Genomic DNA, 56623 nt, shown 5'->3' on the forward strand with positions numbered 1-56623 from the left:
CTTGTTTTAAAAATTGACGAGATATCATGTATCTCTATTTCGCTTGGCTTTTGTTCAGTTTTCAAAGAACTTGTTTGCCGCTCTTACAGCGACTTGATCATCTTACCGCACATCTAATGATGAAGTCAATACTTTTTTTAAAGTATTTTTTAAGGGAGTTTATTGCTCCCTTGCGGTATGTACTAATATAGCATGTCCATTTTTATAAGTCAATGATTATTTTATTTTATTCTATCTAGATTTCTTTTGTTTATTCGAATTTATAAATAAAAAGAAAAAGGCCTCTGCCCTTTTCTTCTATTGTGTATTCTTCTTATTTTTTTGGAGCATATATTTTACTCTTTCATTCGGGGGAACAAAACGCTTATAGATCCCATAAACGATTTGGTACTTCTCCTCCATTGCTCTTTTGACAACTTCATCAATCCGAGGATCAGATAAATCTAATAATAGTTCTTCCATTTCTCTCTTAAGCATATATTCAATTTCAATTACTTCTTTGCCATTTAACAAAAAACCTAACACAAGCAACACCTCAACCTTTAGAGACTCAACAGTATTATATACTCAACTTCCTAATATGGTTATATCTTACATGTGCATCTAACTAAATTGTTTTCTAAACGGAAGGTTTTTATTCATATGTTCTAATACTTTGCATAAATTTATCCTAAAAGGTGGACGAGGGGGATATTTAATGAAGTTCATTTGGGTTTTTCACGCTAAGCGTATCAAGCAATTATCTATTATTGTCATGATGGCACTTTTTGCTGCAGGGTTTCTTTATATCGAACGATCCCAACTACCTGTCTTTTCAACATCAGAAGGTCCACAGGCTTTCTACCGGGCAGAAACAGATGATAACCGAATAGCTTTAACGTTTAATCTTAGTTGGGGTGATAAACAAGTTGGCCCTATTTTAGAAGTACTCTCACAAAAGAAAGTCGATCAAGCTACCTTTTTTGTCTCTGCCTCTTGGGCCGAGCGTTATCCTGACTTAGTTAAACAAATAAAAGAAGCAGGACATTTGATTGGAAGTCATGGGTATCAGTATAAGAATTACACGAGTTGGGAAGATGAAAAGGTAAGAAAAGACTTGATCCGTAGTAAACAAGTACTTGCAGAATTAGCTGGTGAGAAGCCAACTTTATTAAGACCACCAAACGGAGCATTTGATAAACGTGTTTTAGCTTTGGCAGAAAAACAAGAATATAGCGTGGTTCATTGGAGCGTCGATTCTCTTGATTATCAAAATCCAGGGGTTGATGCAATTGTGGATAATGTAATGAGTAATACTTCATCAGGAGATGTATTACTGTTTCATGCCTCAGATTCTGTAAAACAAACAGATAAAGCTCTGCCAATTGTTATTGATCAATTAAAGGAAAAAGGATTTACCTTTATTTCAGTAGAAGAATTAATGGCTAGCACAGAAGCGAATAGTGAAGAAATCAAGTAAACAACACAAAAGCTCGAGCATCTATGCTCGAGCTTTTGTGTTAGGTTGATTCGTTAATCGATGTAAAATTAGCAGCTGCCATGTATTAGCTGCAATAAGTGGCGCAAAATACATCCACAACCATTTAGGGTCATTTACCGTTAAAGCAGGAACCCATTCGATTGTCGTTACGACAACAATAAAAAATAACGCCGGAATAAAAGCCCCTTGATTTGTCTCTTTAGCTTTAAGGTAGGCTATTACTAAACCGTAAGCTAATAATAGAATAGGCATGATCGCATAATGCAAGACATTTTCACCCTCTGTTGCAAAGGCAATGTACCTTAAATAAATAAGATCAAATACAACGAAAGCAATGACGACAACTTGTACCCGATTCCACAGCCTTGCAGATTTAAAAAGCCCGAGTCCAAATCGATGAAGGGTAAGATAAGCAAAAAAGCCCATTTGACTAATTAGACTGAAAGCAGCACTAATTCCAAGCAACCAGATGACCCCTACAAACATATTCATTAAGTCACCATTTGTATACACATCAAAATCAATAATAAATCCTACAATTCCACCACTTATACTACCCACTAACAACGTAGTGAAAAATAAATAAACCACTTTCCGACTATTCACTGGCATTTCCTCCAAGATCGTTAAACATACTCACATGATTGTATCAATCACGCTTCAAAAATGCCAGCTGTTCACGATTAGTCATGCATATTTTTTTATAAAATATCTCAAATTAATGACAAAGCGAAGGAAAGGAGCAGCTATCATGAAAAAACTTCTTCATGTATTGATTGTGTGCGTCACGGTACTCACACTTATCAGCTGCGCAACTGCTGAAGGTAGTGGTGGCAATAACACTGATTATGAAGGCACTAAAAAGATGATGGTGGATATGCTTAAAACAGATGAAGGTAAACAAGCCATCCAAGAAATTATGAATGAAGAAGAAATGCGCCATGAATTAGTCATGGATAATGCTTACGTTAAAGAAACGATTCAAGAAACATTGACGTCTGAACAAGGCAGAGCTTTTTGGCAAGAAGTGATGAAAGACCCTGAATTTGCGAAAACTTTTGCTGAGAGTATGCAAACAGAAAACGAAAAAATGTTAAAAGGACTTATGAAGGATCCCGAATATCAAGGCATGATGATCACAGTTTTACAAAATCCAGAAATGGAAGATACCGTTCTAGAAGTGATGAAATCAAAAGAATATAGACAACAAGTAATGACAATCATGTCCGAAGCATTTGAAAGCCCTTATTTCACTGCAAAAATCAGTGAAATCTTGTCAGGAGTAGCTGAAAAACAAATGAAAAAACAAGATCCAGCCGCAGCCGAAGAAGAACAAAAGAAACAAGAGGAAGATCAGCAACAAGAAGGTGGGAATAGCGGTGGTGGTGGCGGTCAACAATCTGGAGGATAAAAAAGAAGCCATTTCAGGCTTCTTTTTTTATTACTGTTCGATTTTTGAAATAATTCTCTCCGCAATTTCTTTATAAATACGACCATTCGGGTGATCTTCAGCATAAATAGAAGGGGCAAAATCATTTTCATCGATCTCAGGTTGGCCAAGTGGAATTTGTCCAAGGATTTCAGTTTTTAATTCTTCTGCAAGTCGTTCTCCCCCACCACGACCAAACACATATTCCTTCTCACCTGTTGTTTTACTTTCAAAATAAGCCATATTCTCTACAACACCTAAAATTTCATGATGGGTTTTAATAGCCATCGTTCCAGCACGTGCAGCGACAAACGCAGCAGTAGCATGTGGTGTTGTTACTAAAATCTCTTTGGAATGTGGCAGCATTGTATGTAAGTCAAGAGCAACATCTCCCGTACCCGGCGGTAAGTCAAGAATTAAGTAATCAAGCTCTCCCCACTCAATGTCGGAAAAGAATTGGTTTAACATTTTACCTAACATCGGACCGCGCCAAATAACTGGAGCGTTATCCTCAACGAAAAAGCCCATAGAAATCACTTTTACTCCAAAGCGTTCAACAGGATAAATGCGATCTGCAATCACTTTAGGACGTTCTTCAATACCCATCATATCTGGTACACTAAAGCCATAAATATCAGCATCAATAATCCCTACACGCTTACCAAGTCTAGCAAGGGTTGTTGCCACATTGACAGATACAGTAGATTTTCCTACCCCTCCTTTTCCACTGGTTACAGCAATGAAGGTGGTAGGACTATCTGATGCAAGTATGGAAGGTCCTTCAAAAGCAGCTTCCTTTAAACCACCTGCACTCTTCAACTCTTGTTCTGTAAGCTCCTCAAAACGAAGACCCACTGATTCAGCGCCTTCTCCTTTAAGAACATTTACCACCTCTTGTTGAACTTCCATCTGTTCAGCAGTGCCTGTTTTTGCAAGAGCGATTTTCACACTCACATTTCCACCTTTAACTTTTACTTCTCTAACACCGCCCGTTTCGACAATGCTTTTATTTAGATCGCGATCTTTGACTCGTTTTAAGGCTTCGACTATTGTAGCTTCCGTTACCAATATGAACACCATCCTTTAACCAGTTATATGCCTAGTATAGCATATTCTGTGAAAGGACCGTGAATCCGTTTGCATACTTCTACCTTAAGAGAGGGGTTCCGCTTCATTTGTGTAATACCTCATAATCCCTTGATAAATAGAAGCAGCTACTTTTTGTTGATACGCTTCAGTTTGAAGCATCTGTGCCTCTGTCGGGTGTGACAAAAATCCGGCTTCAACAAGTACTCCTGGGATTTCTGCTTTTTTAAGCAAGAATATATTATCAATTGGTTTTGCTAATCTCTCCGTGTTCTCTAAATTTATTCTAATTTCACTCTGAACAAACTTAGCTAGTGCTTCATTTTCAGGAATAGCACGGTGGTAGAACGTCTGTGCCCCACTCCATCTTGGTGATGGGATGGCATTAAGGTGAATGGTTACGAATAAGTCAGCATCGGACTCATTTACAATTTCAACCCGACGCTTTAAATCCTCAATTTTTCTTTGTCTTATTTTCTTTGTTCCCTCTGCCGCTAAATCACGGTCTTCTTCTCTCGTCATTAAAACCAATGCTCCAGCCTCCTGAAGGTAATCGCGCAAATGATCGCTTATCGCTAATGTTACTTCTTTCTCAAGAAGTCCAGCTTTAGAAACGGCTCCTCCGTCAATCCCTCCATGTCCAGGATCGACAATGATAATTTTACCTGATAGAGGTAAGTGCCAAGTTGCAGAGTCTTTACTTATAAATTGATATTGTATTAAAAAAAGTAAACTAACAACACTAAGAGCAAATACTACGCCCTTCATCCACTTTATCATCATATATCCCCCTTCACTTATCCCCTATATATATATTGGGACAAGGGAGAAATTATGAACACGTTTTAATGAAGGCGCAGGCGATGTCTTTTTTCTGCTTCACGGAAGCCTCTTTCCCACCAGCGATCGACGAACACATCTGCTGATATTTTGATCGATTCCAAAAGAAAGTCTGATTCACCTAACCACCCTTGGAGTAGATTAAATAAAGAAAAGGAAATATCGGTTAACTCCTCTTCACATCTTGCTTTAACCTCCGTTGATGACTCACCCAAATAACCAAAACGCCCGTATTCAGCTCCCACTAAAAAAGCATCAATTGCCATATCCATGCAAGGATCAAGTAAAAATGGATGGGACAAAAAATAAAACGGTACAACTGGTCGAAAATGTTCATGTACATCCTCTTTAAGCTGCTTTAACGATAATTGCCGTAACACCCCACGTTCAAATTTCCACTGTTTTTCACGTCGTTTTTCTGAAAATGTTGATACAACTGCCATTCTCCTCACTCCTATTTCTCATCTTGGAGTTAGTATGAGGCTTCAGATTATCGCTCATGCAGTGGAAATTTTGTCAGGAAATGAAGTTTTTTTATTAAACTCAGCAGAAGTGTAACAACAGTACTCACAAAAAAATCTCCGTGTAGAATGTTCTACAGCGGAGGTCTTTTGACACTTAAAGAAACTATTTAATTTAAGAACGCTGTATCTTCGAATTAGAATAGTTTTCAACCAGTTTTTTTAGATTTATATGCGATTCCCTTACTTTAATCGTTTCTTCAATAATTTCTCGAAAACCTTCCAATTCCTTATCAGAAGCATTTAATAAAGGCCTTGATACACTTTCGGCGATTTGTTGTAGGGTAAGGTCTCGGACCACGAACAACCACCACCTTTCCTTTTATTTGTTGGTCTTATTTTTCTTACTTATTAAATTCATTTCTTGATGAGGAAGTTATTTTCCTGCACACAGCTTAAAATAAATTTTCACTCGTTCTATAGCACCACCTTACTGCATAGTCTTTAAATGGTGTTCAAACACAAAAAAACTCCCAACCAAAATGGCTGAGAGCTTTTGAAAACGATATTAACGTTTTGAGAACTGAGGTGCACGACGAGCTGCTTTAAGACCGTATTTCTTACGCTCTTTCATACGAGCATCACGAGTCAAGAAGCCAGCACGCTTTAATGAAGTGCGGTTCTCAGGGTCTACTTTAAGAAGTGCACGTGCTACACCATGACGGATTGCACCTGCTTGTCCTGTGTACCCACCACCATCAACGTTAACGTGAACGTCATATTGACCTTCAACGCCAGTTTCTACTAGTGGTTGCTTAGCGATAAGCTTTAAAGTATCAAGACCAAAATATTCATCTAATTCACGACCGTTAATAACGATACGACCGTCACCTGGTACTAGGCGTACGCGAGCAACAGAGTGCTTACGGCGACCTGTACCGTAATATTGTACTTGTGCCAAGATAATAACCTCCCTATCGATTAACCGCGAAGTTCGTAAACTTCTGGTTTTTGAGCTTGTTGTTTGTGTTCGTTTCCAGCATAAACGTGTAGTTTCATACCTTGCTTACGTCCAAGCGTGTTCTTTGGAAGCATTCCTTTGATAGCAAGCTCAAGCATACGCTCAGGCTTGTTAGCACGCATATCAGCAGCTTTAGTCATTTTCAAACCACCTGGGTGATTTGTGTGACGGTAGTAAACCTTGTCGTTTAATTTGTTACCTGTTAGTTCGATTTTCTCTGCGTTGATGATGATCACGTGGTCACCAGTGTCAACGTGCGGAGTGTAAGTCGGCTTGTGCTTACCGCGAAGGATAGAAGCAACTTCAGAAGCAAGACGACCAAGAGTTTGGCCTTCAGCATCTACTACGAACCACTTACGCTCAACTTCGTTTGGCTTTGCCATATATGTTGTACGCATGAATTTCCCTCCTAAATACGTTCACTTTCAAATTTTAAATCATTTGTTAAATCAAAATTCTCTTGTAACATTCTACAACCCGGGGCTAGTGGGTTTTAGAATTACCATCTAACATCATATAATATCCAATACCCAATGTCAACAACTTGTTACACTAGGGTTCGTTGTTTTAGAAAAAATTTATAATACCTCTTACTGCTCATCATATTGCACAGCCCACAAATATAAGCCATGACCTGGGGCCGTTTTTCCTGCATACTCTCGCTCACACTTTTCTAAAGCCATACGAACACTATTAACGGATCTCTTTTTGTTCCCAACCTCAAGTAATGTTCCAACTATAATCCGTACCATATTATAGAGAAATCCATTTCCACGAAGAATAAAATGAAGTTCATCGCCATACTCTTCAATCTCTATCGCATAGAGCGTTCGAACTTTATCCACTACATTCGTATTAGCTGCACAAAAAGCACTAAAATCATGAGTGCCTACTATAAGCTGTGCCGCCACCCTCATCTCCTCGACATCAAGAGAATAAGGGATATGGGTTACTAAGTTCCGTCTAAAAACATCCACCTGTTCACTCTTTAGGACACGGTAACGATATTCTTTACCTGAAGTATGATACCTTGCATGAAAATCTGTAGAAACATACTTTGCACGAGTAATTCGAATATCGTCAGGTAAGCAAGCATTTAAAGCTTTAGGCCATTGTGCTTCAGGTATGTGATAAGGGCTATCAAAATGGATGACTTGACCTCTGGCATGGACACCAGCGTCTGTACGACCAGAAGCCACTACATGCGTCTTCTGACCTTTGTGAACTTTTTTTAATGCCTTCTCAAGCTCAAGTTGAACTGTCCGTTTATTAGGTTGGACTTGATAGCCAGAAAAATTGGTTCCATCATAAGAGACCACACATGCTAATCGCTTCATATTACTCACCTAACCATTTCTTAACCATATAATACCTACACCAATTAATAAGGCAATGATGACTACACTTGTATCTCGAGTCCCCCATGTTAATATCCTCAACTTTGTCCTGCCTTCACCACCACGGTAGCCACGAGCTTCCATAGCTAAAGCTAAATCTTCTGCTCGTTTGAAAGCACTGATAAACAAAGGCACTAATAGTGGAAGTAGCGCTTTTATTCTTTTTGAGATAGGGCCTGAGCTAAAATCGACTCCCCTAGCCATTTGTGCTTTTAAGATCTTCTCAGTCTCTTGCATAAATGTAGGAATAAAGCGCAAGGCGATCGACATCATTAATGCTAGCTCATGCGCTGGTAGCCCCACCTTCTTTAGAGGAGTGAACAGTGATTCCAATCCATCTGTTAGGTCGATCGGGCTTGTTGTCAGCGTAATTAGCGACGTCAGCATGACTAAGGTTAAAAGCCTAGTTGCAATAAATAAACCATTCATCACTCCACCTTCATGAATAGCAAGTGGACCAAGTGTCAGTAAAACGGGACCTTCTTTTGTCAAAAAAATATGGAGGATGAGAGTAAAGAATACAAGCCATAGTATCGGCCTCAGACCGCGATACAAGAACAATATTGGAACCTTAGAAATAACCATAAGCATAACAGTCATCCCTACTAACAATAAGCTAGAAAGCCAGTTATCAGCAAAAAAAATAATAATTAACAATATAAAGACACTAGCAAGCTTCGATCTTGGGTCTAGCTTGTGCAAAAAGGAGTCTGCTTGAACGTATTGTCCTATAATGACGTTTTGAAACATCTAGCGAGCCTCCTTCTTACGTAGAAGGTTCGACACATAGTCAATGACCTCATCCGTTTCAAACAGGAGAGGAACCTCTTTTAAGTGAAATTGATCTTTAATTTGCTGTAGGAAGCGAACTGTCTCAGGTAAATCTAATCCAATCTCCAATAAACGCTCTGTTTGCTTGAAGATGTCTTCCCTACTTCCAGACATCTCGACCCCACCATCATTCATCACCACTAATTGATCTGCATATTTTGCTGCATCTTCCATATGATGTGTGACAAGAATAGTGGTCATACCAAACTGCTTATGATAATTAGCAAATAGCTCAAGCATTTGTTTTCTTCCCTCAGGGTCAAGCCCTGCTGTAGGTTCATCTAGTACAAGAACAGAAGGTCTTATTGCCAGTACCCCTGCTATGGCTACGCGTCGCATTTGACCACCACTTAGTTGAAAAGGCGAGGATTCAAGCAAGTCTCCCCCTAAACCCACTAATGGTAACAGTTCCCTCACTCGCTTCAGAGCTTCTTCTTCAGATAATCCATAATTCATCGGGCCAAAACAAATATCCTTTGCAACCGTTTCTTCAAACAATTGATGTTCAGGATACTGAAACACTAATCCAACCTTTTGTCTTAACTCCCTTAAAGATTGCTTTTTTTGATTTGCACGAATTGTATAGGGACCAACTTTTATTTCACCAGCACTCGGTTTTAAAAGCCCATTGATATGTTGGATCAAAGTTGACTTCCCTGAACCAGTGTGCCCAATAATCGCAGTAAATGAACCAGAAGGAATAGAGAGGTCAACTGGGTGTAGGGCTGCTTTTTCAAATGGAGTACCGATCATATAACGATGTTCTACACCTTTGAATGTAATGTCCATAACGCGTCAACCAACTCTCCTTTTGTTAAGGCTAACTTATTAAAGCGAAACCCTTCTCTTTCAAGCTCTTTTTGCACATGAACAGAGAATGGAACATTAAGACCTGTTTTCTCTAGCTGCTCTTTCGATTGGAAAACCTCTTTTGGAGTACCATCTGCTTTTATTTGACCATTTTCAAAGATAAGCACACGTTCGGCCATGACTGCTTCTTCCATATCATGCGTAATAGTCATAATAGCAACACCACGGTCATGAAGCATCTTCATTGTACGCATCACATCTTTTCTTCCTGATGGATCAAGCATTGATGTAGCTTCATCAAAGATAATCATGTCTGGCTCTAGTGCAATAATACCAGCAATCGCTACTCGTTGCTTTTGCCCACCAGATAAACGATGTGGCTCGGAGTCAAGAAGATGATCGACTCCAACTAACTTGGAATATCTCTCGATACGTTGAAGCATGTCATCTCGAGGTATTCCCTGATTTTCTAACCCAAATGCGATATCATCACGAACAGTTGTCGCGACAAATTGATGATCTGGATTTTGAAAAATCATTCCGACACGCTTTCTTATGCTCCATAAATCATCTTCATTAACCGTTTGATAGCCGTCAACTTCAACTGTTCCATGTTGCGGTATTAATAATCCATTCATTAAACGACCAAACGTCGACTTACCTGATCCGTTGCGACCAAGCACAGACACCCACTCTTTACGATTAAAGGAGATTGTTATATGTTTTAAAGCCAGATCATTCGCTTCCTCATACTGAAACGAGACCTCTTTTAGATCAATAAAAACAGACAATTGAAACCCTCCCCAAAAAGGTCGACCATACACCTAAATTAAGGCAACAAAAAAGGGCCCCAGAGTCAGAGCGTAACGTGCTCAGATCCTGTACAGCCCTTTTGTCGCCTCATATAATGAATCTCTAAAGACTCTAATTACACAAGCTCAATAATTGCCATTGGTGCACCGTCGCCACGACGAGGACCAACTTTAAGAATACGAGTGTAACCGCCTTGACGATCCTCGTAACGTGTTGCAATATCAGAGAATAGCTTTTGGATTGCATCTTCGTTTGTCTCTTCGTTAGCTACTTCACGACGGATGAAAGCTGCAGCTTGACGACGAGCATGAAGATCTCCACGCTTCCCTAATGTAATCATTTTCTCAACGATTGAACGTAGCTCTTTTGCTTTCGCTTCAGTCGTTTCGATGCGCTCATTGATGATAAGGTCAGTTGCTAAGTCACGGAAAAGAGCCTTACGACCAGCACTATCACGACCTAATTTTGCGTATGCCATGTTCGTTTCCCTCCTTTGTTACCTTCTCTCGACCTAAGAGTCAGAGATTTTCAAGAAAAATTCAAACCAATTACAAACCTATTTAGAATCTGTTAAAAATACTAGTGATGATCAGTCTTCTTTACGAAGTCCTAATCCAAGCTCACCAAGTTTTTCTTGAACTTCTTCTAATGACTTACGTCCAAGGTTACGTACTTTCATCATGTCTTCTTCTGACTTCTGCGTTAACTCTTGTACCGTATTGATACCAGCACGCTTTAGGCAGTTGTAAGAACGAACAGAAAGGTCTAGCTCTTCAATCGTCATTTCAAGAACTTTCTCTTTTTGATCTTCTTCTTTTTCGACCATGATTTCAGCATTTTGTGCTTGATCTGTTAAGCCTACAAAAATGTTTAAATGCTCAGTTAAGATTTTTGCGCCTAAAGACACAGCCTCTTCTGGGCGAATGCTTCCGTCAGTCCACACATCAAGGGTTAGTTTGTCATAGTTGGTGACTTGACCGACACGTGTGTTTTCAACTTGATAGTTGACACGAGATACCGGTGTGTAAATAGAGTCAATAGGAAGAACACCAATCGGTTGATCGTCATTCTTATTCCCTACAGCAAGTGCGTAACCACGGCCACGCTTTGCTGTAAGGCGCATATGGAAGTGTGCTCCTTTAGCTAAAGTTGCAATATGCAAATCTGGATTTAATACTTCGATATCACTATCGTGTGTTAAATCGCCTGCAGTTATCACGCCTTCACCTTGAACATCTACCTCTAGCGTCTTCTCTTCATCAGAATAAATCTTAAGGGCAAGCTGCTTTAAGTTCAAGATAATAGTCGTTACGTCTTCTACAACACCTTCAATTGTTGAGAATTCATGCAGAACGCTATCAATTTGAACTGAAGTTACAGCTGCACCAGGAAGAGAAGATAAAAGAATACGACGTAAGGAGTTACCAAGAGTAGTTCCATACCCACGCTCTAGTGGCTCAACGACAAATTTACCGTACTTTGCGTCTTCACTAACTTCAACCGTTTCAATATTTGGCTTTTCGATTTCAATCATTAAAACAAACCCTCCTTCAAAACGTCGAACTCCGGTAGACTGCCAGGAAAGCCTAACCGGAAATCCCCATTAGGCAGTTCCCAACCGTTTCACCTTTTTTTGTCAATAACGCATTCGTCTCATCCATTATTGACACTTTCAGGAAATCTATACAATGATTGATTTCGTTACACTCTACGACGTTTTGGCGGGCGGCAACCGTTATGAGGAACTGGAGTAACATCTTTAATCATGTTAACTTCAAGTCCAACAGCTTGTAATGAACGAATCGCAGCTTCACGACCAGCACCAGGGCCTTTTACAGAAACTTCGATTACTTTCATGCCATGCTCCATAGCAGTTTTAGCTGCAGATTCAGCAGCCATTTGTGCTGCGAATGGAGTAGACTTACGAGAACCTTTAAATCCTAATGCACCTGCACTTGCCCAAGAAATAGCATTGCCGTGCGTGTCAGTGATCGTCACAATAGTGTTGTTGAATGTTGAACGGATGTGTGCTACACCAGTCTCAATATTCTTACGTTGACGACGCTTTGGACGAGTATTCGTTTTCTTAGCCATTTTTTATGCGACCTCCTTTACTATTTCTTCTTGTTTGCTACTGTACGACGAGGACCTTTACGCGTACGAGCATTGTTTTTAGAATTTTGTCCACGAACTGGTAATCCACGACGGTGGCGAATACCACGGTATGAACCAATTTCGATTAGACGCTTGATGTTAAGTGATACTTCACGACGAAGGTCACCTTCTACTGTGTGAACTTCAACTGCTTCACGAATACGACCTAATTCTTCTTCTGTTAAATCACGAACGCGAGTATCCTCAGATACTCCAGCTTCCGCTAAAATTTCAGATGACTTTGTTTTTCCAACTCCAAAGATATAAGTGAGTGAAATAACTACTCGCTTATCACGAGGAATATCTACACCTGCGACACGTGCCATGTGCTGTGCACCTCCTTAAATATTAACCTTGTTTTTGTTTGTGTTTAGGGTTTTCACAAATAACCATAACCGTCCCTTTACGACGGATAACTTTACACTTTTCACAAATTGGCTTGACTGATGGTCTTACCTTCATTATCGTTTACCTCCTTATGGTACGGAGTGCATTTAATTGTAATCGTTCAATTCACATCTAGCAAGTCTAATTATAGATCCCACTAGCAAATCGCAACGTTTATTTGTATCGATATGTGATTCGTCCACGAGTCAAGTCATACGGTGATAGTTCAACCGTTACTTTATCTCCAGGAAGGATTCGGATAAAGTGCATACGAATCTTACCAGAAACATGAGCAAGGATCTTGTGACCATTCTCTAACTCTACACGAAACATTGCGTTTGGTAACGGCTCAATAACCGTACCTTCCACTTCAATTACATCCTCTTTAGCCATGAATTTACTCTCCTTCCTTCAGCAAATCAAGTTGTTGTTCTAGAAACCCGCTAAGTGCATAGCGAAGTTTCCCATTCGTAACACGTCCCGTTTCTTCAAAACTAATGCGTATTTCAGGAGCCATGTAGTTCAACAATTCTAGATGGTTGATGTTTTTTTTCTTAGCTCGATCAATTTTACGCTTATCTCCATCAGCAATCAAGACATAACGATCATTTATGACCTCAATGATCAAAGCATACATGCCAGCGTCTCTACCTTTTTTGATTTGCACAATTTGACCGATACCGGGACTCGGACCAGAGTCGTTCATTTCACCCATCACCTACACCTAAAGTTTTGTTAAAATTTCATACCCTGTTTCTGTAATCGCAATTGTATGCTCAAAGTGTGCACAATTTTTACCGTCTACTGTAACCACAGTCCAGTTATCAGCTAACGTGCGCACATAACGAGAACCTGCATTAATCATCGGTTCAATCGCTAGAACCATTCCCGGCTTTAGACGAGGTCCTTTACCTGGAGGTCCGTAGTGAGGAATTTGTGGGTCTTCATGTAAGTCTTGCCCTACTCCATGGCCAACATACTCACGTACAATTGAATAACCAAGTGGTTCTGCATATGATTGGATCGCATGAGAAATATTTGATAATCTCTCACCAGGCTTAGCCTCTTCCAATCCTTTATATAAAGAAGCCTCTGTGACGTCCAACAATTGTTGGTCTTCATCAGAAATTGTACCTACAGCATACGTCCAAGCGGAGTCACCGTGGTACCCATTTAACTTAGCACCGATGTCAACACTGATTACATCGCCATCCTTAAGCACTCGAGATCCGGGGATACCGTGTACCAATTCCTCGTTTACTGAAGCACAGATACTACCTGTAAATCCATTGTAGCCTTTGAATGAGGGTGTTGCACCGTGTGAACGAATCAACTTTTCTGCAATCTCATCCAATTGTTTTGTCGTAATACCAGGCTTGATATGCTGCTTCAACTCTTGGTGAGTAAGAGCAACAATCCTCCCAGCTTCACGCATGATTTCTAATTCACGTTCAGTCTTACAGATAATCATGCATTGAGTCCTTTCAGAAGTTCATCTAGATCTTCGAAGACCTTAGTGATATCTTGATCACCATTGACCGTACGAAGGTAGCCTTTTTCTGTATAGAAATCAATAAGTGGCTGTGCTTGCTGTTGATTTACTTCAAGACGTTTTTTAACTGTTTCAGGTTTGTCGTCATCACGTTGGATTAACTCCTTACCATCAACATCACATACATCTTCAACCTTTGGCGGGTTGTAGATCATGTGGTATGTCTTACCTGATGTAGGTGAGACACGTCTACCAGTTAAACGATCCATTAAAAGTTGCTCCGGAACTTCAATGTTAAGAACATAATCTAAACTACGCTCCATAGAAGAGAGCATAGCTTCTAACGCTTCTGCTTGTGCAACTGTACGAGGGAAGCCATCTAATAAGAAGCCTTTCTCGCAGTCTCCTTGTGAAAGACGTTCTCTCACAATGCCAATTGTCACTTCATCCGGTACTAATTCACCAGCGTCCATAAACGATTTAGCTTTTAAACCTAGGTCTGTTTCGCCTTTAATGGCAGCACGAAACATATCACCTGTAGAAATATGAGGAATGTCATACTTCTCAACAATGCGCTCTGCTTGTGTACCTTTACCGGCTCCTGGTAAACCCATTAATATTAGATTCAACACTAATCCCCTCCATCGCTCCGATTTAACAACAGAAGGCGAACGGGAAGAATGCTTCCTCCCCTGCTCCCCTTGTTACTTAATAAAGCCTTTATAAGAACGTTTAATAAGCTGTCCTTCGATCTGTTTCATCGTGTCTAATGCTACACCAACTACGATTAATAATCCAGTACCACCGATCTGAATCGCCGCTGGCAAACCCATTAATCGTGTGAAGAAAACCGGGATAATTGCTACAGTTGCTAGGAACAATGCTCCAACAAACGTTAAACGGTATAAAATGCGTGTTAAGTACACTTGTGTTGTTTTACCGGGACGAATTCCTGGAATATAGCCACCTTGTTTTTTAAGGTTTTCGGCCATTTTTTCAGGATTGACCTGGATAAATGTATAGAAGTACGTAAACCCGATAATTAGTAATGCATATACAACCATACCAATTGGCTGAGTATAATCAAATACTTGAACCACCCATGCCGCAATTGCATTATCAGTTCCGAAGAACCCAGCAACCGTTGGCGGGAAGATGAATAGTGATAGTGCGAAGATAACCGGAATTACCCCAGCGCCGTTCACTTTCAATGGTAGATGTGTAGATTGACCACCTACAGGATTACGACCTACTAAGCGTTTTGCGTATTGAACAGGAATCTTGCGTAATGCTTGTTGAACAAAAATGACACCAACAATAATAGCTAGTACAGCTAAAGCTAATAGTAATAATGATACGATGCTCAAGAATAACTGATCACCAGCATCTTGAATTTGCGTTGCATACAGTTGGTTAAGTCCATTTGGAATACCAGCTGCGATACCTGCAAAGATAATGATTGAAATACCATTACCAACACCTTTAGCAGTAATCTGTTCACCAAGCCACATAAGAAATGCTGTTCCCGCTGTAAGAACAAGTGCAATAAACAAATAAGTAGGAATGCTTGGGTTAGGAATTAACCCTGGAAAGAAGGAATTAAATCCAACAGACATCCCAATAGCTTGTATAAAACCTAAAACGATCGTTCCATATCGGGTGAACTGAGCCAACTTGCGTCGTCCAGCTTCTCCCTCTTTGGCCCACTCAGCAAACTTAGGTACAACGTCCATTTGCAACAATTGAACAACAATCGATGCAGTAATGTACGGCATAATACCCATCGCGAAGATAGAAAAGTTACCAAGTGCTCCACCACCAAATGTGTTTAAAAACCCAAAGGCATTTAATTGGTCGTGGAAGTTCAGAACATCACTGTTTGCCCCTGGTACAGGGATAAAGCTACCGATCCGAAAGACAACGAGCATGAGAAGGGTGAAAACAACCTTACGTCGTATGTCACCCACTCGAATAATGTTGGAGATCGTCCCGAACATTAAATCACCTCAGTTTTTCCGCCAGCAGCTTCGATTGCTTCCACTGCAGATGCAGAAAACTTATGTGCTTTTACTGTTAAGTTCTTTTCAAGCTTTCCGTTTCCAAGGATCTTAATTCCGATCTTAACGTTCTTTACTGTACCTGATTCGATAAGTAGTTCTGGTGTAACCTCAGTACCTGCATCAAAACGGTTGAGCGTCTCAAGGTTAATCACTGTAAACTCCTTACGAGTCGGGTTAGTAAAGCCGCGTTTTGGTAAACGACGATATAATGGGTTTTGACCACCCTCGAAACCAGGACGAACACCACCGCCAGAACGTGCGTTTTGACCTTTGTGCCCTCTACCTGATGTCTTACCGTTACCAGAACCGATACCACGACCTACGCGGTTACGTACTTTACGTGATCCTTCTGCGGGCTTCAACTCATGAAGTTTCATGTCGACACCTCCTCATGTATAAATTAAGCTATTAAGCTTCGATTTCTTTTACTGTTAAAAGGTGAGATACCTTGTTTACCATACCGCGAATCGCAGCGTTATCTTCTTGAACAACAGTTTGGTGCATTTTGCGTAATCCAAGTGTGTTCACTGTAACGCGTTGGTCTTCCGGACGACCGATAAGACTACGAGTGAGGGTAATTTCTAATTTCTTAGCCATTTACGTTCCCTCCTTATCCTAACAGTTCTTCCACTGATTTACCGCGAAGTTTTGCAACTTCCTCAGCACGCTTAAGTTCTTTAAGTCCTTGCATAGTAGCACGAACCATGTTGATTGGGTTATTAGAACCTAGTGATTTTGACAAGATGTCACCTACACCAGAAAGTTCTAATACCGCACGTACAGGACCACCAGCGATTACACCAGTACCTTCTGAAGCTGGCTTAAGTAAAACGCGACCTGCTCCAAAGTGACCAATGATTTCATGTGGAATTGTAGTACCAACAACTGGCACTTCAATGAGGTTTTTCTTAGCATCTTCTACCGCTTTACGGATTGCCTCAGGAACTTCCTGAGCTTTACCCATACCGAAACCGACATGGCCGTTCTTATCGCCTACTACAACCAATGCAGCGAAGCGGAAACGACGTCCACCTTTAACTACTTTCGCAACACGATTGACAGCTACTACTTTCTCTTCAAGTTCCAACGTATTAGGGTCAATACGACGCATTCGTTTTCCCTCCTTTGTTCTTTAGAATTGCAATCCAGCTTCACGAGCTGCATCTGCTAATGTTTGTACACGACCGTGGTATACATAACCACCGCGATCAAACACTACTACTTTATGACCGTTTTCTACCGCACGTTTAGCAACAAGCTCACCTACTGCTTTAGCTGCTTCTTTATTGCCACCGTTCTCAAGCTTTAGTTCTTTATCTAAACTAGATGCTGAAGCAAGAGTTACACCATTTACGTCATCGATAAGCTGTGCGTAAATGTGTTTTGATGAACGGAAAACATTAAGACGTGGACGTTCAGGAGTTCCTGTGATCGCACGACGTACGTGAGCGTGTCTTTTCTTACGGCCCAAGTTTTTGCTAGGCTTCGTAATCATAGAACGTCATTCCTTTCCGTATATTAATTATTTACCAGTCTTACCTTCTTTACGACGCACATACTCGCCTTCATAACGAATACCTTTACCTTTGTAAGGCTCAGGAAGACGTACTGAACGAATATTAGATGCTACTGCTCCAACACGCTCTTTATCGATACCTTTAACGATAACTTTCGTGTTAGCAGGAACTTCAATTTCAATACCTGCTTCAGGAGTGATTTCAACTGGGTGAGAGTAACCAACGTTAAGTACAAGCTTAGATCCTGACTTCGTTGCACGATAACCTACCCCGATAAGTTCAAGCGTACGCTCGTAACCTTTCGTTACGCCCTCAACCATGTTGTTGATCAAGCTGCGAGTAGTTCCGTGAAGAGCTTTATGCTCCTTGTTATCAGAAGGGCGCTCAACTGTAACTTGGTTCTCTTCTACATTGATTTTCATGTCCTGGTGAAGGTTACGCTTAAGCTCACCTTTAGGACCTTTAACCGTAAATAGTGTTCCGTCAACTGTGATTGTTACACCAGCTGGAACCTCTACTGGTTTATTACCAATACGAGACATTCTTGTACACCTCCATTCATTTCAAGGAATGTATTACCAAACGTATGCTAATACTTCTCCGCCCACTTGTTGTTGACGAGCTTCCTTGTCTGTCATTACACCATTTGATGTTGAAACTAACGCGATTCCTAAACCGCCTAATACGCGTGGAAGTTCACCAGCTTTCGCATATACGCGAAGTCCAGGCTTACTAATGCGCTTAAGACCAGTAATTACACGCTCGTTTGTAGCACCATATTTTAAGAAGATGCGGATCACACCTTGCTTACTGTCTTCGATATATTCATAGTCACGGATAAAGCCTTCACGCTTAAGAATATCAGCGATCTCTTTCTTTACCTTTGAAGCAGGTAATTCAAGCTTCTCGTGACGAACTGTGTTCGCATTACGAATTCGAGTCAACATATCTGCAATTGGATCTGTCATGACCATAGTTATTTACCTCCTTCCCGTTCTTAGCTTACCAACTAGCTTTCTTCACGCCAGGAATTTGCCCTTTGTGAGCAAGCTCTCTGAAGCAAATCCGGCAAAGTTTAAACTTACGCAATACTGAATGAGGACGACCGCAACGTTCACAGCGAGTGTACTCTTGTACTTTGTACTTTTGTGTACGTTTTTGCTTTGCAATCATTGATTTCTTTGCCAAAGTTTTCCCTCCTCTTTGAAACGACTTTGATTATTTTTGGAATGGCATTCCCATTTGTGTTAATAGTTCACGAGCTTCTTCGTCCGTATTCGCAGTTGTTACGATAACAACGTCCATACCGCGAACTTTATCCACTTTATCGTAATCAATTTCAGGGAAGATTAATTGCTCTTTCACACCTAGAGTGTAGTTACCGCGACCATCGAATGCTTTCTTAGAAACACCACGGAAGTCACGTACACGAGGTAATGAAACAGAAACTAACTTTTCAAGGAACTGGTACATACGCTCGCCACGAAGAGTTACTTTCGCACCGATTGGCATACCTTCACGAAGCTTGAAACCTGCGATTGATTTTTTTGCTTTTGTAATTAAAGGCTTTTGACCAGTAATCTCAGCTAATTCTTCTACAGCTTTATCTAATGCTTTAGCGTTAGAAACAGCATCACCAACACCCATGTTAACAACGATTTTCTCAAGCTTTGGTACCGCCATAACAGATGAGTAGTTGAACTTCTCTACTAGAGAAGGAACGATTTCAGTTGAATACTTCTCTTTTAAACGATTCATACGATTGACCTCCTTTCACACTCTGACTACTTATCTAATAATTCGCCAGACTTCTTAGCAATACGTACATTCTTGCCATTTTCAATTTTGTGACCTACACGAGTAGGTTCACCAGACTTAGGATCTACAGGCATAACGTTTGAAGAATGAATTGGCGCTTCTTGATTCAAGATACCACCTTGTGGGTTATCTTGAGATGGCTTTGCGTGTTTCTTCACAATGTTAATACCCTCTACAAGAACACGATTCTTCTTAGGAAAAGCTTCTAAGATTACACCTTGTTTCCCTTTGTCTTTACCAGAGATGACCTTAACTGTGTCACCTTTTTTGACATGCATCTTCGCCATGTTCGCACCTCCTTGACAGGGCCTTCCGTTAATATCTATTAAAGAACTTCTGGAGCAAGAGACACAATCTTCATGAATTGGTTGTCACGAAGTTCACGTGCTACTGGTCCGAAAATACGAGTTCCGCGTGGGCTCTTATCGTCACGTACGATAACTGCTGCGTTCTCATCAAATTTGATGTATGAACCATCGTTACGACGTACACCGCTCTTAGAACGAACGATTACTGCTCTCACAACTTCACCTTTCTTGACAACGCCACCTGGTGTTGCTTGTTTCACAGAACAAACGATAACATCACCGACATTAGCTGTCTTACGGCCAGAACCACCTAATACTTTAATACATAGTACTTCACGAGCACCAGAGTTATCAGCAACTTTTAAACGGGATTCTTGTTGAATCATGCGATCTTACCTCCCTTCAATCGAGAACTTCTATTAAATGATTACCGCTTCTTCTACGATTTCAACTAAGCGGAAACGTTTATCTTTTGAAAGCGGACGAGTTTCCATGATGCGAACAACGTCTCCAATTTTAGCAGAGTTTTCTTCATCATGCGCTTTTAACTTCTTAGAGTATTTTACGCGCTTTCCATAAAGGCGGTCTTTTTTGTATGTTTCAACAACAACAGAAATTGTTTTATCCATTTTGTCAGAAACAACGCGCCCTGTATATACCTTACGTTGGTTGCGTTCCATTTAGCAAACCTCCTTTTTAGCCGTTGTTAATTCCAAGCTCACGTTCACGCAATACAGTCTTCGCACGAGCAATTGCCTTACGAACTTCACGAATGCGGGCTGGATTATCCAATTGACCAGTCGCTAGTTGAAAGCGAAGGTTGAACAACTCTTCTTTAAGTGATTTCGTCTTTTGCTCAATTTCAGCAGTGGTTAAGTTACGAATATCATTAGCTTTCATTTGCGTCACCACCCACTTCTTCGCGTTTTACGAATTTACATTTTACAGGTAATTTATGAGCAGCTAATCGTAAAGCTTCACGAGCAACTTCCTCAGAAACACCAGAGATTTCAAACATAATCTTTCCAGGCTTAACTACAGCAACCCAGCCCTCAGGAGCACCTTTACCAGAACCCATTCGAACTTCAAGTGGCTTAGCAGTGTAAGGCTTAGATGGGAAGATTTTAATCCAAACTTTACCACCACGTTTCATATAACGTGTCATAGCAATACGCGCTGCTTCGATTTGACGGTTTGTGATCCAAGAAGCTTCAAGCGCTTGAAGACCGAACTCACCGAAGTGTACTTCTGTACCGCCTTTTGCACGACCGCGCATTTTTCCGCGATGTTCACGACGATATTTCACACGTTTTGGCATTAACATGATTAGTTGCCTCCTTCCTCTTTGTTCGTTCCTTTCGTTGGAAGGACTTCACCACGATAAATCCAGATCTTGATGCCTAGCTTACCGTATGTTGTATCAGCTTCAGCTGTACCGTAGTCGATATCAGCACGAAGTGTGTGAAGTGGAACTGTTCCTTCATTATAATGTTCTGCACGTGCAATATCAGCGCCACCAAGACGACCAGATACTTGAGTTTTAATACCCTTAGCACCAGAACGCATTGTACGTTGAATCGCTTGCTTCATAGCACGACGGAACGAAATACGATTTTCTAATTGACGAGCAATGTTTTCAGCAACTAATTTAGCATCTAAATCAGCTTGCTTCACTTCAAAGATGTTAATGTGAACTCGTTTGCCAGTTAATTCATTAAGAGCTTTACGTAAAGCTTCAACTTCAGAACCGCCTTTTCCGATCACCATTCCTGGTTTAGCAGTAGAAACTGTAACATTTACGCGGTTAGCAGCACGTTCGATTTCTACTTTAGACACAGAAGCGTCTTTTAAGCGTTTTTCAATATACTCACGAATTTTAATGTCTTCGTGTAGTAGATCAGCATAATCTTTCTCAGCGTACCATTTCGACTCCCAGTCTTTGATAACACCAACTCGAAGTCCAGTAGGATTAATCTTTTGACCCACGCTTTATCCCTCCTTCTTTTCAGTTACAACCAGTGTAATGTGGCTAGTGCGCTTGTTGATACGGCTCGCACGTCCCATCGCACGTGGACGGAAACGTTTTAAAGTAACACCTTCGTCTACATACGCTTCACTAATTACAAGGTTGTTTGGCTCCATTTCATAGTTATGCTCAGCATTCGCAATTGCAGAGTTTAGAAGCTTTTCTACAACAGGTGAACCAGCTTTTGGTGTGTGGCGAAGAATAGCAATCGCCTCTCCTACTTGCTTTCCACGAATCAAGTCAACAACTAAACGCACTTTACGAGGAGCAATACGCACTTGTTTTGCTACAGCTTTAGCTTGCATGGATAGGACCTCCTCTCTAACTAACCTTAACGTCTTGTTTTCTTATCATCAGCAGCATGACCTTTGTACGTACGCGTAGGTGCAAACTCACCAAGTTTGTGTCCTACCATGTCTTCAGAAATGTAAACTGGAACATGCTTACGGCCATCATATACTGCGATAGTGTGCCCGATGAACTCAGGGAAAATTGTTGAACGACGAGACCAAGTTTTGATCACTTTCTTGTCATTAGCTTCGTTATGAGCTTCGACCTTTTTCATTAAATGATCATCAACGAAAGGTCCTTTTTTCAAACTACGACCCATGAGAAAACCTCCCTTCGTGATTAGCCCACGGTTCTTTTAAAGAACCGCAGCCAAATCCCGTTATTTTTTACGACGACGTACGATGTACTTGTCAGATCCTTTGTTCTTCTTACGAGTTTTGTAACCAAGTGTTGGTTTACCCCAAGGAGACATTGGAGACTTACGTCCGATTGGTGCTTTACCTTCACCACCACCGTGTGGGTGATCGTTAGGGTTCATAACAGATCCACGAACAGTTGGACGTTTGCCTAACCAACGTGAACGACCTGCTTTACCAATGTTGATAAGTTCATGTTCAACGTTACCCACTTGACCAATTGTCGCACGACAAGTAGCAAGGATGTAACGAGTCTCACCAGAGTTAAGACGTACTAATACATAATCTCCTTCTTTACCAAGAAGTTGAGCTTCTGTACCAGCAGAACGAACTAGTTGTCCACCTTTACCAGGCTTAAGTTCGATATTGTGAATGACAGTACCAACAGGAATATTTTTAAGTGGTAACGCATTACCTACTTTGATATCCGCTTCTGCACCTGATTCAATCACCATATCAACTTTAAGACCTTTAGGTGCTAAGATGTAACGTTTCTCACCATCAACATAGTTGATAAGTGCGATGTTAGCAGAACGGTTTGGATCGTATTCGATCGTAGCAACGCGTCCTGGAATTCCATCTTTAGTACGTTTAAAGTCAATAACACGGTATTGACGTTTGTGTCCGCCACCTTGGTGACGTACAGTTAATTTACCTTGGTTGTTACGGCCGCCTTTTTTGTGTAAAGGAGCAAGTAACGACTTTTCCGGTTTGTCAGTTGTGATTTCCGCGAAATCTGATACGGACATACCACGACGACCGGCACTGGTCGGTTTATACTTTTTAATCGCCATGTTCAGTTCCCTCCTTCGCTTTTAAACTTATACACCTTCGAAGAATTCGAGTTCTTTGCTCTCAGGTGTTAATGTAACAATGGCTTTTTTACGACGAGCTGTGTAACCCGTGTAACGTCCAAATCTCTTAGACTTACCTTTGTAGTTCATTGTGTTAACTTTAGCAACCTTAACTTCAAAGATCTCCTCAAGAGCATCTTTAATTTGAGTTTTATTAGCACGAACGTCTACTTCGAACGTGTATTTCTTCTCACCCATAAGGTCAGTTGAACGTTCAGTAATTACGGGGCGCTTAATGATATCACGAGCGTTTGACATTACGCAAGCACCTCCTCTACTTTTGCAACTGCGTCTTTAGTGATGACAAGCTTATCATGCTTCAGCACATCAAGAACGTTAACTCCTTCTGCAGTAACAAATGTTACACCAGGAAGGTTACGCGTAGATAATGCAACTGTTTCATTATAATCAGCTGTCACAACAAGAGCTTTGCTGTCAACAGAAAGGCCAGCTAATACGTTAGCCATATCTTTTGTTTTTGGAGCATCAAGTTGTAGGTTGTCTAAAACAACGATTTCTGCTGCTTTCAATTTACTTGATAGAGCAGATTTGATTGCAAGACGACGAACTTTTTTAGGAAGCTTATAGCTATAGCTACGTGGTGTTGGTCCAAAGACAACTCCACCGCCTACCCATTGTGGTGAACGGATCGAACCTTGACGAGCACGACCTGTTCCTTTTTGACGCCATGGCTTACGGCCACCACCGCGTACTTCAGAACGTCCTTTAGTTTTGTGTGTACCTTGACGTAGAGATGCTTGTTGCATTACTACTGCGTCATGAAGCACACTTTGGTTTGGCTCAAGGCCAAAAATCGAATCAGATAATTCGATATCTCCTACTTGTGAACCAGCTTGGTTAAATACTGCTACTTTCGGCATGATGTGTCCTCCTTTCTTTCAATCTTTATTTTGCTTTAACCGCACTTTGTACAGATACGTAGCTCTTTTTAGCTCCAGGTACGTTACCTTTAACTAATAGAAGATTACGGTCTGTATCAACTTTTACGATTTCAAGGTTTTGTACTGTAACTGTTTCTCCACCCATACGACCAGGTAATAATTTACCTTTAAATACACGGTTTGGAGCAACAGGACCCATTGAACCTGGGCGACGGTGGTAACGTGAACCATGAGACATCGGTCCGCGAGATTGGTTATGACGCTTGATAGCACCTTGGAAACCTTTCCCCTTAGATGTTCCTGTAACGTCTACTACGTCTCCAGCTGTAAATGTGTCAACTTTAACTTCGTTACCCACTTCAAGAGAAGCGTCGAAGTTACGGATTTCCTTCATGAAGCGCTTAGGAGCTGTGTTAGCTTTTGCAGCATGTCCTTCTTGAGGCTTGTTAGTGTTTGATTTCTTCTGGTCAGCAAATCCGATTTGAATTGCTTCGTATCCATCAGACTCAACAGTTTTCTTTTGAAGAACCACGTTAGGCTCAGCTTCGATAACTGTTACTGGGATGACTTCACCATTTTCAGCAAATACTTGTGTCATACCGATTTTTCTACCTAAGATTCCTTTGGTCATCCGTTACACCTCCTAATATAACTCGAATTTTTTGTTTGCCATTTTCATATACTTACATATAAAAGTCTATATTCACTAATTGATCATACAGATTTATAGTTTGATTTCAATGTCTACGCCAGACGGTAAATCCAAACGCATAAGAGCATCCACAGTTTGTGGTGTTGGATTCACGATATCAATCAAACGCTTGTGTGTACGCATCTCGAATTGCTCACGAGAATCTTTGTACTTGTGTACCGCACGAAGAACTGTGTAAACCGACTTCTCAGTTGGAAGTGGGATCGGCCCAGATACATTAGCACCTGAACGTTTTGCTGTGTCAACAATCTTCTCTGCTGATTGATCAAGAACACGATGATCATACGCCTTTAAACGAATGCGAATCTTTTGCTTTGCCATTATAGCCCCTCCTTTATCGTCCATTTTATAAACAGACATACTCCGTGAAAATTTCCTACACCCTGCCATGGCAAAGGGGCCGGGTGTATCAGCAACCTTCCACATCATCGCTGCCAGTGACCAACATTCAACATTATACATAGGAACATGACCTAAATCAAGTAAAAGTTTTTATGTTGGGCACACTCCTACTATTATAACGACTACCTTCTATTAATGCAAGCTTTTACTGAAATTAAAGCACAAAAAAAGAAAGCACCTTGGGAAATCCAAGATGCTTTCCATAGAAGTAAGAGATTACTTCGTGATTGTAGCTACGACACCAGCACCTACAGTACGTCCACCCTCACGGATAGAGAACTTAGTACCTTCTTCGATAGCGATTGGTGAGATTAGTTCAACAGTCATTTCGATGTTGTCACCAGGCATTACCATCTCAACGCCTTCTGGAAGGTTGATGATTCCAGTTACGTCAGTTGTACGGAAGTAGAACTGAGGACGGTAGTTTGAGAAGAATGGAGTGTGACGTCCACCCTCTTCTTTTGAAAGAACATAAACTTCAGCTTTGAAGTTTGTGTGTGGTGTAATAGTACCTGGCTTAGCAAGTACTTGTCCACGTTGAACTTGGTCACGTGAAACCCCACGAAGAAGTGCACCAATGTTGTCACCAGCTTCAGCATAGTCAAGAAGCTTGCGGAACATTTCTACTCCTGTACAAGTTGTAGAAGAAGGCTCTTCTGCTAAACCGATGATGTCAATTACATCACCAACATTAAGTTGTCCACGCTCTACACGACCAGTAGCAACCGTACCACGACCAGTGATTGAGAATACATCCTCAACTGGCATCATGAAAGGCTTTTCTTTATCGCGCTCTGGAGTAGGGATGTAATCATCTACAGCAGCCATAAGTTCGATAATTTTTTCTTCGTAAGCTTCGTCACCTTCAAGTGCTTTAAGAGCAGAACCTTGGATTACAGGTACATCGTCACCAGGGAAGTCATACTCAGAAAGAAGGTCACGTACTTCCATTTCTACTAATTCAAGTAGCTCTTCGTCATCTACCATGTCACATTTGTTTAAGAATACAACAAGGTAAGGTACACCTACTTGACGAGAAAGAAGGATGTGCTCACGAGTTTGTGGCATTGGGCCATCAGCAGCAGATACTACTAAGATACCACCATCCATTTGTGCTGCACCAGTGATCATGTTTTTAACATAGTCAGCATGGCCTGGGCAGTCAACGTGTGCATAGTGACGGTTATCAGTTTCGTACTCAACGTGTGCAGTTGAGATTGTGATACCGCGCTCACGCTCTTCTGGAGCACCATCAATAGCGTCATACGCCATTGCAGCACCTTTACCAGAACGCTTAGCAAGTACAGTTGTGATTGCAGCTGTTAAAGTTGTTTTACCATGGTCAACGTGTCCAATAGTACCGATATTGGCATGTGTTTTGGAGCGGTCAAATTTTTCTTTACCCATGATTCATTTCCTCCCTTAATTGAACAAATATAAGTTTTTTATGAATAAGAAAGGTGCCATACTCTTATGAATATCACCTTTCTTAGCTTACAACAAAATGTTTCTTGAAACAATTACAAAAGGCTATTATTGGCCGTTTTGCTTTTTAATGATCTCTTCTGCTACGCTCTTAGGAACTTCTTCGTAGTGATCAAAGAACATTGAGTACGTTCCGCGTCCTTGTGTACGTGAACGTAGTGATGTTGCATAACCGAACATTTCAGCTAGTGGAACGAACGCTTTAACCGTTTGTGCATTACCGCGAGCTTCCATACCTTCAACGCGTCCACGACGTGCTGTAACGTCACCCATTACATCACCCATGTACTCTTCAGGAATAACAACTTCAACTTTCATTAATGGCTCAAGTAGAACTGGTTTACACTTAGTTTTAGCGTTTTTAAGTGCCATAGATGCAGCAATTTTAAACGCCATTTCACTTGAATCGACATCATGGTAAGAACCATCATAAAGCTTCGCTTTAATATCGATTACAGGGTAGCCAGCAACCATACCGTTACCAAGAGCTTCTGAAATACCTTGTTCTACAGATCCGATGTATTCACGAGGAACTGATCCACCGACGATTGCATTTTCGAATTCGAAACCTGCACCCTCTTCATTTGGAGAGAATTCTACCCAAACGTGACCAAATTGTCCACGACCACCAGATTGACGAACGAACTTACCTTCAACTTGAGCCGTTTGACGGATCGTTTCACGGTAAGATACTTGTGGAGCACCAACGTTAGCCTCTACTTTAAACTCACGCTTCATACGGTCAACAATGATATCGAGGTGAAGTTCACCCATACCAGAGATAATCGTTTGACCAGTTTCTTCGTTTGTTTCAGTACGGAAAGTTGGATCTTCCTCAGCAAGCTTAGCTAATGCCATACCCATTTTATCTTGGTCAGCTTTAGACTTAGGCTCAACTGATAATGAGATAACCGGCTCTGGGAATTCCATTGACTCAAGAATAACAAGATTCTTTTCGTCACATAGAGTATCACCAGTTGTTGTATCTTTAAGACCAACAGCAGCAGCGATATCACCAGAGTAAACCGTAGAGATTTCCTCACGTGAGTTTGCATGCATTTGAAGGATACGACCAACACGCTCGCGCTTATCCTTAGTTGAGTTCTTAACATAAGAACCTGAATCAAGTGTTCCAGAGTAAACACGGAAGAATGTTAACTTACCTACGAATGGGTCAGTCATAACTTTGAAAGCAAGTGCTGAAAACGGATTTTCATCACCAGGCTCACGAGTTACTTCTTCTTCAGAGTCAGGAATCGTACCTTTGATTGCAGGTACATCAAGTGGTGAAGGTAGATAATCAAGTACTGCATCAAGCATTAATTGAACACCTTTGTTTTTGAATGCAGAACCACAGATAACTGGGTAGAATTCAACGTTACAAGTACCTTTACGGATTGCAGCCTTGAGTTCTTCATTCGTTAACTCTTCACCCTCTAAGTATTTCATCATGAGTTCTTCATCTAGTTCAGCAGCTGCTTCAACTAGTTTCTCACGATATTCTTGAGCTTGTTCTTTGTACTCTTCAGGAATTTCTTTCGCTTCAGTACGAGTACCTAGGTCATCTTCATAGAAGTATGCAACCATCTCAATAAGGTCAATGATACCATTGAACTCATCTTCAGCACCAATTGGTAATTGGATAGGGTGTGCATTCGCTTGAAGACGATCATGAATCGTTCCAACAGAGTACAAGAAGTCTGCACCAGTCTTGTCCATTTTGTTAACGAAAACAACACGTGGCACACCATAAGTTGTTGCTTGACGCCATACTGTTTCTGTTTGTGGTTCAACACCAGATTGTGCATCTAGTACCGCAACAGCACCATCTAATACACGTAATGAACGTTCAACCTCAACTGTGAAGTCTACGTGTCCTGGTGTATCGATGATGTTAATACGATGGTCTTTCCAAGCAGCCGTTGTAGCAGCAGAAGTGATTGTGATACCACGCTCTTGCTCCTGTGCCATCCAGTCCATTTGTGAAGCACCTTCGTGCGTTTCACCGATTTTGTGGATACGACCTGTGTAAAAAAGTACGCGCTCTGTAGTAGTTGTTTTACCGGCATCGATGTGGGCCATGATGCCGATATTACGCGTATCTTTTAAGGAGAACTCTCTTGCCATGGGGTATTTCTCCTTCCTATTTCATACGATTTATTTAATAAGAATAGAATCTTACCAACGATAGTGAGCAAACGCTTTGTTCGCTTCAGCCATCTTATGAGTATCTTCACGCTTCTTAACAGAAGCACCAGCGTTGTTAGCAGCATCTAGGATTTCATAAGCTAAACGCTCTTCCATCGTTTTTTCTCCACGAAGACGTGAATAGTTTACTAACCAACGAAGACCTAAAGTAGTACGACGCTCAGGCTTAACTTCGATCGGCACTTGGTAGTTAGCACCACCAACACGACGAGCTTTAACTTCAAGAACAGGCATAATGTTCTTAAGCGCTTGATCAAATACTTCCATAGGGTCTTTTCCGCTACGTTCCTTAACTAATTCAAACGCATTATAAAGGATTGTTTGAGCAACCCCACGCTTTCCATCAACCATAATACGGTTGATTAAACGTGTAACTAATTTTGAATTATAAATAGGATCTGGTAATACATCGCGACGAGTAACTGGACCTTTACGAGGCATTGTTTCCCCTCCTTTCAACATTTAAACGGTTTATTTTATTACTTCTTATCTTTTGGACGCTTTGTACCATACTTAGAACGTCCTTGCATACGATTTTGAACACCCGCTGTATCAAGTGCACCACGTACGATGTGGTAACGTACCCCTGGTAAATCTTTTACACGGCCACCACGGATAAGAACAACACTGTGCTCTTGTAGGTTGTGACCGATACCTGGGATATATGCTGTTACCTCAATTTGGTTCGTTAAACGAACACGTGCATATTTACGAAGAGCCGAGTTCGGTTTCTTCGGAGTCATCGTACCAACACGAGTACAAACACCACGCTTTTGAGGAGAAGAAAGGTTTGTTTGATTCTTCTTAAAGCTGTTGTACCCTTTGTTAAGTGCTGGTGAATCAGAATTCTTAACTTTAGCAACGCGTCCTTTACGGATTAATTGGTTAATAGTAGGCATATTTTTTCCTCCTCTCTTTTAAAAAGATAAGACCACTGATCCTGGTGGTTCATATTTAGGCAAAAGTAAAGTTTTTGCCATGCGGATCGCCCCGAATGGCAAAAACACGATTACTCCCTTAAAGCAACAGTGGCTGCACCGACTTCAATGCCACAAGCTTTACCAAGCTTTTTCATTGAGTCTACATAGTGTATCGGGACTTTCTTTGATTTAGCTAATGTTTCTACTTTGTGTACAACACGAGTATCTGCATCTTCTGCTACAATCAATTCCAGGACCTCACCGATCTCTAGCGCCTTTAGCGTCTGCTTAGTACCTATAATTAGGTTACTAGCCTGCATCACTTTTTCATAAGACATCATTCATCCTCCAAAGGAACAGGTTCTGAGGCACACTTTGATATCTTATCACTCTGATATATGTGTGTCAACCACTTATTAATAGTTTTATTCGCGAGTTCCTACTTCTTCTAGTACAGCCTCTTCAGAAGTACTCTCTTCTTTATCGTCATGTGTTGAGAGGATATTCAAATTACGGTATCGATCCATACCTGTACCAGCTGGAACCAACTTACCGATAATAACATTTTCCTTAAGTCCTAGCAACTCATCACGTTTTCCTTTAATCGCTGCATCTGTCAAGACACGAGTTGTTTCTTGGAACGAAGCAGCTGATAAAAACGAGTCTGTTTCAAGAGATGCTTTTGTAATACCTAGTAATACCGGTCTACCTGTTGCAGGTCTCTTTCCTTCGACAAGGACTCTCGCGTTCTCATCATTAAAGTGTTGAATTTCGATAAGTGAGCCCGGAAGAACAGAAGTTTCCCCAGCATCAACAACACGAATTTTACGTAACATCTGACGTACCATAACTTCTACGTGCTTATCGCCAATTTCTACCCCTTGCATACGGTATACTTTTTGCACTTCACGTAAGAGATACTCTTGAACGCCATTCATACCAAGGACTTTAAGAAGTTCTTTCGGATCAATCGAACCTTCTGTTAAGCTTTCACCAGCTTTAATCTGATCCCCAAGAGAAACTTTAATTCTTGAGCCGTAAGGAATTGCATAGTTTATCGTTTCCAATTCACTACGTACCGTTACCTCACGTTTTTCTCCTTCTTTAAAGTCAACAACTTCCCCTTCAATTTCTGAGATGACCGCTTGACCTTTCGGGTTACGAGCTTCAAAAATTTCTTGGATACGCGGAAGACCTTGAGTGATATCGTCTCCAGCTACCCCACCTGTATGGAATGTACGCATTGTAAGCTGAGTACCCGGCTCACCGATTGATTGAGCAGCGATGATTCCAACCGCTTCCCCAACTTCAACATCGCTTCCTGTTGCAAGGTTACGACCGTAACATTTCTTACATACACCATGGCGAGTATTACAAGTGAAAACAGAACGGATTGTCATTTCTTCAATCCCGGCATCAATAATTAATTTAGTGATGTCTTCGGTAATCAGTTCGTTCTTCTTAATGACAACCTCATTTGTTTCAGGGTGACGAACAGTTTTGAATGCCACACGACCAACTAGACGATCGTATAATCCTTCAATGATTTCGTTTCCTTCTTTAATTGCAGCAACTTCTAGGCCACGATCAGTTCCACAGTCAGTTTCACGAACAATAACATCTTGTGCTACATCTACAAGACGACGAGTCAGGTAACCTGAATCGGCAGTCTTCAGGGCAGTATCGGCAAGACCTTTACGCGCCCCGTGAGTTGAGATGAAGTACTCGAGTACTGTTAAACCTTCACGGAAACTTGATTTAATCGGAAGTTCGATGATACGTCCAGATGGGTTAGCCATCAAACCACGCATACCTGCAAGTTGCGTAAAGTTAGATGCATTACCACGAGCACCGGAATCACTCATCATAAAGATAGGGTTTCTTCTATCAAGAGTACCCATTAATTTATTTTGGATAATATCCTTTGCTTCACTCCAAACAGAGATTACACGGTCATAACGCTCTTCCTCTGTGATAAGACCACGACGGAATTGCTTTAATACCTTCTCAACCTTCTCTTCAGCTTTAGCAAGGATTTCTTTTTTCTCAGCAAGTACAACGATATCGGCTACCCCAACTGTAATACCAGCTTTTGTTGAATGCTTAAAGCCTAAGTCTTTCATACGGTCAAGCATTTTAGAAGTCTCAGTAATCTTAAACTTCTTGAATACTTCAGCGATGATGTTTCCTAGGAAGCCTTTCTTAAACGGCATTACTTCTTCACTCTCTGCAAAGTGTTTCGCTACATCAGTTGTGCTTGGTACGATATATTTAGAAGGCGTTTCGACTTCTAAGTTCACCATAGTTGGCTCATTGATGTACGGGAACGAAGGTGGCAGGATTTCGTTGAAAATCAACTTACCTACAGTTGTTAGTAACAATTTATCTTCTTGCTCTTTTGTAAATGTCGTCTTACCAAGCGAAGCAACCGGAATCGCTACACGCGTGTGAAGATGAACAAATCCATTTTGATAAGCAAGTAATGCTTCGTTTGTATCTTTGAAAATAGAACCTGTACCTTTAGCTTCCTCACGTTCCATTGTTAAGTAGTAGTTACCTAATACCATATCCTGAGACGGAGTAACAACCGGCTTACCATCTTTCGGGTTCAAGATGTTTTGAGCTGCTAGCATAAGAAGACGAGCTTCAGCTTGCGCTTCTGCTGATAAAGGCACGTGAACAGCCATTTGGTCACCATCAAAGTCAGCGTTATAAGCTGTACATACGAGTGGGTGAAGTTTGATTGCACGCCCTTCTACTAGAGTCGGCTCAAACGCCTGAATTCCAAGACGGTGAAGTGTAGGTGCGCGGTTTAATAATACCGGATGTTCACGGATAACTTCTTCAAGTACATCCCACACCTCAGGTTGTACACGCTCTACCTTACGTTTAGCACTCTTAATGTTATGAGCAAGACCTTTACTTACAAGCTCCTTCATAACAAACGGCTTAAATAGCTCTAGTGCCATTTCTTTTGGAAGTCCACATTGATACATCTTTAGGTTAGGACCAACAACGATAACCGAACGACCAGAGTAGTCAACACGTTTTCCTAATAGGTTTTGACGGAAACGACCTTGCTTACCTTTAAGCATATGAGATAAAGATTTTAATGGACGGTTACCTGGTCCTGTTACCGGACGGCCACGACGACCATTATCAATCAATGCATCAACTGCTTCTTGAAGCATACGCTTTTCATTCTGAACAATAATGTTTGGAGCTCCCAGATCTAATAAACGCTTCAAACGGTTGTTACGGTTAATAACACGACGATATAAATCGTTTAGATCTGAAGTTGCAAAACGACCTCCATCAAGCTGAACCATTGGACGTAATTCTGGTGGAATAACCGGCAGTACATCTAAGACCATCCAAGATGGCTCATTTCCTGAATTACGGAATGCCTCTAACACTTCAAGACGTTTAATCGCACGAGTACGACGTTGCCCTTGAGCTGTTAATAGCTCTTCTTTTAAGCCTTCTACCTCTTTTTCAAGATCGATATCAGCTAAAAGTTTACGGATCGCTTCTGCACCCATTGCTGCTGTGAACGAACGGCCATATTTATCACGGTACGTACGATACTCTTTTTCAGAAAGAAGTTGCTTTTTCTCAAGTGGTGTTTCACCTGGATCAGTTACTACGTAAGAAGCAAAGTAAATGACCTCTTCAAGAGAACGAGGAGACATATCAAGCACAAGACCCATACGACTCGGAATTCCTTTGAAGTACCAAATGTGAGAAACAGGAGCAGCTAGTTCAATGTGACCCATGCGCTCACGACGTACTTTTGCACGTGTAACCTCTACGCCACAACGATCACACACAACACCTTTATAACGAACACGCTTATATTTACCACAGTGACATTCCCAGTCCTTTTGAGGTCCGAAGATACGCTCACAGAATAAGCCGTCTTTTTCAGGTTTTAGTGTACGATAGTTAATCGTTTCAGGTTTCTTAACTTCTCCTCTTGACCAAGAACGAATCTTGTTCGGTGAAGCAAGACCGATTTTCATATACTCGAAATTATTTACATCTATCAAGGGGCCAACCTCCCTTTTAATTTCCATGTCTTATAAACACGCAAATGTCAGTATCTATATTCTCTTCTCTTTTTCATTGTAGAAAGAGGGTAAGACAGCAACATGGGAACTAGTACATCTAGCTCCCGCATCGCTTTGTTCTTTATGCGTTTTCGCTTGATTCAAGATTTAAGTTTAGCTTTTCTGAAGTCTGTTCATCTTCGTCATCAAGCTCTCTCATCTCGATCTCTTCTTCGTTACTTGAAAGCATCTTCACATCCATACCTAGTGATTGAAGCTCTTTAATTAGTACCTTGAATGATTCTGGAACACCAGGTTCAGGAACATTTTCACCTTTTACAATTGCTTCATACGTCTTAACACGTCCAACTACATCATCGGACTTAACAGTTAAGATTTCTTGCAATGTATAAGCAGCTCCATATGCTTCCAGTGCCCATACTTCCATCTCACCAAAACGTTGTCCACCAAATTGTGCTTTACCACCAAGTGGTTGTTGCGTTACAAGTGAGTAAGGACCTGTCGAACGGGCGTGTAGCTTATCGTCAACCATGTGAGCAAGTTTGATCATATACATGATCCCTACTGATACACGGTTATCAAATGGCTCACCTGTACGTCCATCATAAAGAATTGTCTTACCATCACGTGCCATACCAGCTTCCTCTAGCGTACCCCAAACATCTTCCTCGTTCGCTCCATCAAATACAGGTGAAGCAACGTGGATACCAAGTTTACGAGCAGCCATACCTAAATGGAGCTCAAGCACTTGTCCAATGTTCATACGAGATGGTACCCCTAGTGGGTTTAACATGATGTCAATTGGTGTTCCATCAGGAAGGAACGGCATATCTTCTTCTGGCAAGATACGAGAGATAACACCTTTGTTACCATGTCGTCCGGCCATTTTATCCCCTTGGTTAATCTTACGCTTCTGTACAATGTAAACACGTACTAGCTGATTAACACCAGGAGGAAGCTCATCGCCATCTTCACGATTGAAGATCTTCACATCAAGAACAATTCCGTCTCCACCATGTGGTGCACGTAGAGAAGTATCACGAACCTCACGAGCTTTTTCTCCGAAGATTGCATGCAATAGACGTTCTTCAGCTGTTAATTCAGTAACCCCTTTTGGTGTTACTTTACCAACTAGAATGTCCCCGTCTTTAACCTCAGCACCAACGCGAATAATTCCACGCTCGTCAAGGTTTTTAAGTGCATCTTCACCGACATTTGGAATGTCACGTGTGATTTCTTCAGGTCCAAGCTTTGTATCACGAGCTTCTGATTCATATTCTTCAATATGAACGGATGTATACACATCGTCTTTTACAAGGCGCTCACTTAAGATGATCGCATCCTCATAGTTATAACCATCCCATGTCATGAACCCAACAAGAACGTTACGGCCTAATGCCATTTCACCGCTCTCCATTGAAGGACCATCAGCAAGGATTTCACGTTTTTCAACAACGTCACCTTCAGCAACGATTGGACGTTGGTTATAGCTTGTACCTTGGTTTGAACGAATGAATTTTTGTAGACGGTACTTATCAAGGTCACCCTTAACTTGCTTACCTTCTACATCTTCCAGACGACGAACCCAGATTTCTTTTGCCGTTACACGTTCTACGATACCAGGATGTTTTGATACGATCGCCGCACCTGAATCTTTTGCTGACACGTGCTCCATACCCGTACCCACTAAAGGAGCTTCAGGAATAAGAAGTGGAACAGCTTGACGTTGCATGTTCGCTCCCATAAGCGCACGGTTCGAGTCATCATTCTCTAAGAAAGGAATACATGACGTCGCCGCAGAAACAACTTGCTTAGGTGATACATCCATGTAGTCAAGACGTTCACGTGGAACAACAGTGTTCTCACCACGGAAACGAGCAATGATATTATCATTTATAAATGAACCATCATCATTTAGACGAGCATTTGCTTGAGCGACAACATAGTTATCCTCTTCATCTGCTGTTAAATAGTCAATTTGCGCAGTTACTTTTCCAGTCTCCGGGTCAACACGACGATATGGAGTTTCCATAAAGCCAAATTCATTTACCTTCGCGTAAGAAGATAATGAGTTGATTAACCCAATGTTTGGTCCCTCTGGCGTTTCAATCGGACACATACGACCATAGTGAGAGTAGTGAACGTCACGTACTTCAAAGCCAGCACGCTCACGTGTTAAACCACCCGGTCCTAGTGCAGATAAACGACGCTTATGTGTCAGTTCAGCAAGTGGATTTGTTTGATCCATGAACTGAGAAAGCTGAGAGCTACCGAAGAACTCTTTAATTGATGCAATAACCGGGCGAATATTAATTAATGCTTGTGGTGTGATCATATTTGGGTCTTGGATAGACATACGTTCACGAACCACACGCTCCATACGAGATAAACCAATACGGAATTGATTTTGTAATAACTCTCCTACAGAACGAAGACGACGGTTACCTAAATGGTCAATATCATCTGTATCACCAACACCATGCAATAAGTTAAAGAAGTAATTGATAGATGCGATAATATCAGACGGTGTAATATGCTTAACCTCACGCTCTACTAGACCATTCCCGATAACGCGGATCACTTGCTCACCCTCTTGGTCGTCCGGTGCATAGATCTTAATAGATTGAAGATTGATTTCACTATCTTCTACTACTCCTCCTGAAGCACGAGCAGTTCGGAAACCAATATTGTTTTCAAGGTTTGGTAGGATACGATCTAGCGTACGACGATCTAGCACCGTACCTTCTTCAGCAATTACTTCACCAGTCTCTGGATCAACTAACGTTTCTGCTAAACGTTGATTGAAAAGACGGTTTTTAATATGAAGTTTCTTGTTAATCTTGTAACGACCAACATTCGCTAAGTCATAACGCTTCGGATCAAAGAAGCGAGAGTCAAGCAAGCTCTTAGCATTTTCAACTGTTGGTGGTTCACCCGGACGAAGACGCTCATAGATTTCAAGCAATGCTTTTTCCGTACTATCTGTATTATCTTTTTCTAGGGAATTACGAAGGTATTCGTCTTCACCTAATAGATCAATGATCTCTTGATCAGATCCAAACCCTAGTGCACGCAAAAGAACCGTCACTGGAATCTTTCTTGTGCGGTCAATACGGACATATACTATGTCCTTAGCATCGGTTTCAAGCTCTAACCATGCTCCGCGGTTTGGAATAACAGTAGCGGTGAAACCTTTCTTCCCATTCTTGTCAGTCTTTTGACTATAGTACACACTTGGCGAACGTACTAACTGAGAAACGATAACACGTTCCGCCCCGTTAATGACGAAAGTGCCTGTTTCGGTCATTAATGGGAAGTCACCCATGAATACTTCTTGTTCCTTTACTTCTCCAGTCTCTTTGTTAATAAGACGGACTTTTACACGTAAAGGAGCAGCGAACGTTACATCACGTTCTTTTGATTCATCTACTGGGTATTTGGGCTCCCCGAGACTGTAATCAATAAACTCTAAAACTAAATTCCCTGTGAAGTCTTGAATGGGGGAAATATCTTGAAACATTTCTCTTAGTCCCTCATCAAGAAACCATTGATAAGAAGCTGTTTGAATCTCAATTAAGTTTGGCAACTCCAACACTTCATTAATTCTTGCATAGCTTCTACGTTGGCGGTGGCGTCCATACTGAACAAGTTGACCTGTCAACTGATTCACCCCTCAAATCTCGCGTTATAGTATCTAAAAATGGCTTCATCTACTCTCTTCTTCAAAGAAGAAAATTATAGACTAAACATTTTTATAGATTGCGTACACACTTATACTGCCATGTTCGATCACATCGCATATATAAGCTTAAATCTTGTATTACCTGACATAGTCTTCACGCACAAAAAGAAAAAATGGCTTCGATTAATAAAACCACATTTCCATCCGTTCGTTCGATTATACTAGTATAACCATATTTCTCCATCACTATACAAATTAAAAAAAGATAGACTTTACGAAAAATAGGTAGTTATACGCATTAAATAACAATATCACAAAGTATATACTCAGTCAATTTTTTTCGCACACAAAATAAAGTAGCCCTTCTTCTTTTCAACTACCTCTACGTTTCCAAATAAACTCTCAATCTTATCGATTGCTGATGGGGCACCTTGTTTCTTTTGAATAACGACCCAAAGCTGACCGTGATGTGCTAGATATTCATAAGATTGCTCAAAGATTCTATGCACGATTTCTTTACCTGCTCGTATCGGGGGATTCGTTAAAATAGCAGCATAATCTTTCTTTTTCACTTGGTTAAGAGTATCACTCTCATAAATCTCAACGTTATCAATTCCATTGTTGCTCGCATTCTTTTTCGCTAAATCAAGCGCTCGCTCATTCACATCAACTAAGTGTACTCTACGAGCTCGATCAATCGAAGCAATCGACAAGCCAATAGGGCCATATCCACAACCGACATCTAATACATCGCCGTCTACTTCCGGCATAATAAATGTATCAACTAGAAGTCTACTTCCAAAGTCTACTTCCTTCTTTGAGAAGACCCCTCTATCCGAGGTGAACTTGAATGATTTGCCCCGCAATTCAAATGACCATGTCCGCTCATCACTTTCCACTTTAGGATCTTTAGAATAATAATGACCAGCCAAAACCGCGACCTCCTTTCACATTTCTACACATAAAGTAGCTACCTCTATTATCGACAAATAAGAAATGGACCATAACTTAAATGCTAGATAAAAAAAGACCCGCATAGATGCGAGTCTTTTTGAAGATTTATTACTTAACTTCTACAGAAGCACCAGCATCTTCAAGTTTAGCTTTCATTTCTTCAGCTTCTTCTTTAGCAATGCCTTCTTTAACTGGAGCAGGAGCACCATCAACTAATGCTTTTGCTTCTTTAAGACCAAGACCAGTGATTTCACGAACAACTTTGATTACGCCGATTTTTGAACCACCAGCAGAAGTTAGGATTAAGTCAAATTCAGTTTGCTCAGCAGCGCCACCGTCAGCAGCTCCACCAGCTACAGCTACAGGAGCAGCTGCACTTACACCAAATTCTTCTTCGATTGCTTTAACAAGGTCGTTAAGTTCTAAAACAGTCATTTCTTTAACTGCTTCAATGATTTGTTCTTTAGTCATTTTGAAATCCTCCTATTATAAATAAGTTTTTTAGTTTAGTTTGTAATACATGTAGTGAGTAGCGTTAGCTTACGCACCTTTTTCTTCTTTTTGTTCTGCAACAGCTTTCGCAGCTAATGCTAAACCACGTACTGGAGCTTGAAGTACGTTCGCAAGCATTGAAAGTAGACCTTCGCGCGATGGAAGTTCAGCAAGAGCTTTGATTTCTTCAACCGTAGCAACTCGCCCTTCAATAACACCAGCTTTGATCTCAAGAGCATCATGCTTCTTAGCAAATTCGTTAAGCACCTTCGCAGGAGCAATAACATCATCTGCACTGAAAGCAACAGCGTTTGGTCCAACAAGCTTTTCGTTTAGTTCTGATAGTTCAGCCGCTTCAGCCGCACGACGAGTTAAAGAGTTTTTGTAAACCTTGAACTCAACGCCCGCTTCACGAAGTTGCTTACGAAGTTCAGTTACTTCAGCAACATTAAGACCACGATAATCAACAACAATCGTTGCTTTATTATCACGTAACTTATCTGCGATATCAGAGACAATTTGTTTCTTTTGTTCTAGCACGCTCATCCTTACACCTCCCATGGTTTTATACCATACCGTTCAGAAGCGATATAAAAAGCCCCCATGTAGACATGAGGGCATATTGATGTCAGTTATATTCACTGAATCTATAGGCTTACCTCGGCAGGAAATTAAGCGCAATGCGCACCTACTGTCTACGGTATGATGTTCTTTTTTTAACTCAAGTGTGCCAAGGCACTCTTAAGAGTATAATAAAACTATTATTGAAAGTCAATAATTACTTTGCAATTGATGAAGCGTTAACGCGTACACCAGGTCCCATAGTTGATGCTACAGCAACATTCTTCATGTATGTTCCTTTAGCAGCAGCAGGTTTTGCTTTCACTAATGTTTCAATAATTGTTGTGAAGTTCTCTACAAGCTTCCCTGTTTCGAACGAAACTTTACCGATTGGTACGTGGATGTTACCAGCTTTATCAACACGGTATTCTACTTTACCAGCCTTGATTTCGTTAACAGCTTTTTGTACATCAAATGTTACTGTACCAGTCTTAGGGTTTGGCATTAAGCCTTTAGGTCCAAGAACACGACCAAGCTTACCAACTTGTGCCATCATGTCAGGTGTTGCTACGATTACGTCAAACTCGAACCAACCTTGGTTGATCTTGTTAATGTAATCCTCTTCACCTACATAATCAGCGCCAGCAGCTTCAGCTTCTTTAGCCTTTTCACCTTTAGCAAATACAAGAACACGTTGAGTTTTACCTGTTCCGTTCGGTAGAACAACAGCTCCACGGATTTGTTGATCTGCCTTCTTAGGGTCAACGCCTAAACGTACAGCAACTTCAACTGTTTCATCGAATTTAGCTGTAGCAGTTTTCTTTACAAGTTCAATTGCTTCCTCAGCAAGATAAGCCGCATCGCGGTCTACAAGCTTCACAGCATCTTGATATTTTTTACCTTTTTTAGCCATGCTAATTTCCTCCTCGAATGTGGTTTTAGCGGTAGTACCTCCCACTATTAAAGGTTGCGAACCTAGAAACTAGGTAAAGAGGGGTTTCCTCATCGCAACCTCCAGAAAAACAATGTTACTAATTAGTCTTCAATCACGATACCCATGCTACGTGCAGTACCTTCAACCATACGCATAGCTGCTTCAACATCAGCTGCGTTTAAATCTGGCATTTTAGTCTCTGCAATCTCGCGCACTTTATCACGTTTAACTGTTGCAACTTTCTTAACGTGAGGCTCACCAGAACCTGACTCAATACCAGCAGCCTTCTTAAGAAGAACAGCAGCAGGCGGAGTTTTAGTGATGAATGTAAACGAACGATCTTCAAATACCGTAATTTCAACTGGAATAATAAGACCAGCTTGGTCTGAAGTACGAGCGTTAAACTCTTTACAGAATCCCATAATATTAACACCTGCTTGACCTAATGCAGGACCAACCGGTGGCGCTGGATTAGCTTTACCAGCAGGAATTTGCAATTTAACCATTTTAATTACCTTTTTAGCCACGTGACACACCTCCTTAGTCCGTGATGTGGTTATCCGGGTGTCTACACCCTCCCACTCAAAAAACGGATGCACTCATGCACCCGATGGTTCATGTAATAAAACCATTATCAAACATGAAGATTTTATCACCTTCAGAGATAACTTTCAAGTTTTTTCGATTAAATCTTTTCAACTTGATTAAATTCTAGTTCCACCGGTGTTTCACGACCGAACATATTAACATGAACTTTAACCTTTTGCTTGTCCAGATAAATTTCTTCAACTGAACCAATAAAGTTAGCAAATGGACCTTCTTTCACTTTAACTGATTCTTTCAGTTCAAAGTCTAAATCCGCTTTAGGTTCGCTAACACCCATTTGCTTCAGGATCGCTTCTGCTTCTTCTGGTAATAATGCTGTAGGTTTTGAACCTGCACCTGATGAGCCAACGAAGCCAGTAACACCTGGTGTGTTTCTAACAACATACCATGAATCATCCGTCATTACCATCTCAACTATTACATACCCTGGAAATACTTTCTTTGTTACTTGTTTCGTTTTCCCATTTTTCACTTCTGTTTCTTCTTCTACAGGAACAAGCACTCGGAAAATCTTGTCAGTCATATCCATCGACTCAACACGTTTTTCGAGATTTGCTTTCACTTTATTTTCGTAACCTGAATACGTATGAAGTACATACCAATTTTTCTCCATGTTTGCTAGGACGGTTGTCCTTCCCTCCTTTTCTATACCATAGTCAAAACCGAGTGGGGCCCCATCTCATTACCCGAGTAACACACGAACAAGAGAAGAGATCCCGTAGTCTACAATTGCAAAGAAAACAGTAATAAACGCAACCGTACCAAGAACAACCCAAGTATAACGAGTTAATTCTTTTCGAGAAGGCCACGATACACGCTTCATTTCTTGTACGACATCTTTAAAAAAGTTACCAATGTTCTTTTCGCCGCCAGCCATGGCAGACACCTCCAGCACCAATCAATATAGACAAATAAATGCATATCTATTCCGAAGTTGTTTTATGCAAGTAACATAAACAACACCAAACCAACATACCATCCATAAGTAAAACTTGACTTAGGTAAGCTTTAAGGTGAAGCAGATTATTTTCAACTTTGTCATCATTAAGTTCTAAGGTGTAAAAAAAGCCAAAAAAAGAACCGCTCCATCCGAATTACTTGGTTTCACGATGAAGAGTGTGCTCATTGCACAACTTACAGAATTTCTTCACCTCAATGCGGTCAACATGAGTAAGCTTATTCTTTTGAGTCGTATAATTTCTAGATTGACAAGTCTCACATGCTAGTATTACTTTGTTACGCATTAGGCACCTCCGTCAAGCTGTATACACACTCTTTCACTGTAGCATAGCAACTTTAGGGTGTCAATTGCTTCTAGTGATTCCAATCGTTTGGGGAATAATTTACTAGATTCACCGAAAGTACGCTTTTCTTTCAGATAAAAAAGCCTAGTCCAATAATATAAGGACGAGGCTTAGTCAGTCTCATTATAAAGTTACACCTTTTAATTCTACATAACGCTCTAGTTTACGCTTTACGCGTTGCAATGCGTTATCAATAGACTTCACATGACGATTTAAGTCTACTGAAATTTCTTGATACGATCTGCCATCTAGGTAGAGCATTAAGACTTGTCGTTCAAGTTCACTTAAGATCTCCCCCATTTTAAGCTCAATATCATCAAACTCTTCTTGGTTGATTAATAGATCTTCTGGATTAGTTACCCTAGAACCACAGATCACATCCAATAATGTACGGTCTGACTCTTCATCATATAATGGTTTATCTAGTGAAACATACGAGTTAAGCGGAATATGCTTTTGTCTCGTTGCCGTTTTTATTGCTGTAATGATTTGACGGGTAATACATAATTCAGCAAACGCTTTAAAAGATGCTAGCTTGTCCCCTCTAAAATCGCGGACTGCCTTGTAAAGTCCAATCATACCTTCTTGAACAATGTCCTCATGATCTGCACCAATTAAAAAATAAGATCTAGCTTTAGCACGCACAAAATTTTTATACTTGTTGATCAAAAACTCTAGAGCACCGCTATCTCCCATACGCACTTGTTCCACTAACACATCATCATTAACTTGATCATAACTGAGCTTCTTTACCGTTTCTTGAAGGTCCATGTGCACGACAATCCCCCCGACCTTGGATGTTGTCCAAATTATACAATAATTATATAGCACAGTTTTCCAGCGGGTCAACCACTCATCTTTCGCCTCGACGCCATCTTTCAAAAATTTCAATCATTTCTTCGTTTAAAGGCAAGTTTGTCGAATTTCGCTTCTTTCGAGTTAATTCGACACTCTTTTCAATCCCTTTACCTGCAACTTCCACTTCAATTAATAATTCTCGTGCCGACTTTCTTAAAGCTCCGCTTCCAAAAATAAGGGATTGCTCTGTAAAGTCCGAAGTAGCTACATGAATCCTCGTATCAATTTGTTTAAGCTCGAGAACCAGACGTTCAATCCGCTCATCTGCTGTTTCGTTTTCTTTTGTATATATAACATCGACGCGATAATTATGATAATGCTTACCTATACCAGCCACCATATGAGCATCAAATATCACTTTCACTTCATAGCCTGTAAAAGCCTGATACTCAGCCATATATTCAACAAGACGGTCACGTGCCAGAGCAAGATCGCGATCTTTCAAAACGCGTAGCTCCGGCCATGCTCCAATCATATTGTAACCATCAACAAGAAGAATATCTTTCATTTACTTATTTCCTAGTGGATGACGTTTTCGATGTACTTCATACATCAGAAGACTTGCGGCCACGGATGCATTAAGAGAAGTAACTTGTCCTACCATCGGAATATGAATGAGGAAGTCACATTTTTCTTTAATTAAACGACTAATCCCTTTTCCTTCACTTCCAATAACAAGCCCAATCGGCATATCAAAAGATGCCTGACGGTAATCTTCGCTTCCTTTAGCATCTGTACCAGCAAACCATAGCCCTCTCTTTTTCAGATCATCCATCGTGCGTGCGATATTGGTTACACGCACTACTGGAATATACTCAATTGCCCCCGTTGAAGCTTTGGCAACAGTTTGTGTAAGGCCTACTGCACGGCGCTTAGGAATAATAATGCCATGCGCACCGACTGCATCAGCTGTACGCATAATTGAACCTAGGTTATGGGGATCCTCAACCTCATCTAGAATGAGGAAAAATGGCTCCTCATTTCGTTTATTGGCTAGTGCAAATAAGTCATCTAATTCAGCATACTCATAAGCAGCTATAGAAGCTACTACACCTTGGTGATTAGAGCTATCTACTAATTGTTCAAGCTTCTTTTTAGGCGCATTTTGAACAAGAACGCCTTGTTCTTTAGCAAGCTGTATCACCTTTGTCATTTGTCCTTTTTGAGATCCCTCTGCAATCCAAATTTTATTAATAGTATGTCCTGCGCGAAGAGCCTCAATAACGGGGTTTTTACCAACTATAAATTCCTGATTCACTCTCTCACGCCTCCTTTCCGTTCTTATCATCTAATATTGAAAAGACTTTTTCCATCAATTGATCTAATCTTTCTTTGCGATTGTGCAAATAAAGATAACCAAGTACCGCTTCGAAACCGGTTGAGTAGCGATAAGTGTTAGCATCGGTATTTTTCGGAATAGACCCAGACTTTGCATTGCGGCCGCGCTTTAGCACGGCCTCTTCTTCTTCACTAAAATAACCTTCGTCTAGTAATACATAGACCACTTTTGCTTGCGCTTTTGCAGAAACGTAGCGTGTTGCCTCCACATGCAGCCGGTGAGGCCTGACTTTACCTTGTGCAATCAAATAGTAGCGAACATACATATCTAATACCGAATCACCCATATAGGCTAGCGCCAATGCATTGAGCTGCATTAAATCTGTGTTGGGTTCAATTAATTTCATTCTAGCCTCGCTTCCAGCGTACACCTTGTGCAGTGTCTTCTAGTAGGATACCTTGCTCTTTTAATTGATCGCGAATCTCATCTGCACGCTTAAAGTCTCGAGATTTACGCGCTTCGTTTCTCTGCTCAATTAAAGATTCGATTTCCCCATCTAGTAATTCAACTTGGTCACGAAGTTCTATTGCTAAGACGCCTGCAAGCTCATCAAATAGGTCAATAAAGGCTTGTAATACCTGCTTAGACGTTTGTTCCTCACGTAAATAGCGATTTGCTTCTTTGGCTAAATCGAATAGAACCGAAATTCCATTTGCACTATTAAAGTCATCATCCATTTCTTTAATAAAGGTTTCTTTAAACTGCGAGATTTTTGCAAACCATTGCTCTTTTTCACCATAATCAGCTGATTCAGTTAATCGATGTTCTAAGCTTGAAACTGCCGTTCTTAGACGTTCTAAACCATTTTTAGCTCCTTCTAGTAGTTCATCACTAAAATTGATTGGACTACGATAATGAGCAGTTAGCATAAAGAAGCGAACGACTTCTGCAGAATGTTGTCGAATAATATCATGTGCCAAAACAAAATTTCCGAGTGATTTCGACATTTTTTCGTTATTTATGTTAATAAAACCGTTGTGCATCCAGTAATTAGCCATTGTTTTTCCTGTTAATGCTTCTGATTGCGCAATTTCATTTTCATGATGTGGAAACGATAAATCTTTTCCGCCCGCATGAATATCGATTGTATCACCTAAATACTTCTTTACCATAGCTGAACATTCAATATGCCAACCAGGACGACCATGGCCCCATGGACTTTCCCAAGAAACCTCACCTTCTTTTGCCGCCTTCCAAAGAACGAAATCTAGTGGATCTTCTTTTCTTTCATCCACTTCAATTCTAGCCCCAGAACGAAGGTCATCAATGGCTTGAGACGATAATTTCCCGTAGCCTTCAAACTTTTTTGTGCGAAAATAAACATCTCCACCAGATTCATAGGCATATTCTTTTTCAATTAATTTAGCAACAAAATCGATAATTTCAGGAATCGTTTCTGTTACTCGCGGGTGCTTATCAGCTTTTTTTACACCAAGAGCACATGTATCATTGTGGTACTCTTCAATAAAACGATTAGCAACAGCGAAGACATCTTCACCAAGTTCATGTGCTGCACGAATTATTTTATCATCTACATCTGTAAAGTTAGAAATAAACTCTACCTCATAACCGCGATACTCAAGGTAACGCCTCACCATATCATAAACAATTGGTGGCCTTGCATTCCCAATATGAATGTAATTGTAAACGGTTGGTCCACATACATACATCTTAACTTTGCCTTCTTCAATCGGTACAAACGTCTCTTTCTTCTTTGTTAAACTGTTATATAGCTGAACCGCCATATGATCGACTCCTTAAACCTGATTAAATTCTTTTTTATCTTTTCTGGTGAGCTAATTCTTTGCGAAGCTCTTTGATTTCATCTTCTAACTCTTTTAATTTATCAGCAATTGGGTCAGGTAAGAGATGGTGATCAAGATCATCTGACACTTTCACTCCATCTTGAATAACAATCTTACCTGGAATCCCTACTACTGTAGAATTTGGTGGTACCGGCTTTAATACAACTGATCCTGCCCCTATACGAGCATTTTCTCCAATTAAAAATGATCCTAATACTTTTGCTCCTGAGGCAATTAACACTCCGTCTGCAACCGTCGGATGTCGCTTTCCTTTTTCTTTCCCTGTTCCTCCTAATGTTACGCCTTGATAAATCGTAACATTGTCACCGATCTCACACGTCTCTCCTATGACCACACCCGTTCCATGATCAATAAATAAGCGTTGACCAATAATGGCACCAGGATGAATTTCAATGCCAGTGAAAAAGCGACTAATTTGTGATTGGAGCCTCGCTAAAAAATATAACTTCTTTTTCCACATCCAATGTGCCAAACGATGAGACCATATAGCATGAACACCTGAATAGGTGAAAATAACCTCTAGGCGACTTCTTGCAGCAGGGTCTTGACTAAATACAACATCGACATCGTTCATTAGCGTACGTATGATCTTTCTCATCGCTTCTCCTCCCCCTTTGAAACTATATTTTAAACCACTAAAAAGCGCCTCTGTGCAGGATATGCACAGAGGCGCTAGGCGCGGTTCCACTCTGTTTAAGTGAAGAGTGTTCCCTTCACTATCTCTATAGCCATTAACGACGCCACTCGCTTTTTTCTACTGTGCAATGCAGTTCAAAAAAAGGCTCAAGGGTGCATTTTCAGAAGAACTTGCTTAAACCACTTGCAGCCAATGGTGGTTCTCTCTAAAAAGCAATGCACTTCTTACTTTTCCCTCTCAACACGATTAACAATATGAATTTATAATAAGCTTTCTAGACGTGCAGTTACTACAGCCTTACCAAGCAGTTCAATGGAGTCCGGAAGATCTCGACCATGTGTTTGCCCCGTTGTCGCAACACGAATTGGCATAAATAACTTTTTACCTTTTTGACCTGTTGCTTTTTGAGTTGCTTTAATTGCGCTCTTTATGTCGGCAGCTTCAAATGTTTCTAATTGCTTTAGCTCACTCAAAAATTGGTTAAGCACATCAGGTACTTGTTCTTCATCAAGTACTTCTTGCGCTTCTTCATTATAATCAATTTCCGTCTTAAAGAACAACTCCGTTAACTCAACAATTTCTGCCCCATATTGAAGTTGTTCTTGGTATAAGCCAATTAAACGCTTAGCCCATTGAAGACGCTCTTCGTTCATGTCCTCTGGAAGTCTTTCTGCTTTTTTAAGATGCGGAAGTGCTAAGTCAACTACTTCATTAAGCTCCGCTTTTTTCATATACTGGTTATTCATCCAAGAAAGCTTCTCAGTATCAAATACAGCTGGTGCTTTTGACACTCTCTCAAGCGAGAATTGCTCACCAAGCTCTTGCATAGAGAAAATCTCTTCTTCTCCGACTGGTGACCAACCAAGTAGAGCCAAGAAATTCACAATTGCTTCTGGCATATAACCAAGCTCTCTATATTGCTCAACAAACTGAATAATAGACTCATCACGTTTACTCATCTTTTGACGATCCGGATTTAAAATTAAAGATGCATGAGCAAAACGAGGAACATCCCACCCAAATGCTTGATAAAGCATCACTTGGCGTGGCGTATTTGAAAGATGCTCCTCCCCGCGAATAACATGAGAGATTTTCATTAAGTGATCATCAACTGTCACCGCAAAGTTATACATTGGTACTCCATCTTTTCTTGCAATAACAAAGTCACCAATTCCATCAGATTCAAATGTTACTTGACCACGAACGGCGTCATCAATCACGATTTCTTTTCCTTCAGGTACACGGAAACGCACGACTGGCTTAAGCCCTTTTTCCTCATAGGCTTTTCGCTCTTCTTCTGTTAAGTTACGGTCACGGCCACTGTACTTTGGTAACTCACCTCGAGCTGACTGAGCCTCGCGCTCTGCTTCAAGTTCGCTTTCCGTCATGTAACAGTAGTATGCCTTACCTTTGTCTAGTAATTGTTGAATGTATTCTTTGTAAAGGTCAATACGCTCCATACAGCTGTACGGGCCATAATCCCCACCAACATCAATACTCTCATCCCATTCAATTCCTAGCCACTTTAAACTATTTAATAGCTTATCCTTAGCTGTTTCAACGTTACGAGCTTGATCTGTATCTTCAATACGAAGAATAAATTTTCCACCTTGGCTTTTTGCATAAAGATAATTAAATAAAGCCGAACGGGCACCACCAATATGTAAATGCCCCGTCGGACTTGGAGCAAAACGAACTCTCACTTCACTTCCCATTAATTGCACCTTCCATTTCTAAAATAGTATGCTTTTTATTGTAGCATTGTTCCTAATTTACTGCGTCACTCTTTTTTCATTTCAAGAAGTTTTTGTTAAAAGAACAGTAGCTAATGAAGCGATTCCTTCACCACGTCCAGTAAACCCGAGTTTCTCCGTTGTCGTAGCTTTTACATTCACTTGACTTACTTCAGCTTCTAAAAGTTCTGCAATTCGTTCCCTCATATCGTTAATATGAGGAGCCATCTTTGGCTTTTCGGCAATAATTGTGCAGTCGATATTGCCTAATTGATAGCCCTTTTTCTTCACAATCTTCCATACATGAGTTAATAACTTGGCCGAATCCGCATCTTTAAATTCTGGAGCTGTATCAGGAAAATGCTTTCCAATATCACCTTCTGCGATCGCACCAAGTACCGCATCTGCAACCGTATGAAGAAGAACATCCGCATCAGAATGTCCAAGTAATCCTTTTTCATAAGGAATCGTAATCCCGCCAATAATAAGTGGTCTACCTTCAACCAATCGATGTACATCATAGCCTTGTCCTATTCGAATCATGCCTATACCTTCTCCTTTTGTGTTAAGATCGCTTCTGCAAAGAGTAAATCCTCTGGCGTCGTCAGCTTAATATTCGTGTAATCTCCCTGAACGATTGACACGGTCTTACCAAGCCATTCAATTAAACTGGCATCATCAGTGCCAAGTTTATTTTCCGCTTCTGCTTTTTCATGCGCTTCCTTTAAGAGCTCTACATCAAAAGCTTGTGGCGTTTGAATAGACCATAGCTCTTCACGCTTCATTGTCTCTAGTACTTTATAATCTTTCACCCGTTTAACTGTGTCCTTCACTGGGACGGCAACAGTTGCAGCACCGCTTTTAGCAGCATCGTTTACGAGTAGGTGAATGATCTCTTGATTAATAAAAGGCCTTGCTCCATCATGAACAAGTACAATACCCTCTCCATCTATAGCATCAATCCCACACTTCACACTTTGTTGACGCTCAAGTCCCCCGTTTACAATCATAATTTGTTTCTTATCGCTAAGGAAAGAACATAGCTCACCCATTTCTTTCCGCTCCTCTTTATTAACAACAAGAATGATTCGATCACACCATGGGTCAGAAACAAATGCTTTTAGGGTATGCACAATAATTGGCTCATTGCGCAAATGAATAAATTGTTTGTTCTTACCTGCTTGCATCCTTTTACCTTGTCCTGCAGCAGGGATCACCACACTATAGTTCATTGATTTTCTCCTCAACTATGCCTTTTTTAAGACATCCTATCTTCTATATGTAATGCAATTTATTTTATCATGATTCAGCTTGTTTTCGCATATGATTTGGCAGAATGTCCGCGCACTTCATATGTTTTATAGGACGATAAAAAGTAAAAGCACCTTCCATCTTCATTACATAGAGGTAGGCGCTTTTAAATGACTTCTTATAGAGCTTTTTCTAATAATTTTGGTTTAGCGAATATCATTCGACCAGCGCTTGTCTGAAGAACACTGGTTACGACAACATCAAGATTTTTCCCGATATGATCGCGTCCACCTTCTACGACAATCATCGTACCATCATCTAGATAAGCAACTCCTTGGTGATGCTCTTTCCCGTCTTTAATTACCTGTACATTCAGCTCTTCGCCTGGAAGAACAACAGGCTTTACTGCATTAGCTAAATCATTAATGTTTAAGACCGACACTCCTTGTAGCTCACACACTTTATTTAAATTAAAGTCATTTGTGACTACCATTCCAGAAGATACTTTAGCCAGTTTTACAAGCTTACTATCAACTTCTTGAATTTCTTCAAAGTCGCCTTCATAGATCTCTACATTAATCGGTAATTCTTTTTGAATTTTATTAAGGATGTCTAATCCACGACGACCTCGGTTACGCTTAAGTACATCTGAAGAATCCGCAATATGTTGAAGTTCCTCTAAGACAAACTCAGGTATAACTAATGTCCCTTCTAGGAATCCCGTTTTACAAATATCTGCAATACGACCATCAATAATCACACTAGTATCAAGAATCTTTAGCTGATTGCCTTGTTTTAATTCAGCTTCTTCATCTTCTTTTTTCTTCCCTAAGTTTCGCGTCATGGTGAATAGATTAATTAATTCATCACGTTTCTTAAAACCGATTTGAAATCCAAAGTAACCTAAGAAGATGGTAACAAAGATAGGAACGATTGTACTTAAGACCGGAATTTGAATAACATTGAGAGGAATACCAATTAAATACGCAACAATTAGTCCAATAATCAATCCCATTGATCCAAATAAAACGTCAGTCACGGGGGCTTTTACAATGGCTTCTTCCACTAATTTCATTAAGTTTACAATATAATCAGCTAACCAAAATGTTGTAACAAATAAAACACCAGCACCGATAACAGCACCTGCATAGGGACTCATTAACCACGTTGGGATATCACCAAAATTAATAAGTTGAATCAGTTCCGGAACAAATAAAAACCCAAGGGTCCCCCCCATTAAAATAAAAAACAATTGCACAATCCACTTCAGCATTCAGCTTCACCTCCTTCAATTATTATAGACAAGTTTCCATAATTGAAACCTAGCAAACTTGATTTCACATAAAATTCCAAGATCACCTACTACTTCAAACGTATCAAACCAAAAAACTCTCTGTCAATTCAGAAAACTTATTATTATACATAAAAGTCCTGAAAGCTTCAACCTTCTTCTCTTTAAATGTGACGGTCCACAAATAGCTGCTCTTGAATTCGTTGAAGCCCACCTTTAATCATTTTAGCTCTGGCTTCTCCAATCCCTTCTACTTCATCAAGTTCCTCAATGCTGGCAAACATAATACTAGATAAATTTCCATATTTCTCGATTAGATTATTTATAATAAGTGGCGGGAGTCTTGGTATTCGATGAAGAATTCTATACCCTCTAGGTGAGACAGCTTGTTCTTGGACATTAATGTTCTTCCCATAACCAAGCACTTTTACGATTTCATGTTCATCTAATAAGTCCTCTGTTTGAGACTTCGTTAACTCACGCAGAGTATCAAATTCATCTTGTTTTTTGTCTTTGACATAATCTTTCAGTAAATAAATGGCTTCTTTTTCGATATTTGAAACCAATTCATTTAACTGCATCGTAATAAGCCTTCCCTCATCACCAAGCTCATTCACATAATTTAAAATTTCACGTTTAATTCTAAGCACCATCTGAACACGATGAATGACTTGAGTTACTTCATGAAACGTTACTAACTGTTCAAACTCAAGAGCCCCTAAATTGGTGATGCCTTGATCTAAGACGACTTTATATTTTTCCAGCGTTTGAATTGCTTGATTGGCCTTTGTTAAGATCACTCCAATATCTTTAAGTGAATAGCGATGCTCTCCCTGATAAAGAGTGATAACATTTCGACGTTGCGAGATTGAGATGACCAAGTTGCCAGTTTGCTTAGCAACACGCTCTGCCGTACGGTGACGAATTCCCGTCTCAATCGATTCAATGCCGTTATTTGGTACTAGCTGCGTATTTGCGTATAAAATACGTTGGCCATCCTCGCTCAAAATAATGGCACCATCCATCTTAGCTAGTTCATATAAATAAGCAGGCGAGAAATTACAATTAATAAAAAATCCCCCGTCTACAATATTCATCATCTCATTATTGTAGCCAAGTACGATTAATCCTCCTGTTTTCGCTCGAAGTACATTATCTATACCTGCTCGGAGTGGGGTACCTGGTGCCACAAGTTTTAGAACACTTTGAATAAAACTCTCTTTTTTTCTCTCATCCATTCACCTTACCTCCCTAACACAACCTCAAGCGCACGCTCTACAGTTGGTACTCCTATGACTTCAATCCCTTTTGGCACAGTCCAACCCCCTAAGTTCTTCTCAGGTATGATTGCTCGTTTAAATCCTAATTTAGCCGCTTCATTAACCCGCTGGTCTATTCTAGACACACGTCGAATTTCTCCTGTTAGCCCAATTTCTCCAATAGCGACATCTGTGGGACTTGTCACTTGATTACGAAAGCTTGACGCAATACTTAAAGCAATCGCTAAATCAATTGCCGGTTCATCTAAGCGGACACCACCAGCTACATTTAGATAAGCATCTTGATTCTGTAAGAGCAATCCAACGCGTTTTTCTAGAACTGCCATTAAAAGAGAGACTCGGTTATGGTCTATTCCCGTTGCCATTCTTCTAGGGTTTCCGAAACTGGTTGGAGAGATGAGGGCCTGTAGTTCTACAAGAACAGGACGTGTACCTTCCATCGATGCCACTACAATTGATCCTGCCGCCCCTTTTGATCGCTCTTCAAGAAAGATTTCTGATGGGTTTAATACTTCTTCAAGCCCTAGTTCCTTCATTTCAAATATACCCATTTCATTGGTTGAACCAAATCGATTCTTTACAGCTCGTAGAATTCGATATGTATGATGACGTTCGCCCTCAAAATACAAAACAGAATCTACCATATGTTCAAGAAGTTTAGGTCCAGCGATTGAACCCTGCTTTGTTACATGACCCACTATAAAAATAGCGATTCCACGTGTTTTAGCAATCTTCATGAATGCTGCTGTACATTCTCTTACTTGAGCCACACTTCCAGGTGCCGATGATATATCATCTTGATAAACGGTTTGAATCGAGTCTATAATGACTAATGCAGGCTCAACTTCATCAATTGCTCGTTCGATAAAGCTTAGATCGGTTTCTGCCAATACATACAGATTAGCTGAAGCGAGATTGAGTCGGTCTGCACGTAATTTTGTTTGCTTAACGGACTCTTCACCTGATATATAGAGAACTTTTTCATTTGTTTCAGCTAGCTTAGCTGATAACTGGAGTAGCAACGTAGACTTCCCAATCCCTGGGTCGCCCCCTACTAATACAAGTGAACCTGGTACAATCCCTCCACCAAGAACCCGATTTAACTCCACCATGGTTGTATTGACCCTAGGTTCGGTTTCACTCACTATAGACGTAATAGCTTGTGGCTTTGTCCCTTGGGTAGCACCAGAAGTAACATAACTCCGGCTAGATTGTTTAGCACTCGGTTCAAACTCTTCAACCATCGTATTCCATCCTTGACACCCTGGACATTTCCCCATCCATTTAGCCGATTCATAGCCACATTCCTGACAAACAAATTTGGTTTTCTTCTTCGCCAATTACCATCCCTACTTCCTTCATTCTTCTACTCTTTATTGTACCAGAGATAGAAAAAAAGTTGTAAAGAGAGGTATTACTATCTCTATGGTGAAAAGCCGAGGGATTATGTCTGTCCCTCGGCTTTTCTTGATCGAATGTAGTCGATTATTTATACTTGTGCGCTCTCACGCGTTTCAACTATAAGCTCATCGTCACGTACATCGATGATTGCCTTTTGTCCTTTAAAGATCGTTCCTTTTAATAGCTCTTCAGATAAACGATCTTCAACTTGCTTTTGCAAGGCACGACGTAATGGACGAGCTCCATATTCAGGATCATAGCCCAGATCTGTAATTTTATCTTTTGCAGCTTCTGTTAATTCGAATTCAATTCCTTGCTCTTGCAGACGTTGTTTTAATTGATCAGCCATTAACGTAATGATTTCGCGTACATGCTTTTTCTCAAGAGAATGGAAAACAATGATCTCATCAATACGGTTAAGGAATTCAGGACGGAAGCTACGTTTAAGCTCCTCCATAACTTTCCCTTTCATATCCTTGTACTCTTGCCCTTCGCTCTCTGTTGTAAAGCCTAGGTACTTATTACGCTTGAGTGTACTCGCACCGACATTTGAAGTCATAATGATAGCTGTATTACGGAAATCTACTGTGCGTCCTTTAGAATCCGTTAAACGCCCATCTTCAAGTACTTGTAATAAGATATTAAAGACTTCAGGGTGAGCTTTTTCAATCTCATCGAGCAGAATAACAGAGTAGGGCTTACGGCGAACTTTCTCTGTTAATTGGCCACCATCTTCATGTCCAACATATCCAGGAGGCGAACCAACGAGACGACTCGTTGCATGCTTCTCCATGTACTCAGACATATCAATACGAATAACAGCATCTTCATCTCCGAATAGTGTTTCCGCTACAGCTCGAGCTAATTCTGTTTTACCTACTCCAGTTGGTCCTAAGAAGATAAATGAACCAATTGGACGCTTAGGATCTTTTAGACCCGCTCTAGCACGTCTAACAGCTTTAGAGATTGATACAACCGCCTCTTCTTGCCCAACAATACGCTCATGAAGAATACTTTCCATCTTAAGTAAACGATCCGTTTCTTCCTCCGCCAGCTTGGAAACCGGAATTCCAGTCCAACTTGCTACAACTTGAGCGATATCTTCAACCACAACTTCAGTATCTTCTTGACCTTGTTTTTTCTTCCATTCATTCTTCATTTCTTCAAGCTCTTCACGTAAACGTTGCTCTGTGTCACGTAGCGATGCAGCTTTTTCAAATTCTTGACTTTGAACTGCAGCATCTTTTTCCTTACGTGTTTCTTCGAGGCGACCTTCAAGCTCCTTTAAGTTTGGAGGAGCTGTATATGAACGAAGTCTTACCTTCGACGCAGCTTCATCAATTAGATCAATCGCCTTGTCTGGTAAGAAACGATCTGAGATATAGCGATCTGACATTTTAACAGACTCTTCAATTGCTTCATCTGTTATCGTTACACGATGATGCGCCTCATAACGGTCACGCAATCCCTTTAAAATAAGAACAGACTCTTCTAATGTCGGCTCATTTACTCGGATTGGTTGGAAACGACGCTCAAGCGCTGCATCCTTTTCAATATATTTACGGTACTCATCAAGAGTAGTCGCACCAATACATTGTAATTCACCACGTGCAAGAGATGGCTTTAAGATATTAGAAGCATCAATTGCCCCTTCTGCTCCACCGGCTCCAATTAATGTGTGTAATTCGTCAATGAATAAGATTACATTACCTGCCTGGCGAATTTCATCCATCACCTTTTTCAAACGATCTTCAAACTCACCACGATATTTAGTACCTGCAACCACTGTTCCCATATCAAGCGTCATCACGCGTTTATTACGCAGCGTTTCTGGAACTTCATTTGCAACAATAGCTTGTGCTAATCCTTCTGCAATCGCCGTTTTACCAACACCAGGTTCACCAATAAGAACTGGGTTATTCTTGGTGCGACGGCTCAACACTTGGATCACACGCTCAATTTCTTTACTACGTCCAATAACAGGATCAAGTGATTCCTCACGAGCGATAGCTGTTAAGTCACGAGCTAAACTATCAAGGGTCGGGGTATTGGCATGAGTAGCACTTCCACCCTGTTGAGATGAACTACCTACTTCGTTGCTTCCAAGTAACTGTAGAACTTGCTGACGCGCTTTATTTAAGCTCACACCAAGGTTGTTCAGTACTCTTGCTGCAACTCCTTCCCCTTCTCTAATTAAACCTAATAGGATATGCTCAGTGCCGACATACGAGTGTCCAAGCTTACGTGCCTCATCCATAGAAAGTTCAATAACCTTTTTTGCACG

73 protein-coding genes and 2 other annotated features (1 of these 75 cut by a window edge) are annotated in these 56623 nt (G+C 40.7%); of the genes, 2 read left to right on the forward strand and 71 right to left on the reverse strand.

The window, feature by feature from the left end; all coding sequences use genetic code 11:
• Nucleotides 1–297 precede the first annotated feature (297 nt).
• On the reverse strand, nt 298–525 hold the full coding sequence (locus RYX56_RS20030; RefSeq protein WP_317123803.1) for a hypothetical protein: 228 nt from the start codon (nt 523–525) through the stop codon (nt 298–300).
• Between the two features lie 172 nt (nt 526–697).
• On the opposite strand from RYX56_RS20030, the gene pdaB reads away from it, so the two are divergent.
• On the forward strand, nt 698–1459 hold the full coding sequence (gene pdaB, locus RYX56_RS20035) for a polysaccharide deacetylase family sporulation protein PdaB (RefSeq protein ID WP_317123804.1): 762 nt from the start codon (nt 698–700) through the stop codon (nt 1457–1459).
• A gap of 21 nt (nt 1460–1480) precedes the next feature.
• Here pdaB and RYX56_RS20040 read toward each other — a convergent pair whose 3' ends face one another.
• The gene (locus tag RYX56_RS20040; protein ID WP_317123805.1) at nt 1481–2086 is read right to left on the reverse strand and encodes a KinB-signaling pathway activation protein; all 606 of its coding nucleotides are present in this window, start codon (nt 2084–2086) and stop codon (nt 1481–1483) included.
• Between the two features lie 145 nt (nt 2087–2231).
• Between RYX56_RS20040 and gerD the strand changes: the two genes are divergently transcribed.
• Nucleotides 2232–2891 (forward strand): spore germination lipoprotein GerD, encoded by a 660-nt coding sequence (gerD, locus tag RYX56_RS20045; protein WP_317123806.1) that lies wholly within the window; start codon nt 2232–2234, stop codon nt 2889–2891.
• Between the two features lie 30 nt (nt 2892–2921).
• Here the strand turns inward: gerD and salA are convergent, their stop codons facing one another.
• The 69 genes from salA to clpC all read right to left on the reverse strand — a co-directional run.
• Nucleotides 2922–3977, reverse strand: coding sequence for an iron-sulfur carrier protein/transcriptional regulator SalA (salA, locus tag RYX56_RS20050; RefSeq protein ID WP_317123807.1), 1056 nt, complete (start codon nt 3975–3977; stop codon nt 2922–2924).
• An 84-nt stretch (nt 3978–4061) separates the two neighbouring features.
• Nucleotides 4062–4775 (reverse strand): N-acetylmuramoyl-L-alanine amidase CwlD, encoded by a 714-nt coding sequence (cwlD, locus tag RYX56_RS20055; RefSeq protein ID WP_317123846.1) that lies wholly within the window; start codon nt 4773–4775, stop codon nt 4062–4064.
• A gap of 65 nt (nt 4776–4840) precedes the next feature.
• Nucleotides 4841–5278, reverse strand: a complete 438-nt coding sequence (locus RYX56_RS20060; protein WP_317123808.1) for a YbaK family protein — start codon at nt 5276–5278, stop codon at nt 4841–4843.
• A 193-nt stretch (nt 5279–5471) separates the two neighbouring features.
• On the reverse strand, nt 5472–5657 hold the full coding sequence (locus RYX56_RS20065; RefSeq protein WP_317123809.1) for a hypothetical protein: 186 nt from the start codon (nt 5655–5657) through the stop codon (nt 5472–5474).
• A gap of 207 nt (nt 5658–5864) precedes the next feature.
• Nucleotides 5865–6257: a 30S ribosomal protein S9 gene (gene rpsI / locus RYX56_RS20070; protein WP_317123810.1), complete on the reverse strand. Its 393-nt coding sequence runs from the start codon at nt 6255–6257 to the stop codon at nt 5865–5867.
• A 20-nt stretch (nt 6258–6277) separates the two neighbouring features.
• The gene (gene rplM, locus RYX56_RS20075; protein WP_047972659.1) at nt 6278–6715 is read right to left on the reverse strand and encodes a 50S ribosomal protein L13; all 438 of its coding nucleotides are present in this window, start codon (nt 6713–6715) and stop codon (nt 6278–6280) included.
• A 192-nt stretch (nt 6716–6907) separates the two neighbouring features.
• Nucleotides 6908–7654 carry a tRNA pseudouridine(38-40) synthase TruA gene (gene truA, locus RYX56_RS20080; RefSeq protein WP_317123811.1) on the reverse strand — a complete coding sequence of 249 codons (747 nt, stop codon included), beginning with the start codon at nt 7652–7654 and terminating at the stop codon, nt 6908–6910.
• Between the two features lie 9 nt (nt 7655–7663).
• On the reverse strand, nt 7664–8464 hold the full coding sequence (locus RYX56_RS20085; RefSeq protein WP_317123812.1) for an energy-coupling factor transporter transmembrane component T family protein: 801 nt from the start codon (nt 8462–8464) through the stop codon (nt 7664–7666).
• On the reverse strand, nt 8465–9334 hold the full coding sequence (locus RYX56_RS20090) for an energy-coupling factor ABC transporter ATP-binding protein (RefSeq protein ID WP_317123813.1): 870 nt from the start codon (nt 9332–9334) through the stop codon (nt 8465–8467).
• Nucleotides 9310–10146 (reverse strand): energy-coupling factor transporter ATPase, encoded by an 837-nt coding sequence (locus RYX56_RS20095; RefSeq protein ID WP_317123814.1) that lies wholly within the window; start codon nt 10144–10146, stop codon nt 9310–9312. Before RYX56_RS20095 ends, RYX56_RS20090 begins: the two co-directional genes overlap by 25 nt.
• 137 nt (nt 10147–10283) lie before the next feature.
• Nucleotides 10284–10646 (reverse strand): 50S ribosomal protein L17, encoded by a 363-nt coding sequence (gene rplQ, locus RYX56_RS20100; protein WP_047972654.1) that lies wholly within the window; start codon nt 10644–10646, stop codon nt 10284–10286.
• Nucleotides 10647–10757: 111 nt separating this feature from the next.
• Nucleotides 10758–11702, reverse strand: a complete 945-nt coding sequence (locus RYX56_RS20105; RefSeq protein ID WP_317123815.1) for a DNA-directed RNA polymerase subunit alpha — start codon at nt 11700–11702, stop codon at nt 10758–10760.
• A gap of 167 nt (nt 11703–11869) precedes the next feature.
• Entirely contained in the window at nt 11870–12262 is a 393-nt protein-coding gene (gene rpsK / locus RYX56_RS20110) for a 30S ribosomal protein S11 (protein ID WP_047972652.1), read from the reverse strand.
• A gap of 20 nt (nt 12263–12282) precedes the next feature.
• Nucleotides 12283–12648, reverse strand: a complete 366-nt coding sequence (gene rpsM, locus RYX56_RS20115) for a 30S ribosomal protein S13 (RefSeq protein ID WP_047972651.1) — start codon at nt 12646–12648, stop codon at nt 12283–12285.
• Between the two features lie 22 nt (nt 12649–12670).
• Nucleotides 12671–12784, reverse strand: a complete 114-nt coding sequence (rpmJ, locus tag RYX56_RS20120) for a 50S ribosomal protein L36 (RefSeq protein ID WP_003322638.1) — start codon at nt 12782–12784, stop codon at nt 12671–12673.
• A 99-nt stretch (nt 12785–12883) separates the two neighbouring features.
• Nucleotides 12884–13102, reverse strand: coding sequence for a translation initiation factor IF-1 (gene infA, locus RYX56_RS20125; protein ID WP_010896341.1), 219 nt, complete (start codon nt 13100–13102; stop codon nt 12884–12886).
• A gap of 4 nt (nt 13103–13106) precedes the next feature.
• Nucleotides 13107–13415 carry a KOW domain-containing RNA-binding protein gene (locus tag RYX56_RS20130; RefSeq protein ID WP_317123847.1) on the reverse strand — a complete coding sequence of 103 codons (309 nt, stop codon included), beginning with the start codon at nt 13413–13415 and terminating at the stop codon, nt 13107–13109.
• Between the two features lie 18 nt (nt 13416–13433).
• The gene (gene map / locus RYX56_RS20135) at nt 13434–14180 is read right to left on the reverse strand and encodes a type I methionyl aminopeptidase (protein WP_317123816.1); all 747 of its coding nucleotides are present in this window, start codon (nt 14178–14180) and stop codon (nt 13434–13436) included.
• Entirely contained in the window at nt 14177–14830 is a 654-nt protein-coding gene (locus RYX56_RS20140) for an adenylate kinase (protein ID WP_317123848.1), read from the reverse strand. Before RYX56_RS20140 ends, map begins: the two co-directional genes overlap by 4 nt.
• A 75-nt stretch (nt 14831–14905) precedes the next feature.
• Entirely contained in the window at nt 14906–16198 is a 1293-nt protein-coding gene (gene secY, locus RYX56_RS20145) for a preprotein translocase subunit SecY (RefSeq protein WP_317123817.1), read from the reverse strand.
• Nucleotides 16198–16638: a 50S ribosomal protein L15 gene (rplO, locus tag RYX56_RS20150; protein ID WP_317123818.1), complete on the reverse strand. Its 441-nt coding sequence runs from the start codon at nt 16636–16638 to the stop codon at nt 16198–16200. Before rplO ends, secY begins: the two co-directional genes overlap by 1 nt.
• A gap of 31 nt (nt 16639–16669) precedes the next feature.
• Nucleotides 16670–16858 (reverse strand): 50S ribosomal protein L30, encoded by a 189-nt coding sequence (gene rpmD, locus RYX56_RS20155; protein ID WP_012957154.1) that lies wholly within the window; start codon nt 16856–16858, stop codon nt 16670–16672.
• Nucleotides 16859–16871: 13 nt separating this feature from the next.
• Entirely contained in the window at nt 16872–17372 is a 501-nt protein-coding gene (rpsE, locus tag RYX56_RS20160) for a 30S ribosomal protein S5 (protein WP_047973431.1), read from the reverse strand.
• A gap of 21 nt (nt 17373–17393) precedes the next feature.
• Complete coding sequence (gene rplR / locus RYX56_RS20165) at nt 17394–17756, reverse strand: 50S ribosomal protein L18 (protein WP_047973430.1); 363 nt, start codon at nt 17754–17756, stop codon at nt 17394–17396.
• 27 nt (nt 17757–17783) lie between these two features.
• On the reverse strand, nt 17784–18320 hold the full coding sequence (gene rplF / locus RYX56_RS20170) for a 50S ribosomal protein L6 (RefSeq protein ID WP_317123819.1): 537 nt from the start codon (nt 18318–18320) through the stop codon (nt 17784–17786).
• Nucleotides 18321–18353: 33 nt separating this feature from the next.
• Nucleotides 18354–18752 carry a 30S ribosomal protein S8 gene (gene rpsH, locus RYX56_RS20175; RefSeq protein ID WP_047973428.1) on the reverse strand — a complete coding sequence of 133 codons (399 nt, stop codon included), beginning with the start codon at nt 18750–18752 and terminating at the stop codon, nt 18354–18356.
• Nucleotides 18753–18780: 28 nt separating this feature from the next.
• Complete coding sequence (locus RYX56_RS20180) at nt 18781–18966, reverse strand: type Z 30S ribosomal protein S14 (protein WP_012957149.1); 186 nt, start codon at nt 18964–18966, stop codon at nt 18781–18783.
• A gap of 30 nt (nt 18967–18996) precedes the next feature.
• Nucleotides 18997–19536, reverse strand: coding sequence for a 50S ribosomal protein L5 (gene rplE / locus RYX56_RS20185; RefSeq protein ID WP_047973427.1), 540 nt, complete (start codon nt 19534–19536; stop codon nt 18997–18999).
• A gap of 26 nt (nt 19537–19562) precedes the next feature.
• Nucleotides 19563–19874 (reverse strand): 50S ribosomal protein L24, encoded by a 312-nt coding sequence (gene rplX / locus RYX56_RS20190; RefSeq protein ID WP_047973435.1) that lies wholly within the window; start codon nt 19872–19874, stop codon nt 19563–19565.
• Nucleotides 19875–19921: 47 nt separating this feature from the next.
• The gene (rplN, locus tag RYX56_RS20195) at nt 19922–20290 is read right to left on the reverse strand and encodes a 50S ribosomal protein L14 (protein ID WP_012957146.1); all 369 of its coding nucleotides are present in this window, start codon (nt 20288–20290) and stop codon (nt 19922–19924) included.
• A 33-nt stretch (nt 20291–20323) separates the two neighbouring features.
• Nucleotides 20324–20584 (reverse strand): 30S ribosomal protein S17, encoded by a 261-nt coding sequence (rpsQ, locus tag RYX56_RS20200; RefSeq protein WP_317123820.1) that lies wholly within the window; start codon nt 20582–20584, stop codon nt 20324–20326.
• A 16-nt stretch (nt 20585–20600) separates the two neighbouring features.
• A complete protein-coding gene (gene rpmC / locus RYX56_RS20205) occupies nt 20601–20804 on the reverse strand; it encodes a 50S ribosomal protein L29 (protein WP_003322618.1) in 204 nt (67 codons plus the stop codon).
• The gene (gene rplP, locus RYX56_RS20210) at nt 20794–21228 is read right to left on the reverse strand and encodes a 50S ribosomal protein L16 (RefSeq protein WP_317123821.1); all 435 of its coding nucleotides are present in this window, start codon (nt 21226–21228) and stop codon (nt 20794–20796) included. The genes rpmC and rplP overlap by 11 nt, the downstream gene beginning before the upstream one ends.
• A gap of 2 nt (nt 21229–21230) precedes the next feature.
• A complete protein-coding gene (gene rpsC, locus RYX56_RS20215) occupies nt 21231–21890 on the reverse strand; it encodes a 30S ribosomal protein S3 (RefSeq protein WP_317123822.1) in 660 nt (219 codons plus the stop codon).
• A gap of 3 nt (nt 21891–21893) precedes the next feature.
• Nucleotides 21894–22235, reverse strand: a complete 342-nt coding sequence (rplV, locus tag RYX56_RS20220; protein ID WP_012957142.1) for a 50S ribosomal protein L22 — start codon at nt 22233–22235, stop codon at nt 21894–21896.
• A 26-nt stretch (nt 22236–22261) separates the two neighbouring features.
• Nucleotides 22262–22540, reverse strand: a complete 279-nt coding sequence (gene rpsS / locus RYX56_RS20225) for a 30S ribosomal protein S19 (RefSeq protein ID WP_012957141.1) — start codon at nt 22538–22540, stop codon at nt 22262–22264.
• Nucleotides 22541–22600: 60 nt separating this feature from the next.
• Complete coding sequence (rplB, locus tag RYX56_RS20230; protein ID WP_047972902.1) at nt 22601–23431, reverse strand: 50S ribosomal protein L2; 831 nt, start codon at nt 23429–23431, stop codon at nt 22601–22603.
• Between the two features lie 27 nt (nt 23432–23458).
• Nucleotides 23459–23749 carry a 50S ribosomal protein L23 gene (gene rplW / locus RYX56_RS20235; protein WP_012957139.1) on the reverse strand — a complete coding sequence of 97 codons (291 nt, stop codon included), beginning with the start codon at nt 23747–23749 and terminating at the stop codon, nt 23459–23461.
• A complete protein-coding gene (rplD, locus tag RYX56_RS20240) occupies nt 23749–24372 on the reverse strand; it encodes a 50S ribosomal protein L4 (RefSeq protein WP_047972903.1) in 624 nt (207 codons plus the stop codon). Before rplD ends, rplW begins: the two co-directional genes overlap by 1 nt.
• 25 nt (nt 24373–24397) lie before the next feature.
• Nucleotides 24398–25024 (reverse strand): 50S ribosomal protein L3, encoded by a 627-nt coding sequence (rplC, locus tag RYX56_RS20245; protein ID WP_012957137.1) that lies wholly within the window; start codon nt 25022–25024, stop codon nt 24398–24400.
• Between the two features lie 93 nt (nt 25025–25117).
• Complete coding sequence (gene rpsJ / locus RYX56_RS20250) at nt 25118–25426, reverse strand: 30S ribosomal protein S10 (protein ID WP_012957136.1); 309 nt, start codon at nt 25424–25426, stop codon at nt 25118–25120.
• A gap of 297 nt (nt 25427–25723) precedes the next feature.
• Nucleotides 25724–26914 carry an elongation factor Tu gene (gene tuf / locus RYX56_RS20255; protein WP_047972904.1) on the reverse strand — a complete coding sequence of 397 codons (1191 nt, stop codon included), beginning with the start codon at nt 26912–26914 and terminating at the stop codon, nt 25724–25726.
• Nucleotides 26915–27040: 126 nt separating this feature from the next.
• On the reverse strand, nt 27041–29119 hold the full coding sequence (fusA, locus tag RYX56_RS20260; protein WP_317123823.1) for an elongation factor G: 2079 nt from the start codon (nt 29117–29119) through the stop codon (nt 27041–27043).
• Between the two features lie 51 nt (nt 29120–29170).
• Entirely contained in the window at nt 29171–29641 is a 471-nt protein-coding gene (rpsG, locus tag RYX56_RS20265; RefSeq protein WP_012957133.1) for a 30S ribosomal protein S7, read from the reverse strand.
• Between the two features lie 38 nt (nt 29642–29679).
• A complete protein-coding gene (rpsL, locus tag RYX56_RS20270; protein ID WP_012957132.1) occupies nt 29680–30099 on the reverse strand; it encodes a 30S ribosomal protein S12 in 420 nt (139 codons plus the stop codon).
• A gap of 110 nt (nt 30100–30209) precedes the next feature.
• The gene (locus tag RYX56_RS20275) at nt 30210–30458 is read right to left on the reverse strand and encodes a 50S ribosomal protein L7ae-like protein (RefSeq protein WP_047972907.1); all 249 of its coding nucleotides are present in this window, start codon (nt 30456–30458) and stop codon (nt 30210–30212) included.
• A gap of 87 nt (nt 30459–30545) precedes the next feature.
• Complete coding sequence (rpoC, locus tag RYX56_RS20280; RefSeq protein WP_317123824.1) at nt 30546–34169, reverse strand: DNA-directed RNA polymerase subunit beta'; 3624 nt, start codon at nt 34167–34169, stop codon at nt 30546–30548.
• 142 nt (nt 34170–34311) lie between these two features.
• The gene (rpoB, locus tag RYX56_RS20285; RefSeq protein WP_317123825.1) at nt 34312–37851 is read right to left on the reverse strand and encodes a DNA-directed RNA polymerase subunit beta; all 3540 of its coding nucleotides are present in this window, start codon (nt 37849–37851) and stop codon (nt 34312–34314) included.
• Nucleotides 37852–38198: 347 nt separating this feature from the next.
• A complete protein-coding gene (locus RYX56_RS20290) occupies nt 38199–38804 on the reverse strand; it encodes a class I SAM-dependent methyltransferase (RefSeq protein WP_317123826.1) in 606 nt (201 codons plus the stop codon).
• Nucleotides 38805–38934: 130 nt separating this feature from the next.
• A complete protein-coding gene (gene rplL / locus RYX56_RS20295; RefSeq protein WP_047972849.1) occupies nt 38935–39297 on the reverse strand; it encodes a 50S ribosomal protein L7/L12 in 363 nt (120 codons plus the stop codon).
• Nucleotides 39298–39366: 69 nt separating this feature from the next.
• A complete protein-coding gene (gene rplJ / locus RYX56_RS20300) occupies nt 39367–39864 on the reverse strand; it encodes a 50S ribosomal protein L10 (RefSeq protein WP_047972850.1) in 498 nt (165 codons plus the stop codon).
• 36 nt (nt 39865–39900) lie between these two features.
• Nucleotides 39901–40037: a sequence feature (ribosomal protein L10 leader region), on the reverse strand.
• Nucleotides 40038–40096: 59 nt separating this feature from the next.
• A complete protein-coding gene (gene rplA, locus RYX56_RS20305) occupies nt 40097–40837 on the reverse strand; it encodes a 50S ribosomal protein L1 (RefSeq protein WP_317123827.1) in 741 nt (246 codons plus the stop codon).
• A 77-nt stretch (nt 40838–40914) separates the two neighbouring features.
• Complete coding sequence (rplK, locus tag RYX56_RS20310; RefSeq protein WP_034745189.1) at nt 40915–41340, reverse strand: 50S ribosomal protein L11; 426 nt, start codon at nt 41338–41340, stop codon at nt 40915–40917.
• A gap of 158 nt (nt 41341–41498) precedes the next feature.
• Nucleotides 41499–42032 carry a transcription termination/antitermination protein NusG gene (gene nusG, locus RYX56_RS20315; RefSeq protein ID WP_317123828.1) on the reverse strand — a complete coding sequence of 178 codons (534 nt, stop codon included), beginning with the start codon at nt 42030–42032 and terminating at the stop codon, nt 41499–41501.
• 69 nt (nt 42033–42101) lie between these two features.
• On the reverse strand, nt 42102–42296 hold the full coding sequence (gene secE / locus RYX56_RS20320; RefSeq protein WP_317123829.1) for a preprotein translocase subunit SecE: 195 nt from the start codon (nt 42294–42296) through the stop codon (nt 42102–42104).
• A 217-nt stretch (nt 42297–42513) separates the two neighbouring features.
• Complete coding sequence (gene rpmG, locus RYX56_RS20325) at nt 42514–42663, reverse strand: 50S ribosomal protein L33 (RefSeq protein ID WP_317123830.1); 150 nt, start codon at nt 42661–42663, stop codon at nt 42514–42516.
• Nucleotides 42664–42846: 183 nt separating this feature from the next.
• On the reverse strand, nt 42847–43494 hold the full coding sequence (gene sigH / locus RYX56_RS20330; RefSeq protein ID WP_439108520.1) for an RNA polymerase sporulation sigma factor SigH: 648 nt from the start codon (nt 43492–43494) through the stop codon (nt 42847–42849).
• Between the two features lie 82 nt (nt 43495–43576).
• Complete coding sequence (locus RYX56_RS20335) at nt 43577–44089, reverse strand: NYN domain-containing protein (protein ID WP_317123832.1); 513 nt, start codon at nt 44087–44089, stop codon at nt 43577–43579.
• Nucleotides 44090–44839: a 23S rRNA (guanosine(2251)-2'-O)-methyltransferase RlmB gene (gene rlmB, locus RYX56_RS20340; protein ID WP_317123833.1), complete on the reverse strand. Its 750-nt coding sequence runs from the start codon at nt 44837–44839 to the stop codon at nt 44090–44092.
• 4 nt (nt 44840–44843) lie between these two features.
• Nucleotides 44844–45266, reverse strand: a complete 423-nt coding sequence (locus RYX56_RS20345; RefSeq protein ID WP_047972937.1) for a Mini-ribonuclease 3 — start codon at nt 45264–45266, stop codon at nt 44844–44846.
• Between the two features lies 1 nt (nt 45267).
• Nucleotides 45268–46665, reverse strand: a complete 1398-nt coding sequence (gene cysS / locus RYX56_RS20350) for a cysteine--tRNA ligase (RefSeq protein WP_317123834.1) — start codon at nt 46663–46665, stop codon at nt 45268–45270.
• Between the two features lie 34 nt (nt 46666–46699).
• The gene (gene cysE, locus RYX56_RS20355) at nt 46700–47344 is read right to left on the reverse strand and encodes a serine O-acetyltransferase (RefSeq protein ID WP_317123835.1); all 645 of its coding nucleotides are present in this window, start codon (nt 47342–47344) and stop codon (nt 46700–46702) included.
• Nucleotides 47345–47408: 64 nt separating this feature from the next.
• Nucleotides 47409–47633, reverse strand: a binding site (T-box leader).
• A gap of 10 nt (nt 47634–47643) precedes the next feature.
• Complete coding sequence (gene gltX / locus RYX56_RS20360) at nt 47644–49098, reverse strand: glutamate--tRNA ligase (RefSeq protein ID WP_317123836.1); 1455 nt, start codon at nt 49096–49098, stop codon at nt 47644–47646.
• An 81-nt stretch (nt 49099–49179) separates the two neighbouring features.
• On the reverse strand, nt 49180–49659 hold the full coding sequence (gene ispF / locus RYX56_RS20365) for a 2-C-methyl-D-erythritol 2,4-cyclodiphosphate synthase (protein WP_317123837.1): 480 nt from the start codon (nt 49657–49659) through the stop codon (nt 49180–49182).
• A gap of 2 nt (nt 49660–49661) precedes the next feature.
• The gene (gene ispD / locus RYX56_RS20370) at nt 49662–50348 is read right to left on the reverse strand and encodes a 2-C-methyl-D-erythritol 4-phosphate cytidylyltransferase (protein ID WP_317123838.1); all 687 of its coding nucleotides are present in this window, start codon (nt 50346–50348) and stop codon (nt 49662–49664) included.
• Nucleotides 50349–50545: 197 nt separating this feature from the next.
• A complete protein-coding gene (locus RYX56_RS20375) occupies nt 50546–51640 on the reverse strand; it encodes a PIN/TRAM domain-containing protein (protein WP_317123839.1) in 1095 nt (364 codons plus the stop codon).
• A gap of 182 nt (nt 51641–51822) precedes the next feature.
• A complete protein-coding gene (disA, locus tag RYX56_RS20380) occupies nt 51823–52896 on the reverse strand; it encodes a DNA integrity scanning diadenylate cyclase DisA (protein WP_317123840.1) in 1074 nt (357 codons plus the stop codon).
• 5 nt (nt 52897–52901) lie between these two features.
• On the reverse strand, nt 52902–54278 hold the full coding sequence (gene radA / locus RYX56_RS20385) for a DNA repair protein RadA (RefSeq protein WP_317123841.1): 1377 nt from the start codon (nt 54276–54278) through the stop codon (nt 52902–52904).
• A 149-nt stretch (nt 54279–54427) separates the two neighbouring features.
• Nucleotides 54428–56623, reverse strand: partial view of an ATP-dependent protease ATP-binding subunit ClpC gene (gene clpC, locus RYX56_RS20390; protein WP_317123842.1) — the 3' portion only. It continues 246 nt past the right edge of the window; 2196 of the gene's 2442 nt are visible here — the last part of the coding sequence; its start codon lies beyond the right edge, outside the window; it ends in the stop codon at nt 54428–54430.

Origin of the sequence: Alkalihalophilus lindianensis, from assembly GCF_032843265.1 — a bacterium.
Taxonomy (GTDB): Bacteria; Bacillota; Bacilli; order Bacillales; family Bacillaceae_D; genus Alkalihalophilus; species Alkalihalophilus lindianensis.

Bases quoted from the DNA above. Each gene is read 5' to 3' on its own strand.
- RYX56_RS20060 (WP_317123808.1), bottom strand. From the start codon at position 5,278: ATGGCAGTTGTATCAACATTTTCAGAAAAACGACGTGAAAAACAGTGG.
- fusA (WP_317123823.1), bottom strand. From the start codon at position 29,119: ATGGCAAGAGAGTTCTCCTTAAAAGATACGCGTAATATCGGCATCATG.
- rpmD (WP_012957154.1), bottom strand. From the start codon at position 16,858: ATGGCTAAGAAATTAGAAATTACCCTCACTCGTAGTCTTATCGGTCGT.
- rplE (WP_047973427.1), bottom strand. From the start codon at position 19,536: ATGAATCGTTTAAAAGAGAAGTATTCAACTGAAATCGTTCCTTCTCTA.
- RYX56_RS20375 (WP_317123839.1), bottom strand. From the start codon at position 51,640: ATGCTGAAGTGGATTGTGCAATTGTTTTTTATTTTAATGGGGGGGACC.
- RYX56_RS20105 (WP_317123815.1), bottom strand. From the start codon at position 11,702: ATGATTGAAATCGAAAAGCCAAATATTGAAACGGTTGAAGTTAGTGAA.
- tuf (WP_047972904.1), bottom strand. From the start codon at position 26,914: ATGGGTAAAGAAAAATTTGACCGCTCCAAAACACATGCCAATATCGGT.
- rpmC (WP_003322618.1), bottom strand. From the start codon at position 20,804: ATGAAAGCTAATGATATTCGTAACTTAACCACTGCTGAAATTGAGCAA.
- cysE (WP_317123835.1), bottom strand. From the start codon at position 47,344: ATGAGAAAGATCATACGTACGCTAATGAACGATGTCGATGTTGTATTT.
- secE (WP_317123829.1), bottom strand. From the start codon at position 42,296: ATGGCTGGCGGCGAAAAGAACATTGGTAACTTTTTTAAAGATGTCGTA.
- map (WP_317123816.1), bottom strand. From the start codon at position 14,180: ATGATTATCTGTAAGACTGAACGTGAATTAGAAATCATGCGTGAAGCT.
- pdaB (WP_317123804.1), top strand. From the start codon at position 698: ATGAAGTTCATTTGGGTTTTTCACGCTAAGCGTATCAAGCAATTATCT.
- gltX (WP_317123836.1), bottom strand. From the start codon at position 49,098: ATGGGAAGTGAAGTGAGAGTTCGTTTTGCTCCAAGTCCGACGGGGCAT.
- rplN (WP_012957146.1), bottom strand. From the start codon at position 20,290: ATGATTCAACAAGAATCCCGTTTAAAAGTTGCTGATAACTCTGGTGCT.
- gerD (WP_317123806.1), top strand. From the start codon at position 2,232: ATGAAAAAACTTCTTCATGTATTGATTGTGTGCGTCACGGTACTCACA.
- rpsQ (WP_317123820.1), bottom strand. From the start codon at position 20,584: ATGGAACGCAACCAACGTAAGGTATATACAGGGCGCGTTGTTTCTGAC.
- rplO (WP_317123818.1), bottom strand. From the start codon at position 16,638: ATGAAACTTCATGAGTTGAAGCCCGCAGAAGGATCACGTAAAGTACGT.
- RYX56_RS20345 (WP_047972937.1), bottom strand. From the start codon at position 45,266: ATGAAATTAATTGAACCCAACACAGATTTAATGCAGCTCAATGCATTG.
- rplR (WP_047973430.1), bottom strand. From the start codon at position 17,756: ATGATTACGAAGCCTAGCAAAAACTTGGGCCGTAAGAAAAGACACGCT.
- rpsL (WP_012957132.1), bottom strand. From the start codon at position 30,099: ATGCCTACTATTAACCAATTAATCCGTAAAGGACGCGTTGCTAAAGTT.
- ispD (WP_317123838.1), bottom strand. From the start codon at position 50,348: ATGAACTATAGTGTGGTGATCCCTGCTGCAGGACAAGGTAAAAGGATG.
- rpsG (WP_012957133.1), bottom strand. From the start codon at position 29,641: ATGCCTCGTAAAGGTCCAGTTACTCGTCGCGATGTATTACCAGATCCT.
- rpsS (WP_012957141.1), bottom strand. From the start codon at position 22,540: ATGGGTCGTAGTTTGAAAAAAGGACCTTTCGTTGATGATCATTTAATG.
- rpsM (WP_047972651.1), bottom strand. From the start codon at position 12,648: ATGGCACGTGTCGCAGGTGTAGATATTCCTCGTGATAAGCGAGTAGTT.
- RYX56_RS20335 (WP_317123832.1), bottom strand. From the start codon at position 44,089: ATGAAAGATATTCTTCTTGTTGATGGTTACAATATGATTGGAGCATGG.
- infA (WP_010896341.1), bottom strand. From the start codon at position 13,102: ATGGCTAAAGAGGATGTAATTGAAGTGGAAGGTACGGTTATTGAGCCG.
- rplW (WP_012957139.1), bottom strand. From the start codon at position 23,749: ATGTCAAACGCTCGTGATATCATTAAGCGCCCCGTAATTACTGAACGT.
- sigH (WP_439108520.1), bottom strand. From the start codon at position 43,494: ATGGACCTTCAAGAAACGGTAAAGAAGCTCAGTTATGATCAAGTTAAT.
- rplF (WP_317123819.1), bottom strand. From the start codon at position 18,320: ATGTCTCGTATTGGTAATAAACCAGTAGAGGTTCCAGCTGGTGTAACA.
- rpsH (WP_047973428.1), bottom strand. From the start codon at position 18,752: ATGGTCATGACAGATCCAATTGCAGATATGTTGACTCGAATTCGTAAT.
- RYX56_RS20130 (WP_317123847.1), bottom strand. From the start codon at position 13,415: ATGAACGACTCTGGTCCGAGTCCCGGTATCGGTCAAATTGTGCAAATC.
- nusG (WP_317123828.1), bottom strand. From the start codon at position 42,032: ATGGAGAAAAATTGGTATGTACTTCATACGTATTCAGGTTACGAAAAT.
- rpsK (WP_047972652.1), bottom strand. From the start codon at position 12,262: ATGGCTAAGAAAACGAATACTCGTCCAAAGCGTCGTCAACGTAAGAAT.
- rpsE (WP_047973431.1), bottom strand. From the start codon at position 17,372: ATGCGTCGTATTGACCCTAATACGTTGGAACTTGAAGAGAAAGTAGTA.
- RYX56_RS20085 (WP_317123812.1), bottom strand. From the start codon at position 8,464: ATGTTTCAAAACGTCATTATAGGACAATACGTTCAAGCAGACTCCTTT.
- rplD (WP_047972903.1), bottom strand. From the start codon at position 24,372: ATGCCGAAAGTAGCAGTATTTAACCAAGCTGGTTCACAAGTAGGAGAT.
- disA (WP_317123840.1), bottom strand. From the start codon at position 52,896: ATGGATGAGAGAAAAAAAGAGAGTTTTATTCAAAGTGTTCTAAAACTT.
- rplV (WP_012957142.1), bottom strand. From the start codon at position 22,235: ATGCAAGCTAAAGCTGTAGCAAAACAAGTGCGTATTGCTCCTCGTAAA.
- rplL (WP_047972849.1), bottom strand. From the start codon at position 39,297: ATGACTAAAGAACAAATCATTGAAGCAGTTAAAGAAATGACTGTTTTA.
- RYX56_RS20090 (WP_317123813.1), bottom strand. From the start codon at position 9,334: ATGGACATTACATTCAAAGGTGTAGAACATCGTTATATGATCGGTACT.
- rpmG (WP_317123830.1), bottom strand. From the start codon at position 42,663: ATGCGTAACAAAGTAATACTAGCATGTGAGACTTGTCAATCTAGAAAT.
- RYX56_RS20275 (WP_047972907.1), bottom strand. From the start codon at position 30,458: ATGTCTTATGAAAAAGTGATGCAGGCTAGTAACCTAATTATAGGTACT.
- rplQ (WP_047972654.1), bottom strand. From the start codon at position 10,646: ATGGCATACGCAAAATTAGGTCGTGATAGTGCTGGTCGTAAGGCTCTT.
- ispF (WP_317123837.1), bottom strand. From the start codon at position 49,659: ATGATTCGAATAGGACAAGGCTATGATGTACATCGATTGGTTGAAGGT.
- rplB (WP_047972902.1), bottom strand. From the start codon at position 23,431: ATGGCGATTAAAAAGTATAAACCGACCAGTGCCGGTCGTCGTGGTATG.
- rplX (WP_047973435.1), bottom strand. From the start codon at position 19,874: ATGCATGTCAAAAAAGGTGACACAGTTAAGGTCATCTCTGGTAAAGAC.
- rplM (WP_047972659.1), bottom strand. From the start codon at position 6,715: ATGCGTACAACATATATGGCAAAGCCAAACGAAGTTGAGCGTAAGTGG.
- rplJ (WP_047972850.1), bottom strand. From the start codon at position 39,864: ATGAGCGTGCTAGAACAAAAGAAACAAATTGTCTCTGATATCGCAGAT.
- cysS (WP_317123834.1), bottom strand. From the start codon at position 46,665: ATGGCGGTTCAGCTATATAACAGTTTAACAAAGAAGAAAGAGACGTTT.
- rpsJ (WP_012957136.1), bottom strand. From the start codon at position 25,426: ATGGCAAAGCAAAAGATTCGCATTCGTTTAAAGGCGTATGATCATCGT.
- cwlD (WP_317123846.1), bottom strand. From the start codon at position 4,775: ATGATAAAGTGGATGAAGGGCGTAGTATTTGCTCTTAGTGTTGTTAGT.
- secY (WP_317123817.1), bottom strand. From the start codon at position 16,198: ATGTTCGGGACGATCTCCAACATTATTCGAGTGGGTGACATACGACGT.
- truA (WP_317123811.1), bottom strand. From the start codon at position 7,654: ATGAAGCGATTAGCATGTGTGGTCTCTTATGATGGAACCAATTTTTCT.
- rplP (WP_317123821.1), bottom strand. From the start codon at position 21,228: ATGTTAATGCCAAAACGTGTGAAATATCGTCGTGAACATCGCGGAAAA.
- rpmJ (WP_003322638.1), bottom strand. From the start codon at position 12,784: ATGAAGGTAAGACCATCAGTCAAGCCAATTTGTGAAAAGTGTAAAGTT.
- rplC (WP_012957137.1), bottom strand. From the start codon at position 25,024: ATGACCAAAGGAATCTTAGGTAGAAAAATCGGTATGACACAAGTATTT.